This is a genomic window from Paenalicyclobacillus cellulosilyticus, from assembly GCF_014647315.1.
GTDB lineage: Bacteria > Bacillota > Bacilli > Alicyclobacillales > Alicyclobacillaceae > Alicyclobacillus_J > Alicyclobacillus_J cellulosilyticus.
Window position 1 is genome coordinate 1 of the sequence record NZ_BMOY01000022.1, and the last position, 50,475, is coordinate 50,475.

The 50,475-nt window shown below is 63.8% G+C and carries 50 protein-coding genes, 1 tRNA gene, 1 pseudogene and 1 other annotated feature; of the genes and pseudogenes, 7 read left to right on the plus strand and 45 right to left on the minus strand.

Annotated elements, in window-relative coordinates:
* From IEX97_RS07905 to IEX97_RS07925, 5 genes are all read right to left on the minus strand, one after another.
* Positions 1 to 364, minus strand: a 364-nt coding sequence (locus IEX97_RS07905) for a nucleotidyltransferase domain-containing protein (RefSeq protein ID WP_373289423.1), incomplete at its 3' end; no start/stop codon positions are given.
* 17 nt (positions 365 to 381) lie between these two features.
* Positions 382 to 1,089: a nucleotidyltransferase domain-containing protein gene (locus tag IEX97_RS07910; protein WP_188882233.1), complete on the minus strand. Its 708-nt coding sequence runs from the start codon at positions 1,087 to 1,089 to the stop codon at positions 382 to 384.
* 130 nt (positions 1,090 to 1,219) lie between these two features.
* Complete coding sequence (locus IEX97_RS13570; protein WP_229776643.1) at positions 1,220 to 1,624, minus strand: methyltransferase domain-containing protein; 405 nt, start codon at positions 1,622 to 1,624, stop codon at positions 1,220 to 1,222.
* A gap of 527 nt (positions 1,625 to 2,151) precedes the next feature.
* The gene (locus IEX97_RS07920) at positions 2,152 to 2,787 is read right to left on the minus strand and encodes a class I SAM-dependent methyltransferase (RefSeq protein ID WP_229776655.1); all 636 of its coding nucleotides are present in this window, start codon (positions 2,785 to 2,787) and stop codon (positions 2,152 to 2,154) included.
* Positions 2,788 to 2,979: 192 nt separating this feature from the next.
* Positions 2,980 to 4,530, minus strand: coding sequence for a 2-isopropylmalate synthase (locus tag IEX97_RS07925; protein ID WP_229776644.1), 1,551 nt, complete (start codon positions 4,528 to 4,530; stop codon positions 2,980 to 2,982).
* Between the two features lie 126 nt (positions 4,531 to 4,656).
* Positions 4,657 to 4,970 (minus strand) — a binding site (T-box leader).
* Between the two features lie 134 nt (positions 4,971 to 5,104).
* Here IEX97_RS07925 and IEX97_RS07930 point away from each other — a divergent pair.
* Both IEX97_RS07930 and IEX97_RS07935 read left to right on the plus strand, forming a co-directional pair.
* The gene (locus IEX97_RS07930; protein WP_229776646.1) at positions 5,105 to 5,599 is read left to right on the plus strand and encodes a DUF488 domain-containing protein; all 495 of its coding nucleotides are present in this window, start codon (positions 5,105 to 5,107) and stop codon (positions 5,597 to 5,599) included.
* A gap of 174 nt (positions 5,600 to 5,773) precedes the next feature.
* Positions 5,774 to 6,919 carry a hypothetical protein gene (locus tag IEX97_RS07935; RefSeq protein ID WP_188882238.1) on the plus strand — a complete coding sequence of 382 codons (1,146 nt, stop codon included), beginning with the start codon at positions 5,774 to 5,776 and terminating at the stop codon, positions 6,917 to 6,919.
* On the opposite strand, the gene IEX97_RS07940 is transcribed toward IEX97_RS07935, so the two are convergent.
* Positions 6,857 to 7,651, minus strand: coding sequence for an MOSC domain-containing protein (locus tag IEX97_RS07940; RefSeq protein ID WP_188882239.1), 795 nt, complete (start codon positions 7,649 to 7,651; stop codon positions 6,857 to 6,859). The two genes, IEX97_RS07935 and IEX97_RS07940, sit on opposite strands and share 63 nt — an antisense overlap.
* A gap of 30 nt (positions 7,652 to 7,681) precedes the next feature.
* On the opposite strand from IEX97_RS07940, the gene IEX97_RS07945 reads away from it, so the two are divergent.
* Positions 7,682 to 7,819 (plus strand): hypothetical protein, encoded by a 138-nt coding sequence (locus tag IEX97_RS07945; RefSeq protein WP_188882240.1) that lies wholly within the window; start codon positions 7,682 to 7,684, stop codon positions 7,817 to 7,819.
* 1 nt (position 7,820) lies between these two features.
* On the opposite strand, the gene aroA is transcribed toward IEX97_RS07945, so the two are convergent.
* The 7 genes from aroA to surE all read right to left on the minus strand — a co-directional run bounded on the left by aroA (position 7,821) and on the right by surE (position 13,881).
* Complete coding sequence (aroA, locus tag IEX97_RS07950; protein ID WP_188882241.1) at positions 7,821 to 9,185, minus strand: 3-phosphoshikimate 1-carboxyvinyltransferase; 1,365 nt, start codon at positions 9,183 to 9,185, stop codon at positions 7,821 to 7,823.
* Positions 9,186 to 9,262: 77 nt separating this feature from the next.
* On the minus strand, positions 9,263 to 10,063 hold the full coding sequence (locus IEX97_RS07955; protein WP_188882242.1) for a DnaD domain-containing protein: 801 nt from the start codon (positions 10,061 to 10,063) through the stop codon (positions 9,263 to 9,265).
* 151 nt (positions 10,064 to 10,214) lie between these two features.
* Positions 10,215 to 11,738 (minus strand): AAA family ATPase, encoded by a 1,524-nt coding sequence (locus IEX97_RS07960; RefSeq protein WP_188882244.1) that lies wholly within the window; start codon positions 11,736 to 11,738, stop codon positions 10,215 to 10,217.
* The gene (locus IEX97_RS07965) at positions 11,735 to 12,250 is read right to left on the minus strand and encodes a hypothetical protein (protein WP_188882245.1); all 516 of its coding nucleotides are present in this window, start codon (positions 12,248 to 12,250) and stop codon (positions 11,735 to 11,737) included. Before IEX97_RS07965 ends, IEX97_RS07960 begins: the two co-directional genes overlap by 4 nt.
* Positions 12,251 to 12,375: 125 nt before the next feature.
* Complete coding sequence (locus IEX97_RS07970) at positions 12,376 to 12,870, minus strand: hypothetical protein (protein ID WP_188882246.1); 495 nt, start codon at positions 12,868 to 12,870, stop codon at positions 12,376 to 12,378.
* 42 nt (positions 12,871 to 12,912) lie between these two features.
* Positions 12,913 to 13,086 carry a YpmA family protein gene (locus IEX97_RS07975; RefSeq protein ID WP_188882247.1) on the minus strand — a complete coding sequence of 58 codons (174 nt, stop codon included), beginning with the start codon at positions 13,084 to 13,086 and terminating at the stop codon, positions 12,913 to 12,915.
* A gap of 6 nt (positions 13,087 to 13,092) precedes the next feature.
* Positions 13,093 to 13,881: a 5'/3'-nucleotidase SurE gene (surE, locus tag IEX97_RS07980; RefSeq protein WP_229776648.1), complete on the minus strand. Its 789-nt coding sequence runs from the start codon at positions 13,879 to 13,881 to the stop codon at positions 13,093 to 13,095.
* Between the two features lie 88 nt (positions 13,882 to 13,969).
* Here surE and IEX97_RS07985 point away from each other — a divergent pair, with 88 nt between their 5' ends.
* The gene (locus IEX97_RS07985) at positions 13,970 to 14,251 is read left to right on the plus strand and encodes a hypothetical protein (protein WP_188882250.1); all 282 of its coding nucleotides are present in this window, start codon (positions 13,970 to 13,972) and stop codon (positions 14,249 to 14,251) included.
* A gap of 11 nt (positions 14,252 to 14,262) precedes the next feature.
* Here IEX97_RS07985 and IEX97_RS07990 read toward each other — a convergent pair whose 3' ends face one another.
* The 11 genes from IEX97_RS07990 to IEX97_RS08040 all read right to left on the minus strand — a co-directional run bounded on the left by IEX97_RS07990 (position 14,263) and on the right by IEX97_RS08040 (position 27,077).
* Positions 14,263 to 15,564: an amidohydrolase gene (locus IEX97_RS07990; RefSeq protein WP_188882251.1), complete on the minus strand. Its 1,302-nt coding sequence runs from the start codon at positions 15,562 to 15,564 to the stop codon at positions 14,263 to 14,265.
* Positions 15,561 to 16,628, minus strand: coding sequence for an S-methyl-5-thioribose-1-phosphate isomerase (mtnA, locus tag IEX97_RS07995; RefSeq protein ID WP_188882252.1), 1,068 nt, complete (start codon positions 16,626 to 16,628; stop codon positions 15,561 to 15,563). Before mtnA ends, IEX97_RS07990 begins: the two co-directional genes overlap by 4 nt.
* A complete protein-coding gene (gene mtnP, locus IEX97_RS08000) occupies positions 16,628 to 17,437 on the minus strand; it encodes an S-methyl-5'-thioadenosine phosphorylase (RefSeq protein ID WP_188882253.1) in 810 nt (269 codons plus the stop codon). The genes mtnA and mtnP overlap by 1 nt, the downstream gene beginning before the upstream one ends.
* A 73-nt stretch (positions 17,438 to 17,510) precedes the next feature.
* Positions 17,511 to 20,408, minus strand: coding sequence for a helicase C-terminal domain-containing protein (locus IEX97_RS08005; protein WP_188882254.1), 2,898 nt, complete (start codon positions 20,406 to 20,408; stop codon positions 17,511 to 17,513).
* A 75-nt stretch (positions 20,409 to 20,483) separates the two neighbouring features.
* Positions 20,484 to 21,971 carry a tetratricopeptide repeat protein gene (locus IEX97_RS08010; RefSeq protein WP_188882255.1) on the minus strand — a complete coding sequence of 496 codons (1,488 nt, stop codon included), beginning with the start codon at positions 21,969 to 21,971 and terminating at the stop codon, positions 20,484 to 20,486.
* Positions 21,972 to 22,092: 121 nt separating this feature from the next.
* Positions 22,093 to 23,103 carry a biotin--[acetyl-CoA-carboxylase] ligase gene (locus IEX97_RS08015; protein ID WP_188882256.1) on the minus strand — a complete coding sequence of 337 codons (1,011 nt, stop codon included), beginning with the start codon at positions 23,101 to 23,103 and terminating at the stop codon, positions 22,093 to 22,095.
* Entirely contained in the window at positions 23,103 to 24,398 is a 1,296-nt protein-coding gene (locus IEX97_RS08020; protein WP_188882257.1) for a CCA tRNA nucleotidyltransferase, read from the minus strand. Before IEX97_RS08020 ends, IEX97_RS08015 begins: the two co-directional genes overlap by 1 nt.
* A gap of 4 nt (positions 24,399 to 24,402) precedes the next feature.
* Positions 24,403 to 25,536, minus strand: coding sequence for an N-acetyl-alpha-D-glucosaminyl L-malate synthase BshA (bshA, locus tag IEX97_RS08025; protein WP_188882258.1), 1,134 nt, complete (start codon positions 25,534 to 25,536; stop codon positions 24,403 to 24,405).
* Positions 25,537 to 25,561: 25 nt separating this feature from the next.
* The gene (locus IEX97_RS08030; protein ID WP_188882259.1) at positions 25,562 to 25,975 is read right to left on the minus strand and encodes a methylglyoxal synthase; all 414 of its coding nucleotides are present in this window, start codon (positions 25,973 to 25,975) and stop codon (positions 25,562 to 25,564) included.
* A 14-nt stretch (positions 25,976 to 25,989) separates the two neighbouring features.
* Positions 25,990 to 26,712 carry a 4-hydroxy-tetrahydrodipicolinate reductase gene (gene dapB / locus IEX97_RS08035; RefSeq protein ID WP_188882260.1) on the minus strand — a complete coding sequence of 241 codons (723 nt, stop codon included), beginning with the start codon at positions 26,710 to 26,712 and terminating at the stop codon, positions 25,990 to 25,992.
* Positions 26,713 to 26,717: 5 nt separating this feature from the next.
* Positions 26,718 to 27,077 carry a nucleotide pyrophosphohydrolase gene (locus IEX97_RS08040; protein WP_188882262.1) on the minus strand — a complete coding sequence of 120 codons (360 nt, stop codon included), beginning with the start codon at positions 27,075 to 27,077 and terminating at the stop codon, positions 26,718 to 26,720.
* A 143-nt stretch (positions 27,078 to 27,220) separates the two neighbouring features.
* Between IEX97_RS08040 and ylbJ the strand changes: the two genes are divergently transcribed.
* Positions 27,221 to 28,492, plus strand: a complete 1,272-nt coding sequence (ylbJ, locus tag IEX97_RS08045; RefSeq protein ID WP_188882263.1) for a sporulation integral membrane protein YlbJ — start codon at positions 27,221 to 27,223, stop codon at positions 28,490 to 28,492.
* A 137-nt stretch (positions 28,493 to 28,629) separates the two neighbouring features.
* On the opposite strand, the gene IEX97_RS08050 is transcribed toward ylbJ, so the two are convergent.
* Positions 28,630 to 29,451 (minus strand): undecaprenyl-diphosphate phosphatase, encoded by an 822-nt coding sequence (locus IEX97_RS08050; RefSeq protein ID WP_188882264.1) that lies wholly within the window; start codon positions 29,449 to 29,451, stop codon positions 28,630 to 28,632.
* Between the two features lie 185 nt (positions 29,452 to 29,636).
* Between IEX97_RS08050 and IEX97_RS08055 the strand changes: the two genes are divergently transcribed.
* On the plus strand, positions 29,637 to 30,683 hold the full coding sequence (locus tag IEX97_RS08055) for a YkvI family membrane protein (RefSeq protein WP_188882266.1): 1,047 nt from the start codon (positions 29,637 to 29,639) through the stop codon (positions 30,681 to 30,683).
* A 113-nt stretch (positions 30,684 to 30,796) separates the two neighbouring features.
* Entirely contained in the window at positions 30,797 to 31,654 is an 858-nt protein-coding gene (locus IEX97_RS08060) for a YitT family protein (RefSeq protein WP_373289424.1), read from the plus strand.
* 80 nt (positions 31,655 to 31,734) lie between these two features.
* Here IEX97_RS08060 and IEX97_RS08065 read toward each other — a convergent pair whose 3' ends face one another.
* From IEX97_RS08065 to IEX97_RS08160, 20 genes and pseudogenes are all read right to left on the minus strand, one after another.
* The gene (locus tag IEX97_RS08065) at positions 31,735 to 32,514 is read right to left on the minus strand and encodes a menaquinol-cytochrome c reductase cytochrome b/c subunit (protein ID WP_229776650.1); all 780 of its coding nucleotides are present in this window, start codon (positions 32,512 to 32,514) and stop codon (positions 31,735 to 31,737) included.
* 56 nt (positions 32,515 to 32,570) lie between these two features.
* Positions 32,571 to 33,242, minus strand: a complete 672-nt coding sequence (qcrB, locus tag IEX97_RS08070; RefSeq protein ID WP_188882267.1) for a menaquinol-cytochrome c reductase cytochrome b subunit — start codon at positions 33,240 to 33,242, stop codon at positions 32,571 to 32,573.
* A gap of 182 nt (positions 33,243 to 33,424) precedes the next feature.
* The gene (locus tag IEX97_RS08075; protein ID WP_188882268.1) at positions 33,425 to 34,006 is read right to left on the minus strand and encodes a hypothetical protein; all 582 of its coding nucleotides are present in this window, start codon (positions 34,004 to 34,006) and stop codon (positions 33,425 to 33,427) included.
* 156 nt (positions 34,007 to 34,162) lie between these two features.
* Positions 34,163 to 34,729, minus strand: a complete 567-nt coding sequence (locus IEX97_RS08080) for a YpiB family protein (RefSeq protein WP_188882269.1) — start codon at positions 34,727 to 34,729, stop codon at positions 34,163 to 34,165.
* Positions 34,730 to 34,863: 134 nt separating this feature from the next.
* Positions 34,864 to 36,240, minus strand: coding sequence for a helicase-associated domain-containing protein (locus tag IEX97_RS08085; protein ID WP_188882270.1), 1,377 nt, complete (start codon positions 36,238 to 36,240; stop codon positions 34,864 to 34,866).
* 387 nt (positions 36,241 to 36,627) lie between these two features.
* Positions 36,628 to 37,515 (minus strand): prephenate dehydrogenase, encoded by an 888-nt coding sequence (locus IEX97_RS08090; protein WP_188882271.1) that lies wholly within the window; start codon positions 37,513 to 37,515, stop codon positions 36,628 to 36,630.
* 23 nt (positions 37,516 to 37,538) lie between these two features.
* Positions 37,539 to 38,579: a 3-deoxy-7-phosphoheptulonate synthase gene (aroF, locus tag IEX97_RS08095; protein ID WP_188882273.1), complete on the minus strand. Its 1,041-nt coding sequence runs from the start codon at positions 38,577 to 38,579 to the stop codon at positions 37,539 to 37,541.
* Positions 38,580 to 38,614: 35 nt separating this feature from the next.
* The gene (trpA, locus tag IEX97_RS08100) at positions 38,615 to 39,433 is read right to left on the minus strand and encodes a tryptophan synthase subunit alpha (RefSeq protein ID WP_188882274.1); all 819 of its coding nucleotides are present in this window, start codon (positions 39,431 to 39,433) and stop codon (positions 38,615 to 38,617) included.
* 1 nt (position 39,434) lies between these two features.
* The gene (trpB, locus tag IEX97_RS08105) at positions 39,435 to 40,646 is read right to left on the minus strand and encodes a tryptophan synthase subunit beta (RefSeq protein ID WP_229776651.1); all 1,212 of its coding nucleotides are present in this window, start codon (positions 40,644 to 40,646) and stop codon (positions 39,435 to 39,437) included.
* Positions 40,621 to 41,328 carry a phosphoribosylanthranilate isomerase gene (locus IEX97_RS08110; protein ID WP_188882275.1) on the minus strand — a complete coding sequence of 236 codons (708 nt, stop codon included), beginning with the start codon at positions 41,326 to 41,328 and terminating at the stop codon, positions 40,621 to 40,623. The genes trpB and IEX97_RS08110 overlap by 26 nt, the downstream gene beginning before the upstream one ends.
* On the minus strand, positions 41,288 to 42,181 hold the full coding sequence (gene trpC / locus IEX97_RS08115; RefSeq protein ID WP_188882276.1) for an indole-3-glycerol phosphate synthase TrpC: 894 nt from the start codon (positions 42,179 to 42,181) through the stop codon (positions 41,288 to 41,290). Before trpC ends, IEX97_RS08110 begins: the two co-directional genes overlap by 41 nt.
* Entirely contained in the window at positions 42,178 to 43,221 is a 1,044-nt protein-coding gene (trpD, locus tag IEX97_RS08120) for an anthranilate phosphoribosyltransferase (protein WP_188882278.1), read from the minus strand. The genes trpC and trpD overlap by 4 nt, the downstream gene beginning before the upstream one ends.
* Before the next feature lie 217 nt (positions 43,222 to 43,438).
* Positions 43,439 to 43,804 (minus strand): annotated as a pseudogene (gene aroH, locus IEX97_RS08125) (chorismate mutase); the annotation flags it as partial.
* Positions 43,801 to 44,934 (minus strand): 3-dehydroquinate synthase, encoded by a 1,134-nt coding sequence (gene aroB, locus IEX97_RS08130; protein WP_229776653.1) that lies wholly within the window; start codon positions 44,932 to 44,934, stop codon positions 43,801 to 43,803. The gene aroB and the pseudogene aroH, both read right to left, overlap by 4 nt.
* Complete coding sequence (gene aroC, locus IEX97_RS08135) at positions 44,931 to 46,088, minus strand: chorismate synthase (RefSeq protein ID WP_188882291.1); 1,158 nt, start codon at positions 46,086 to 46,088, stop codon at positions 44,931 to 44,933. Before aroC ends, aroB begins: the two co-directional genes overlap by 4 nt.
* Before the next feature lie 92 nt (positions 46,089 to 46,180).
* The gene (locus IEX97_RS08140; protein WP_188882281.1) at positions 46,181 to 47,266 is read right to left on the minus strand and encodes an RluA family pseudouridine synthase; all 1,086 of its coding nucleotides are present in this window, start codon (positions 47,264 to 47,266) and stop codon (positions 46,181 to 46,183) included.
* Between the two features lie 226 nt (positions 47,267 to 47,492).
* Positions 47,493 to 47,568: transfer RNA gene (locus IEX97_RS08145), tRNA-Gly, on the minus strand.
* A 109-nt stretch (positions 47,569 to 47,677) separates the two neighbouring features.
* Positions 47,678 to 48,109 (minus strand): Hsp20/alpha crystallin family protein, encoded by a 432-nt coding sequence (locus IEX97_RS08150; RefSeq protein WP_188882283.1) that lies wholly within the window; start codon positions 48,107 to 48,109, stop codon positions 47,678 to 47,680.
* A 133-nt stretch (positions 48,110 to 48,242) separates the two neighbouring features.
* Positions 48,243 to 49,019: an alpha/beta hydrolase gene (locus IEX97_RS08155; RefSeq protein WP_188882284.1), complete on the minus strand. Its 777-nt coding sequence runs from the start codon at positions 49,017 to 49,019 to the stop codon at positions 48,243 to 48,245.
* Between the two features lie 27 nt (positions 49,020 to 49,046).
* Positions 49,047 to 50,300 (minus strand): MFS transporter, encoded by a 1,254-nt coding sequence (locus IEX97_RS08160; protein ID WP_188882285.1) that lies wholly within the window; start codon positions 50,298 to 50,300, stop codon positions 49,047 to 49,049.
* Between the last annotated feature and the right edge of the window lie 175 nt (positions 50,301 to 50,475).

Sequence of the window (50,475 nt, forward strand, 5' to 3'; positions counted from 1 at the left end):
GCGCAGGTCGTTTCCATATCTGATCAAATTTACAAATGATCGCGCTTTCATAGAACCATATATAGGGAATCTGCGTCAGTCCCATCATTCCCGCGAGCCTTCGTTCTGATTTCCATTTCACCAAACTGCGACGTGGCGCGGAATATGTGTCGAGCCATGCCAGGCACGGCTTCCAGCCATCGAAGAAGCGCAAAAGGTATCCTGCGTCTTCTCGGAAGATGCAAACATCCACATCGTCATGTCCACGGGTCACACACCCTGCAGCCAGATCGAGTGCCCACCCGCCAGCAAAAAACCAGGGCCGTTGGAAGGGGCGCATCACTTCGACCATCTTTGCAATCGGAGCAAACCCGCGTTCTTGCATTCTGGCGGACCTCCTCCTCACGTGCCTTTGGACGAGTATCCTGCAAACAGCCTTCCTCCGAATGGTTCCAGAATCCTGTCCGCGAACCGGATGACCTCCGCGGCATCTCCGCCCGCGAAGTATTTCTCCATCGTATCGGCGAACTCCTGAGCCAGACCTGGATCGAACGCTCGCAATGCCGGGATGATCCGCTTCCCTTTTCCGATCCAGCGTCTGTTCGCTCGCAGCACCAGTTCATGCAGCGCGTAGGCGAGTTCGTTGACAGCGAACATGGCAGCGACGGGTGGCAGGCCGTCTTCGAGATCCAGGAGGTGATTGGTGATCACGAACCGGGCGAAGTCGATCTCCCGTTGGCTCCAGGGTGGCGGGCCGGCCGCCAGCAGATCGCGCGCCTCTTGCTGGATGGCTGCCGCCGTCCCGTCGTCTGCCAAGATCACGCCTGTCGCGAACATGTGAGGCAACGAGGGCCGTCCGCGCAAGCGGTCCTGTTCAAAGTACTTCTTATATGACTCTCGGTTGTGCATCAGCACCTCGATTAGCCATCCGGAATCGGAAAACGCGGCGATGTACGGCGCCGGTTCGGCTTCCGAGATGATCAGGATGTCCAAGTCGGAATGTAATCGGTCTTCACCGCGGGCGGCACTTCCGCTCAAAAAGGCAACCCTGCAGTCTGGAAAGTTTTCGGATACAAAACGTTTCGCCGCTTCCAGCCCGGCCAGGCGCACGAGAAGACCCCCTCATTCGGAAAAGATTCAAGACTTTCATGTCATGGATTTGTCTTTTCTTATTCTACAGAGTTTCTAAGGATAACTTCGATACTCTGGCCTCATTAGACAAAACTCGCGGCAAGGCCGTTCAGACCAACGATGTCCGCGGCATGCACCTCCCCGGTATGTCGACCCTTGTCAATTGGACCATCGTGTGGGCATTCCGATGAAATTCATACGGGACGCGAATCTCTTCCGCTGCCCACCCATGACTGCGCACCCAGGCCAGCAGCGCATCGAGGTGTTCATATCGCTGGCCGTTCAGGTCGACCGTCGGGAAGATGCGAATCTGATGGCGCGTGACACGCATGAGTTCTGCGAGCGCCTGCCGATGGAATGTGTGATCCAGCCGGTCGGCGTACATGAACAGAAAGTGTGCTGACAGTGTGAGGTCAAACGCCCCGTCCGAAAACGGCAGCTCCGGCAGCGCGGCCGCGACATAACGCGACCCGTGCTGCCTCATGTCGGTCATGCACGCCACGAGGGCCCTCACCCTCTCCTCCCTGAGCTGGTCGACGTCCCGAAAGACGTCCCACGTTCCACCTGTACTGGCTGGCCGCCCTCGCCACGGCCTCGACGGCGTGTTCGATGTCCGCAAGCCCCTTTTGCTCCAGTTCGTCCACCGGGTGATGGTACGCGATATCCGCTGCGATCGCGTTCGCACCGCGATCGTTGGCGATGGCCGTGAACGAACTGGCGCCTGCCGGACAGTCCAACACCTTCCGGCCGCGAGGTCTGCCTCCGAAAGGTTTAACATCCGCAGGTATTCGTCCCACGTGCGTCCGATGAAGACGATGTGGCTTAGAGAAATGCCACGGCCTCGCTCGCCGCGATTCATCTCCAAACTCATCCGCACCTCACCTCACCTCACCTCATCTCGTCTCATCTCATCTCAACCCAACTCATCTCAACCAAGCGCTACCCCACGGTATCTGTTGACGCCGTCTCTCCCTCGCGCCACACGTCTCCTCGCACCATCTTATGTTAACTAGAAAAGGTCCACGAACGACCGATTCAGCTTCAGCAGGACAGGCCCACCTTGTTCAACACCAGCATCGTGTGCGCATTCCGCTGAAACTCATACGGGACGCGCACTTCTCTCGCTTCCCACCCTTGCGTCCGCGCCCAAGCCAACAGCGCGTCCATGTGTTCGTATCGCCGCCCATGCAGGTCGACCGTCGGAAAGATGCGGACCTGATGGCGCGTGACCCGCATAAGTTCCGCGAGGGTTGCGCGATGGAATGCCTCATCCAATCTATCGGAATACATAAAAAGGAAATGTGCCGACAACGTCATGTCAAACCGCGCATCGGAAAACGGCAAATCGGGCAGCACCACAGGGACGTATCGCGACGGATGCTGCCTCATGTCGGCCACGCAAGCGGCGAGGGCTTCCATCCTCGCTTGCCTGAGATGGTCGACATCCCGAAAGATCTCCCACCTGTACCGCTCCGCCGCTCTCTGCACGGCTTCCATGGTGTGCTCAATGTCTTCGCGCCCCTTTCGCTCCAGTTCGTCCACCGAGTGATCATACGCGATGTCCGCCGCGATCGCGTTCACACCGTGCGCACGGGCGACGGCGGTGAACGAACAGGCGCCGGCAGGGCAGTCCAACACCGCCCTGCCGCGCAGGTCATCTTCCGTAAGATCGAACATCCTCAGGTACTCTTCCCACGTGCGTCCGATGAAGACGATGTGCCGCAGAGAAAGGCCACCACCATGCCCACCTCGACTCAACCCCGCTTCACCTCCATCTCCACTCGACTCGTCATCATGCCACGCCACTGCCTGTCGCGGTCCTTTTCCATCTTCCTTCATTTTCATTCTCGGCTTGCCTTGCCGTCACCTTCACGCCATCCGTTCATTTCGTTTTTCCGCCGCTTCGTCGTGCACCGCCATCGCCTGGTTGCACGCTGACAAAAAGGCTTGCGCGACGGCGAGGACCACATCCGCATGGATGCCAACCCCACGATAAGATTGGCCGTCCACCGTGATGGTGACCGCCGCTTCGCCGCTCGCCTCTTCCCCTGCGCCCAAGGAGTGCAGTTCCAGGTCCGCGAATTCCACCGACAGCGGAACGGCTTGTTTGATGGCTCTTATCACCGCCTCGATGGGCCCGGCACCGGTGGCGGTGTACGTCCGCTCACGGCCGCTCGCTTGATGACGCAGGGTGACAGATGCAAGCCGGGCGCGCTGCGTGCCGCTGAGCACCTGCAGCTCGACCAAAGCGAGGGGCGCAGGTTCATGACCTTTCGCATCCATCAGGGCCAACAGGTCGTCGTCAGAGACGTGCTTTTTTTCATCCGCCACCACCTTGAACCGACGGAACAAGGCATCGAGTTCTTCATCCGCCAACGTCACGCCGAACTGGGCGATCCGGTGCTTGAGCGCATGCCGCCCGGAGTGTTTGCCGAGGACGATCATGTGTCGCGGCACACCCAGCCGCTCCGGATCCATAATCTCGTACGTCGCGCGGTGTTTCAGCAGCCCGTCCTGGTGAATGCCCGACTCGTGCTGGAACGCGTTGCGGCCGACGACGGGTTTGTTGTACGCAATCGGAGAGCGGGTGAGTTGGCTCACCAAGCGTGAAGTGCGGTAGATCTCCTCCTGCCGGATGCCGGTGACAAGTCCCAGCGCCTCTTGCCTGGTGGCGATGACCATCACCAGTTCCTCCAACGCGCAGTTGCCGGTACGCTCGCCGATGCCGTTGACCGTCACCTCAGCCTGATCCGCCCCGTTCTGCAGCGCGGCCAGCGTGTTGGCGACCGCGAGTCCCAGGTCGTTGTGGCAGTGGGCGCTGAGGAGAATCCGGTCCGCTCCGCGCACCTCCTTGCGGACGCGGGCGAACATGGCCCCGTACTCTTCCGGCAAGGCGTAGCCGACCGTGTCCGGCAGGTTGATGATGGTCGCTCCCTCCGCAATGACCGCCTCCACCATTTCCAGCAGGAACTCCATGCCGGTACGGGTGGCGTCCATCGGCGAGAATTCAATCACGTCGACGAACTGCTTCGCATACGCCACCATGTCGCGGGCAATCTGGAGCACCTGCTTTTGGGTCTTGCGCAGTTGAAAATCGAGGTGGATTTGGGATGATGATATGAACAGGTGCAGCCGGCGCTTCGCCGCATCGCGGGTCGCCCGCACGGCGGCATCGATATCGCTCTCTACCGCTCGTGCAAAGCCGCAGATCTCCACGTCCTCCACTTCCCGGGATATCTGTTGCACCGCGGCGAACTCTCCCGGACTCGCGGCTGGAAAACCGGGTTCAATCACGTCGACACCGAGGCGTGCGAGCTGTTTGGCGATGCGCACCTTTTCCTCCGGGTACAGGCTCGCTCCCGGCGCCTGCTCACCATCGCGCAGCGTGGTATCGAAGATGATCACTTGACGGTGATTCACGGCGCTCCCTCCTCTGGCGCGGTTTGTTTGGACTTGAACGCAGCGTGATGCAGCGCGACATGATGTAACGTGATGCGAAAAACATGAATAAGAAAAATCGCCAAGGATGACAAAACCCGCCGTCTCGCAAGAGACGACGGGTTCAACCCACCGCGGTACCACTCTTGTTGACGCCTGCATCAGGCGCCCCCTCGGCAGCCGGCCACGTTTTGCACGGGGAAACTGTACATGCCCCAGTGCAGTCACCGCCAGCTCTCCCGGTAACGGGGGAGATACCGTCAAGGTGTACCTCGGCCTGCATGACGCCATGACACGTTGCGCAGGACGTTCCACCCTGCCGCTTCCGGGCGAGTTTCGGTAACCGGCCCTGCTGCGTCGCACCAACCCGCAGCTCTCTGGCAAGCGCCGCGTCACCTACTGCTCCCGTGCATCGCGTTGTCGCCATCCACGCATTCTTCAGATTGCCTTGATTCTAATCCCCGGCTGCCTTGCTGTCAACCGTTTGCCATCCAAACTTCATACACACATGCGGCGATACGTCATTTCAACCGTATCATGGTCATCATGGAGCATCATGATGGAGATGGTCTCCCTGAAACGACAGGATTTCGCAAACCATCCGCCGTATTTTTTAGAAGAGAGCGTTGCGCTTGCATCAAGCTCCTTACTTACGAACATCGATTTGAACCAAACGATGGGAGCGGGCGACATGTTGGATATTCGCGTCAAGCGCGTCTATGCCTCTCCGGCTGAAGACGACGGATGGCGTGTTTTGGTGGATCGACTTTGGCCGCGCGGACTCGCAAAAGATAAAGCGCATTGGCATGTATGGTATCCTGAACTTGCGCCCAGTCCGGAACTGAGACGCTGGTTTCAACATGATCCCGCGCGTTTCCAGGCATTTCAACAGCGTTATCTTCTTGAGTTGAACGCTGAACCCGTCCAACAACGGCTATCCGAACTGCGTGCTCGGGCTTCGCTCGGCCCGGTGACCCTTTTGTTCGCGGCTCGCGACGAGACGCACAACCACGCCGTCGTACTGCGTGATCGGCTGCTGGGGAAGGTGTAAAACGTGGCGCAAGCGAATCCGTCAGCTTCCGCATGGAATCTCCGCACGGCGACGAAAAAACGCTTATCGCCGACGGTCACATACCTCCTTACCGCTCTCTGCGTCAGCTGGCCTGCGTTCCTGGTCGTCGGATGCGCCTTGCCTTCCTGGGCTCTTGGTGAAGCCGACACGCCCGTGTCCCTTGCAGCCATCCACACGACGATTCTCGGCGTGTTGCTCACCATCGCTTGCGGTGTGCTGTACCAAGTGGTGCCCATCGCTTTCCAGGCCCCTCCCTTGCCACGCCACGTCCTCTATTGGCACCTGCCGCTGCACTTGACGGGTGTCATCGCCATGGGAACAGGATTCCTTCTCGGCCACCTCCGGTGGACAGGCTTGGGTGGTGGTATGGTTGTTCTGGGTGTGGCAGGATATGCCGTGTTCTTGCTGCAAAGCTATACGCGCGCCCGCAACCGAACCCCTGTTCACCGAGCGCTCCTTCTGCCATGGCTTGGCTTGCTGTGGGTTTTTGCCACGGGGTTGTGGCAGGCGTTGCTGCCGATCCGCACGTCGCCGGCGACCGTGATGAACCATGTGGTGGCCGGGGGCATGGTGTTTTGGAGCGGGTTGGTTCTCGTCATCTCGTACAAGTTCATCCCCATGTTCACCCTCAGCCACGGTTATCGTGTTTTTTTGCGGGCAACGGCGAGCCTCTACTTCACCGGCGGGGCGGGCCTGCTCCTCGCCGCATGGCTGCAGGCGCCAGCCTCGCGGTGGGCATACCTGGCGGGCAGTGCCATGGCGCTCCTCGGCCTCGCTTCCTTCACCCGGGACGTGGTTCGCATCGTGCGTGCCCGCAAACGGAAACGGATGGTGCTACCCGTGCGATGGGCGCTTGCGTGCGTCGCGGTGATGGTACTTTGCGAAACGTTGGTCTTGGTGGCCGCCAACGCGGGTTGGTCGCCAGTCATCCCGGCCGCAGCGTTTGGCTGGGTGTACGGTGGATGGCTCGGGATGGCTTACGCCTATATGCACAAAATTGTCCCGTTCCTGTGGTTCGAGTATCGATTCAGCCACCGGCCGGAACGGAAGACGGCGCCCCTCATCGACGAAATGGCGTCCCGCCGCCTCACGGTGTTCGGCTTAACGGCGTACGGCGCCGGGGTCGCGGCCGGAGTGTTGTATCTTTTGGCAGGCGCGTGGACGGCAGAAAGTGCCGCGTGGTGGCTGCGCTTGGCGGCGGTCGCAGCCGGTTGTGGTATGACGCTGGGGACCTTGTTATGGTTTGTCTCCCTGCGGCGCGTGCTCACCATCGGCGGTCCGCGTCCGGAAGATGGATGAGGTCAAGCGTTCGTGCAACATTTTCCGCCATGCTTCAGACAAAGCAGGACAGGCAACAAGTTCGGTGATCAGGTTGTGATCGATCTCTTTTTGTCGGATGATGCCGTTCAGGCGTGCGATGGTCCAGGATGGCCAAGGTTGTGCCAAACGTACAACTTCCATTCCTGCACGGACCCAACCTGGGCGTAAGACGCGAAAGTACCAACCGGTGCGTCCGGTTTCCGCAACGCGTTCCGTCAAACCAGACTGTTGCCAACGATGTGATATTTTCCAACACGGAATCCTTGGCTGGGACACCTCGAATTGTGCTTCACCAATTTGATAGACATCACCAATACAAACCACTGTTTCGTCCATGCCTTCCACAGTGAAATTTTCGCCGAAACCTCCTGGAGAAAATGGAATAGAAGGATATTCATGTAACCAAGAAACGTAATGAGACGCCGCATAAACCAAAATCGCTTTGTCTGCTCCGCCGTGGTTCAACGTATCAGCTTGTTCGTCTCCTTCCAAGTGTGTACAGTGAACCCAGATCGGCCCTTGCACTGGCGTCTTCACAAACGCGCTGTGAAAGGTGCGCCCTTGTCCCAACAGGGATAGTTCTTGCACACGACCTACCTGAATCGACTGCAGACGAACCGTCGGCGTCTTTGTCACGCACACTTCACTTCCCACCTTGTCGTACCGCGGCACCGCAGCAATGCGGGTGATAAAATCCGCACGGATTGCCATACTATCCACGCAAGCGGAAGGAGGAGGACCATGGTGCGCACATCCTACATGGCTGAAAAACTTGCGGTGAGCTTCCCGCTCGTCGTCGCGGTCATGGGTTTCACCGGCTGGTTGGTCAGAACGGTGACCCATGCCTCGGTACAGCGCGGCCAGCAGGACGAGCGGTGAATCATCCACCCGCTCCGTCGCGCTGCACATATGTCACGCGGACGCCCAAATCCTGCAACCGGTCGAAAAACACCGGGCAGGTCTTCGAGACACAGCCAGGGTCGAGCACCCGGATACCCGGTACCCTGAGTCCCAAGAGCGAGAAGGCCATGGCAATCCGGTGATCGTCGTACGTCGCCAACCGCGCCGGCCGCGGATCGCCCGGCCACACGGTGAATCCGTCGTCCCGTTCTTCCGCACGGATCCCCATCTCCCGCAGCAGGGTGCACGCAGCGTGAATGCGGTCCGACTCGTGATGGCGAATGTGCGCGACGTCCGTGACCGTCACGGGCCCGTCGGCGAACGGGGCCAGCGCGGCCAGGGTCAGGGTCTGATCCGACATTTCCTTCATGCTGACGGTCAACCCACCGTGCAGCCGTCCGCTTCCCCTCACCTCGACAAACGTCTCGCCGCGGACCACCTCACAGCCCATCCGTTCCAACAGATCGACAAAGCGAATATCCGGCTGCCGGGTGTGGTAACCGAGGTTGGTCACGCGCATGCGTCCGCCCACCAACGCAGCCATGGCGAAGAAGTAGCATGCGGTCGACGCGTCTGCTTCCAATTGGAGCGTGCGCCCCTGGTACGGACCAGGTGTGACGTGCATCGTCCGGAGTGACGCGTCGGCGGTCACCGCCGCACCGAACGCCCGCATGACATCGATGGTGATATGTACGTACGCATGTTGGACGATGTGGTCCGTGATGGCGATGTCCACTGGCTGCTCCGCATAGGGCGCTGCAATCAGGACACCGCTGATGAACTGGCTGCTCTGCCGGCCCGACATCGCAAGCTGCCCTCCGCGCAGCCCGCTGCCATGGACGGTGATGGGGAGACAGCCGCCGGCCGTTGCCTCGATGCGTGCACCCAAAGCCGTGAGGGCGTCGAGCAACGGCGCGAGAGGACGCTCCGACAGCCGCCGATTTCCTGTGACGCGCCAACAACCGCGCGGTGCCACCGCCAATGCGCCAGGGAGAAAACGGGCGGTCGTACCGGCAGCCCCGATGAACAGTTCCGCTTCCTGAACCGGCCATTCGCCGCCGCTCCCGTCCACCTCCACCGTATCGCCGTCGACGTGCACACGCAGGCCCAACCGGCGAAGGCTGTCGACACACCAGTACGAATCGTCGCTGCGCAGGATCCCGTGCAGCACGGACCGGCCGTGCGCAAGTCCGGCCATGATGAGGGCGCGGTTCGTGAAGCTCTTGCTGCCAGGGACGACGACATCGGCGTCCACGGGCCGATGCAGCGGATGGACCTCCACCTCCTCGACGTCGTTCAAGCGCGACCAAGGTGACCGCGCACTCAGATCCATGGGCTGCGTCATCCGGTGGATCACTCCTGTGCCAGGGTTGAACTTGCCCTGACCCGGGTATGTACCCGGGTATGCATGACGGCAAGTGCTTACGCGTCGGGGAACAGTTCATAGAAGGCACTGTACCGCTCATCGCGATCGACCGGTGCCGGTTCGGACAGAGAGGGGTTGTTCCGGCGCGTCCGGCGCGCGCGGGTGGCGGCCGCCTCCTCTTTGGCTCGCTGTTGTTGCCGGTATTCACGCCGGTACTGTTCCAAGTCCTTCGGCGTGCGCACCTGGTGCCGTTGCCAATCGAACAAGATGCGGTCGATGTATTTGAAGCTGAGTTTGTTGGCAAGGACGGCTTCGCGCAGCGCTTCTCGGATCAGCCACTCGGGATACTGGTCCCGGTCCAACCATTGCCGGATCTGTTCGCACTCGATGGCGGAGAGCGGCCGGCCGAATTCCGCTTCAAACAGGGTGACCGGATCACGCGATGGAGCATCTGGTGCCGGTTCCTCCTGCTGGCGAGCAGCTTGCCACAACGCCGCATGCAACGCGGACAGGTCGTAGCGCGCGCTGCGCGTCCCGTCCGGCCATACCCGTTCCTCGACGGCGAGCCAGCCATGGCCGGTCAAACGGCTCATGACCTCACTGACTTCGTCGGCGGACATGCCGCACAGACGGCCAAGGTCAAACGGAGACACAAACGAACGGCCTTCCGCCTGTTGGATCGCAAGGATCTGCAACAGCACCACAACGTCGGCCGGGCGCAGCCCGAGCGCTGCGAACGCACGGAACCAGCGGTACGGTATGGCGACGAACGCCTCGGACAGCAACCCATCTTCCCGGGGGAGCGGTGCCGGCGAGTCGCCACGCGGTGGGACGTTCTCCCGTGATTTTGCGTGCATGGGTGTGCCTCCGCTTTCTCCAATGGGCGATGTACTGGGATTATAGCAGATGCCTCCGGAAAAGCGGTACTGCCGCAGCGGACGGCCATCCGCTGCGGCATGGGTTCAACCTCTCCGCTCGCTTTCGCGCTCCCCTGCGCACGTCCAGGCATCACGTCGCCGCGGTGGCACCCGCCAAGGGCAACCTGTGCGATTCATCCTGTGCGGTCTGCCGGGCACGAGCGAACCATGCGCGGAATTCGTCTCCGCTCACGCTCTCCCGCTCGACCACCGTCTTTGCAAACGCGGCGATGTCTTGGATATACGGCCGCAGGAGTTCGCGGGTCACGCGTTCCTGTTCGGACAGGATATGCCGAATCTCGGTGTCCAACACACTCTCCGGGAGGTGCTCCTCATCGACAATCCCGATCCGCGACAGGCCGCACACCACCATGGTCCGCGCCAGGCGCGAGGCCTGGACGAAGTCATTCTGAGCCCCGGTGCTCCGGTTGCCGTAATGCAACTCCTCCGCCAAGCAGCCGGCCAGGGCGATGTTGATCTGCTGTTCCAACTGTTCCCGCGTGTACAGATACCGGTCTGTATCCGGGATCTGACGCACGAAGCCCAGGGCATTCCCGCGCGGTGCGATGGTGATGTGTGAGACGGAACCGGGACGCATCAACTCGCTGACGACCGCATGGCCCACCTCGTGCACCGCGACGCGCGCCAACTCTTCATCGGTCGGTTTCCGACCCGTCTTCTCCCCCATCAGGACCTTGTCAATCGCGTCCCGGAACATCCACGGCTCGATGACTTTCTTGTCGTTCCGCAGCGCGATGATGGCCGCTTCATTGACCAGGGCTTCGAGTTGTGCGCCGGAGAAACCGTAGGTCTCCCGCGCAATGTGCTCCAAATCCACGTCGGGGGAGAGCGGTTTGCCCTCCGCCAAGATCTTCAGGATGTGCAACCGCCCGTCTTTGTCGGGCAAATCGACCCTGATCTGGCGGTCGAACCGCCCCGGACGCAACAGCGCCGCATCGAGAATGTCGGGGCGGTTGGTCGCCGCAATCACGAGGATGAACGGAGATTGGGTGGTCGACATCCCGTCCATCTCGGTCAGGAGCTGATTCAACGTCTGGTCGTACTCTTGATGGCTGTGCTGTCCGCGTTTTGCGCCCACGACGTCGATCTCGTCGATGAACACGATGGCGCTGTCCTTGTTCTCCTTTTTCGCCAACATCCGGGCACGGCGAAACAAATCCCGTACCCGTTGGGCACCGACCCCCACGTACATCTCCACAAATTCGCTGCCCGATGCGGCGAGAAACACGGAGTCGGTGTACGTGGCGGCCGCTTTGGCCATCAGGGTCTTCCCCGTACCGGGCGGACCGGTCAGCAGGATGCCCTTGAGCGGCCGGATGCCGAGCGCCTTGATCTTATCGCGGTAACGCAGAAAATCGAGCGCTTCCATCAACTCCCGTTTCGCGTGTTCCTGTCCCCCGATTTGATCGAACGTCACCGGATGGCGAACCGCAGGTTCCCGGTGCGCAGGAGGGATCATGGACCGCCGGTCGAGCATCACCCAGAGTGCGACCGACAGCGCGACAAGGAAAAACAAGGGCAACACGTTGTAGCCGAGAATGAGCAAAAAGATCAACACGGCCACACCGACACCGATGACCCACTCTTTGATCACGGCCCGCCACCTCCTGCGCGAAGTGGCACGATGTGATAGAAGAAGTAGGAACCGTCCCGAAGTTGGATGTAGACGTTGTGTTCATCCATGGTGATGCGAGCCTTGACGCCGGACGCGGCGGCCAAGTGCTCGACATCCGCAATCATCTCGCGGTAATTCTGTTTGGCCAAGCCCTCCTGCAAGGTGGGCTGCAAGTATTCGAACACCTGCATCAGGCGCGCATTCGGATGATCGGCAAGCACAATCCGCTCATTTCCGGATCCGGCTTCACCGAGCACATCCTCAATCCGCCAGTAGGTCGTCTGCAGGTCCGGGACCCAGCCCAGACGGATGTCGACTTCAGCCGGTGTCCCTGGACGCACGCGCACCGACTGCACGCCCGGGATTTTGGCGAGCGTCGTTTGCAACGGATTGACGAAGTCGAGACGCAAATACGCCTGCCATCCTCCTATCAACACCGCCAGTGTGACGAGCGCGATGAGGATGACCGGCACCAGGCGAACGCGCAACACACTTCCCGCCTCCGTTTCCGCCCGCCCGGCCAACTTGAGCGGAGGACGCCGCCGATACGGCCCTGCGCGGGCCGGTCCGCGGTGCATTGGGCGCCTTCAGTATACCATGAACGCCAAAGCGCTGCTCACGACACATACTGCCAAATCCACCGACCGCTCTCCGCGTCGAAGTACGAGTCCGTCAGCCGCCCTTTGTACCAGCCGAGCACCTCCCACACCAGCGCGGCGCGCGTGTGGAACGTCCGCCGCAATTCCGGAAACAGGTAACCAAGGTGGGCGGATTGGACGGTGATGCCCGTCTTTTGGGCCACCTGGATGGCTTGTGCGCGGGTCAAGAGGCGGGGGGCTGGTACCGCCGCGGGCAGCGCGTCTCCCGGGCGGACGACCACGACCCACGGCCGTCCGAACACATCCGTGCCTGCAAAGACTTCCTGCAACCCATCCCCCGTAAATACATCGTGAAACGTGATATGCGCGACAGGCGACCGGTTGAGCGCCCATTGGGCAGCTTGCTCCTCCGCCGTCCACTCGGGCTGTAACAAACTCCATGCCCAAGCGACGCCCGCCGTCAACACACCGAATCCGGCCGCTGCGCAGATGGTCAGCCAGGCTTTGCTCATGGACGCTTCCCTTTTTGTGCGGCTCCGCCGTCTGCGCAAACCTTAGTCGCAGCGGTACAGAGTCAACAGCATCTTATCCGGCTGGTCAGGCAACTTGGACAACCCGAAGATGACATCTTTATCCTTGAGGTTGCGGTTGAGAAAGTCGACCAACAGATACAGGTCTTCCGTGGCCGTGCACACGTGCGTGCCAATCACGGTCTGTTTTGATTCCATGCGTTCTCACCCGTCGCGCGATAGCTGGGAGAGCCCGCGAAGACCCTGGTCTGTCCGCAGGCGCTCCACCATCTCGTCATGTGTAAAATGATAGCACAGCGGCGTGATGCTTACCTCACCGCGCGCGAGGGCCCGGATGTCCGCATCTTCTGCTTCCGCGGCGGTCAGTTCGTCTCCTTGATAGCGGACGTGGCAGAGGTCGCCCTCGCGCTCCAAAAGCTCGAACCGGTCGTGAAAACGGCGGACGCCGAGTCGGGTGATGCGCCATGGTGCCGACTTGATCTGTGCCGGAGGAAAGTTCACCGATAAGAACGTATCGGGCGGAAGCGGGATGTGGACGGCGGCGCGGCAGATGGCGAGCGCCACTTCGGCGGCTTCCGAAAACGGGTAGGGCGGACCGGCGAGGGAAAACGCGATGCTGCGCACGCCGTGCAGGCCCGCCTCGCCCGCGGCCGCGACCGTCCCGGAGTACAACACGTCGGTTGCCAGGTTTTTGCCCGCGTTGATGCCGGCGACCATCAAGTCAAACGGCGCTTTCTTCCCGAATTCCACAATCGCCCATTTCACGCAGTCGACCGGCGTGCCGTCGACGGCGAACGCCGCTTGTACGCCCGCGATGCCGATATCCACTTGTTGGATCTTGATGGTGTGGTGCAAGGAGATGGCGTGGCTCGACGCGCTGCGCTGATGCTGCGGCGCCACGACCCACACGTCGCCGAGGGTGGCCATGGCTTCGGCCAGCGCCCGAATGCCGGCCGCGGCGATCCCGTCATCGTTGCTCACCAAAATTCGCATCGGATCTCTCCTCTCCTGCCAGCATTCCTGTCTCATACGGGTCCTGGCCCCGACCATACTATCGGTACCACGCCAAGGAGGGGTCGACATGCACACGGCTGCAGGCAATCCGCTGTCAGACGAGGAACCCCGCCCGCCGGATGACGGCGTGGTAGATCGACGGCCAACTCATCCGGAATATTCTGGACAAACCGACCCCCTCGTTCGCCCGCCGAGCGCATCCGTCACCACGTCCCCTCCCCCATCCATGCCGCCATGGGACGACGCGGGTGAACTCGCGCTCTGGTCCTCTGCGTTGGCGGCCGCGTGGCTGACCGCTGAAATCGAGCGTTGGCCGCTGCGCCACGCGGTGGCGGACGATGAAGCATGACGGGCGGTTGCTCACGACGAACCGGAAAAAAGCGACACCAACCGGCGCACCTCGTAGCGAATCCGCTCGGTGTCGAGCGTCAACACCTCACCTTTGGCCATCAGCATGCGCCCGGCGACAAACACGTCGGTCACGTCGTCCGCCCCGGCTGCGTACACCACATGGGACAACAGGTCGCGCGGCGGGATGAAGTGCGGACTCGTCATGTCGAGCAAGACGATGTCGGCCGGCTGGCCGGGCGCCAAAGTGCCATGGCCTTCCGGCAAGAAGACAGCCCGGGCGCCCAGTTCCGTCGCCATGGCGAACGCTTCGCGCGCCGGAATGGCCGCCGCATCTTCGTGGACACCTTTGTGCAACGTGGCGGCCAGCCGCATCTCTTCAAACATGTCGAGGTTGTTGTTGCTGGCCGCGCCGTCCGTGCCCAAACCCACCGTCACGCCGGCCGCGCGCATCCGCGCCACCGGCGCAACACCGGATGCCAGTTTGAGGTTGCTCTGTGGATTGTGCGCCACGCGCACACCGCGATGTTGCAGGATGGCGATGTCATCGTCGTCGACATGCACGCAGTGGGCGGCAAGGACCGGATGGGCGAACAGGCCGCACCGGTCGGCGTGGACAATCGGCGACGCGCCGTATCGGGCCAGGCTGTCCGCCACCTCCTGCCGGGTCTCCGCCAAATGGATTTGGATGGGCAGGCCGAGTTCGGCCGACAACTCGGCAACGCGCGTTAAATACGCGGGCGGACACGTGTACGGCGCGTGCGGCCCCAGGGTCACCGTGATGCGCCCATCGGCCGCCTTGTGCCATGCGGCAGCGAACCGGCGCGTGTTTCGGATGCCCGCCTCCGCGCTCGCCTCATCGAGGCCGACCATGCCCCACGAGAGCACCGCCCGCAGGCCGGACTCGGCAGCCGCTTGCGCGGCATGGTCCATCATCATGTACATGTCGGTAAAGCAGGTCGTGCCGGAACGGATCATCTCCCAACAAGCGAGCAGCGTGCCCCAGTACACCGCCTCGCCCGTCAGCTTCGCCTCGAGCGGAAAGATGCGCTCATGAAGCCAGGTGAACAGGGGGACGTCGTCCCCCACCCCGCGCAGCAGGGTCATGGCCGCATGACCATGCGCGTTGATCAGTCCCGGCAGCGCCAGAGCGTGGGGACGACGGATGACGAGATCGAACTCGCTCTGCGGACCCGCATACGGCCCGGCAGCCAAGGCCGCAATCCGATCGTCTTCGATCACGATGTGCGCCGGCCCGTCGATCCATGATTCGGACGACTGGATGACGGCGCCGACGGTCAACAGGGTCCTCATGCTGGTGTGCTCCCTTCCGCGCGCGTTTTGTCCTCTGCCGCCAACACGGCCCGGACGCTCTCCGGTTGCGGATGATGGATCACGCCGCGTTCCGTGATGATGGCGGTCACCAGCTCGTGCGGCGTGACGTCAAACGCCGGGTGGGCTGCTTGGGTCCCTTCCGGTGTGATCCGCCGGCCGTACACGTGCGTGACCTCCGCCGGGTCCCGCTCTTCAATCGGGATGTCCTCCCCCGTCGCGATGGTCAGATCGAACGTCGACACCGGCGCCGCGACGTAAAACGGGATGCCGTGATGGCGGCAGAGCACGGCCAAGGTGTATGTCCCGATCTTGTTCGCCACATCGCCGTTGCGCGCGATGCGGTCGGCACCGACCAACACTGCATCCACCTGGCCGCGCTGCATGAAATGCCCCGCCATGCTGTCGGTAATCAAGATGTGCGGAATGCCTTCCGCAGCCAGCTCATACGCCGTCAGCCGGGCACCTTGCCAATACGGGCGGGTCTCGTCGACCAAGACTTGGCGCAGCCGCCCCAGTTCGTGGAGGCGGCGGACGACGCCGAGCGCCGTGCCATACCCCGCGGTGGCGAGCGCACCGGTGTTGCAGTGGGTGAGGACCTGCACCGGGCGGGCGAACAGTGCGGCGCCGAGGTCGCCAATCCGACGGTTGACCGCCACGTCCTCCGCCGCAATCCGCTCCGCTTCCGCGACGAGTACCTGCGGCAGTGCCGCCGGGTCAGGACAAGCGGCCGCAGCCTTCTGCATCCGCTCCACCGCCCAGCGGAGATTGACCGCGGTCGGCCGGCTCGCCAACAGCACCCGCGCCGCGGCCTCCAGAACCTCGGGCAGTCGGTCGCCGCGGGCACCGGCATGGCGCTGCGCTTCCATGGCCAGCCCGTACGCGGCGGCAGCCGCGATGGCCGGCGCCCCCCTCACCTGCATGGAACGAATGGCCTCCGCCACGCCTGCGGCGTCACGGTATTCTGACCACACCGTCTCGTTCGGCAGGCGCCGCTGGTCGAGTACCCGCAACGAATGGCCCGTCCAGATGAGCGGTTGCAACATCACGGCCCCTCCTGGCGCGGTCCGAGCTTGACTTGGCCCGCGACGCTGTGTTGGCACCGGCAGCCGCGGTCCGGGGTCAACCCTTCCAGGGTGGCGAAGAACAGCTGCCGCAAGCGGTCGACGTTGCGCCGCATCTCCGCGACGACCTCTTCGTGGGTGAGCGGCCGCGGTGTCAAGCCCGCAGCCCAGTTCGTCACCATGCAGACGGTGGCGTAGCACATCTGTGCCTCTTTCGCCAGCACCACCTCGGGGACGGACGTCATGCCGACCACCGTACCGCCGATGGCCTGGAAGAAGCGGATCTCCGCCGGCGTCTCAAACCGCGGCCCTTCCGTGCACACGTAGGTGCCGGTTGGATACAGCTCGATGCCGAGCGTCTCCGCCGTCGCCGCGAGGGCTTTGCGGAGCCGTCCGCAGTAAGGATCGGACATGTCGACGTGCACCACCTCGCCCTCACCGTCGAAAAACGTCCCTGCGCGTGCCTTGGTGAAGTCGATGAAGCCGTCCACCATGACGAGTGACCCGGGGCGGCAGCGCGTGGTCAACGTCCCCACCGCGCCGGTCGCCAAGACCTGCGTCACGCCCAGTTTTTGCAGCGCCGCGATGTTGGCACGGTAGTTGACCCGGTGCGGCGGCAATTGATGGCCAACCCCGTGGCGCGGCAAAAACGCGATCCGCTTGTCCTTGTACCGCCCGACGACCACATGCGCCGTCCCGTACGGTGTCTCCACATCGACGCGCTTTGCGCCCTCCAACCATCCTGGTTCATACACCCCGGTGCCGCCGATGATGGCGAACTCTGCTCGCACCGCCGCATCCTCCTCTCCCTTGTGAGGTCCTCTTGTCAGGTCCTCTTTAGTTTCGCACCCGAACCCCTCGCCATCAAGCTCCGGGCGGGATCGGGCGCGTAAGGAACGCCCGGATGCTGCGGATGACCTCGGCCTCCGGTGCCACGTAGGGCCGCACGCCAGGCAAAGCCCGGAGGAACGCCTGGCCGTACCGCTGGGTGAGAATGCGTTTGTCGTAGATGACGACCACGCCCCGGTCGTGGATGGTCCGCACCAACCGGCCGAACCCTTGCCGAAAGCGGACCACCGCCTCGGGCAGGCTGAGGTGCCAGAACGGCTGTTGGCCTGCCGCCGCCAACCGTTCGTGACGGGCTTGTGCGACCGGGTGGTTCGGCGGCGAAAACGGCAGGCGTACCATCACGAGCGTCGTCAGTTCATCCCCCGGCAGGTCGATGCCTTCCCAAAACGATTGCGCGCCGAACAGCACCGCGCGCGGGTGGTGGCGAAACGCCGCGAGCAGACGACTGCGCGGTCCGTCGATGCCTTGGGCGAACAGCGCGATGCCGTCCGCCGCCAATCGCGGCCGGACGGCATCCGCGGTGGCCCGCAGCTGGGCGTGGCTGGTGAACAACACGAGCAGCCGGCCTTGGCTCGCCACGGCGAGGGCGTGAATGCTCTCCGCCAACCTGGCCGCTGCGTCCTGCAAGCCCATGCGGGCGAGTTCAGGCACATCATTCGGGATGCACAGCATCGCCTGGCGGCGGTAGTCAAACGGGGACGGGACGGTGAGTTCCCGGACGCGCCCCGCTTCCTCCATTGCCGCCAAGCCCGTTTGCCGTTTGAAGAAGGCGAAGCTGCCCGCGGCGGACAAGGTCGCCGAGGTCATGACCACCGCGTCCTTCTGTTGGAAGAGGGCGTCGGCGAGGATCCCCGCCACGTCCACGGGCGTTCGGTGCAACCGTACGTCCCGCGGGCCGGGTCCCACACGCTCAAGCCACACGACCCAATCGGGATCGCGCGATGTTGCGCGCGCCAGCACGGCGAGGTGGTCCGACAGTGCCTCGTAAAACCCGCGGGCATCGAGCATGCGCGCGGCCAGGTCCTCGTCCTGCGCCTCCCGGGCCGCCTCCCCCAGGTGTTCAAACGCCGGGCGGAGCTGCTCGAGCCATGCGGCGATGTCCGCGAGGCGCTGTTCGAAGCGGACGAATGCCGCTTCTTGATGCACGTGCGCGGTGATGCGCCGTTCGCCTGCCGCGGGAGGTAAAAGTTCCCCCAGATCGGCAAATGCGGCTTCCACCTCGCGGCGCAGCGCCTGCAAACCTTCGGCGGCGGCAGCGAGCTTCGCGGTCAACTTGGGCCAGCGCGCTTCCGCCTCGAACCGCTGAACCAGCTCCCGCAGTGCACCGTGGCCGCCGTCCCGGACCAATCGTTGCAGCAGCGCCTGACACGGGCGCAGGTGCACCGATTCCCCGAGCTGGCGCGAAGCTTCCTCCTCCAAATGATGTGCCTCGTCGAGGATGAGCTTGTCATACTTCGGGAGCACACGGTGATCCGCTTTGAGGTCCGACAAGATGAGCGAGTGGTTCGTGACCACAAGGTCCGCCTCGGCAGCGCGTGTCCGCGCGCGAAAATAGTAACACGGCTTGAAGAACGGACAGCGCCTGCCGATACAACTCTCCGTTTCGCTCTGCACCCTGGGCCAGACCTCGGCGAGCGCACCGTGAAACAAGAGCTCTTCGCGGTTGCCTTCCGGGGTAACGACGAGCCAGCGCAGAAGCGCCATCAGGGTTTCCACCTCTTCGCGCGGCGTGCCCAGGTCGGCGGCGAGCGTTTCGTGCCGCACCTTGCGCAGGCAGACGTAGTGGGTGCGCCCCTTCATCACCGCCAGTTGCACGTCCTCGCCCAGGACTTTGCGCAACACAGGAAAGTCGCGATCGCGGATCTGGTCTTGCAGCGCGATGGTGTGCGTCGCCACCACCACCCGTTCCCGGCGCGCCCGGGCATACAGGGCGGCCGGAATGAGGTACGCCAGCGACTTGCCCACACCGGTGCCGGCTTCGACCAAGAGATGGTGGCCCTCTGCCAACGCGGCGGCGACCGCCTCCACCATCTGCAGCTGCCCAGGACGCACCTCAAAGCCGGGCAGCGCGGAAAGCAGGGGGCTGTCTGCATCCAACAGGCGGCGTGCCAGAGACAACCAATCCGCGTCCGGATCTCCCGCTGCGCCCGGTTCCGCGTCTGCCCGCCGGCCGGTTGCACCCGGAACCGAGAACGCCAGTTGATGCACCTGCTCCACACCGTCCGGGAGTTCCGTGCCGTGCGCCAACAGCCGCCTTTCCGCGCACGCGGCGAACCAGGCGGCCATGGCGGCAGAGACGTGGCTGGCAAGGTGGGTCAGCTGCTGCAAGGTGCTGTAAGGGAGCTGTGCGGCTTCCTCCGCCAACGCCTGCAAGACAGCCCACACCGCGCGGGTTTTGCCCAGCGCGTCCCGTTCATGCGTGAGCGAGATCCCCAGACGGCGCGCCAGCTCAGACAACGTCAAATCGCGCACACCGGGCAGAAGGATGCGCGCCAGCCGCCAGGTGTCGAGGGCATCGACGGCCTCCATCCCCGCGCTGTCCGGAGCGTCCACCCCCCACATGGCACACGCGTGCGCCAGCCACGCGTTCATCCGGTCGATGCGGTGGCCGACCCATGTGCCGCCCGCAGCAAACGTCAGCCAGGCGCGCAACGCCTCGGCGGCTGGCAGGACCTTGTCGCGCACGCCGCAGTTGACGCCGGCCACGGTGCGGCACGCACCGGCGCGGTGGTGCAGCGGGTCCCCGCCGGCAGCCTGGGAAAGGAGGTTTGACGCAGCATCCGCATACGCCGTGCAGGTGAATATGTCGATCACCTTGCCGTTTTCCACGCGGAGCGCCGCAAGGTCGAACAGCCCGCCGTCTTCCGGTCGCTGCCGGACCCAAGGTTCCAGATGCACGACGACGTAGTTCATGCCCCCAAGTCTCCTCTCCACCCCGTCCACGCCCCGTCAAGGGCGCGAGGGCACATCCCGCGCCGGATCGTCCGGTTACTCCGAAGCATTCCCATACAGCTTTGCATCGACGGCGCACCCCAATCGTTCCGACACCCGTGCCAGCATGGCGAGAATCGCCGGGTTGCGCGGGCCAAGGACTGCGCTGGCACGCAAGTACTTCTCCGCTTCCGCAAAGCGTCCCTCCTGGCAGAGCGCGCAGCCCCAGAGGTACAAGGCCACCCGCTTGACGGGCCGCCGCGGATCCCGAAGCGCCCGGGCGAATTCGCGATAAGCCCCGCGGTGATCCCCTTTCGCGGCAAGCACCCGTCCGAGCGCCACGGCCGCCAACGAGCGGTCCGGACAGCCATCCGCGACACCCTGGAGCACCCTCTCCGCTTCGCCCACGTGCCCTGCAAACGCGTACACCAGCCCAAGTTGAACGCGCGCCATGTTGTCGTCCGGTTGGATCGACAGCCGTTTTTTCAGCACAGCGGCGGCCATGTGCAATTCGCCCGCCGCCACGTGCAGCCACGACAGGCAGCCCCACGCAGGACCGTGGTGCGGGTGGACGCGCAACCACTGCCGCAGCAGGTGTGCGGCTTGGTCCCGACGGCCTTGGGCTGCGAGCACCTGGGCCCGCGTCACGTACGCGCCGGGATGGTCCGGTCGTCGGCGCAGGACGCGGTTGCACAATGCTTCCGCGCGATCGAGCGCCCCCCGCTGCACGTCGAGCGCCGCCAGCATGTACATCGCGTCGACATCGCCCGGGTACACCTTGAGCGCCTGCAGGAAGGCGGCGGCCGCCTCTTCCCGCAATCCTTGCTTGGCCAGGCAGACACCCAAGTTGTACCATGCGTCGGCAAACTGAGGCATGGTGCGGGCAATCCGCTCATATCCCTTGGCAGCGGCCGCCCAGTCGCCACGCGCCGCGCACATGTCCGCCTCCACCTCGGCGCATGCGGCGAGCAGGAGCGGATCGTCCGTTTGGCGGCGCAATGCGTCCACCTCGCGCATCGCCTCCGGCCATTGCTTGAGCGCGGCATGTGCGGAAGCCAAGTAGATGCGGGCCAGCGGATCGCCGGTGGCGGTGACCACGCGTTGAAAGAAGCGCACCGCGTGTTCGTACATCTTCAGGTCGTAGTAGCCAAACCCCTTGCGCAGGTTGACAGCCATGGCCTCGGTCTCCCACACGTCGGCCAAGCACCCTGCTTCGTTCCACGCCGGCAACTTCACAGTCCACCCGGGGTCAGCGTCCCCGGCGGCACCCGGGAACGCGCCGCTGGATGAGGCCTTCGGGGCAGGCGGCGGACAAAGCCCCGGTGGATCAGGGCCTCCCGCAGCGTCGTACAGGCCGTGCGTTTCGAACAACTCTTGGATCTGGTCTTCCAGCGCCAACCACCGTTCGACCCACCGTTCACCGAGGCGTTGCAGGCAGAGCAACTCTTCCGCCAAATACGGCTTGAGCGCCTCGTCGGCGGTTTCCAGTTGATCCCTGATACGCTGGACGGCACGGAACAGCATGGCAAACGCCGTTTCGAACAATGGACATCCCCCACCTGCAGCAGGCATGGCCGCGGCCACACCGGACGGGCGGCATGCCGTTGCGCGGTATGGTCGCTGGGATCCAGGATGCCCCAGAGGCTGCCCGGTATGTGCGGGCATGCTAGAACAAGACATCGCCCGAATGGACGGCGCACACCTTCCCGCTTTCCGTACGGATGTAAAGGACACCGCGGTCGTCCACCCGTTCGGCCACTCCGACAAGGAGGCGGGTCGGTGTCGCCACCCGCACCCATCTGCCCAGCGTCACATTGGCGGCACGCCACTCTTCCGCCAACTCCGCAAACGCGGGCCGGTCGTCGGCGAGGGCCTCCAGCCATGGATCGAATGCCGCGAGCAAGGCGGCCGCCAGTGCCAACCGATCCACGGGCGTCCCCGTTTCAGCCAGAACCGACGTGGCGGTGCGCCTCAATTCCGGCGGAAACGCATCCGCAGGGATGTTGGCGTTGATGCCGATGCCGAGCACCACCTGTTCGACCACTTCCCCGTCCGCCCGGATCTCCGCCAGGATGCCGCACAGTTTGCGGCCGTGATGGACGATGTCGTTCGGCCACTTGATCCCAGGCCACAACCCGGTTGTCTCGCCGATGGCCCGCCGGACCGCGACGCTCGCCAACAGCGTGACCTCCGCGGCGCGGCTGAGCGGGATGGGCCGGCGCAACAAAACCGACATCCACAACCCGCCCTGCGGGGAAAACCAACTCCGCCCATGCCGGCCGCGGCCGCCGGTCTGCTCACCCGCGCTCACCACCAAACCGTGCGGCGCACCCTCTCTGGCGCACCGCCAGGCCAGGGCATTGGTCGAATCGACCCGCGGCACCCACACGGCGTCTTGCCCGAGACGGCAAGCAGAGGGCAGACGGCGCCGCAACAGCGGTGCCATCAGGATGTCCGGGTGCCCGCGCAACCGGTAACCTTGGCCGTGGACCGCCTCGATGGCAAAGCCAAGTTCCATCAGGTGCTGCAGGTGCTTCCATACCGCGGTGCGGGTGATGCCGAGCGATTCGCTCATCGCCTGCCCGGACACATAACCGTCTTCTGCTGCCAGCAGCATGTCGACGATCGCGTTGCGCACCCGCTCGCTCTCGCTCCAAAACGGAGCGGTTTCCGCCATCACCCGTCACCTCCGCGTCCTCTGGAATGCTTACCCTGGACCCAACGCCGGGCAAGCTCGCACAATGCAAGGTGTTCGTTCGCCACCTCACCCTGCAGCACCGCATCGGCCAACGCCTGCAAAAGCTTACCCACATCCGGCCCGCGCACCCCGAGACGTAGTGCGTCCTGCCCGTCGAAGGCGAGATCGGTCAAGTGCCACAAGGGTTGCGTCCGCAGCCAGCGGTGGGCGGTTTCGGCCCAGGACACCGTGTTCGGTGCCTTGCCCGGCGAAAACCAATCGCACAGCGCGGCTCCTGTCCGCACGTCATCCGGGTCGCGCCGGAACAGAAACCGGCGCCATGCCGCGGCGCCATGCAGCGTCGGGATGAGGCGCACCACATCAGCCAGGTCACGGACCCGCCGGCCGCGGCGATTCGGCCAAGCGACGGCGCGCGCCAACGGTCCGGCTGTGTCGGGCGGCTCGTCCGCGGCCACCATCCACGTCACCGCGCTCACGCATACTCGCGCCTCCGCGCCATCGGGACACAGCGCACGCCACGCACTCGCCTCGTCCGCCCGCGCGGCCAAACGTGCCAGACCGTGCCGCAGCCGCGGCCACGGGGAAGGCAGCACCTCCAGCCACGGCCCTGCGGCGAACCACGGCAGGACATGCCACCAGTCAGCTTGGAGCAGGCGTGCCAACTCCTGGCCGATGCGCTCCCGGGAGATGCCCAAGAGCCGCGCCGCCTGTTCGGTCATCCCCGCCAGTGTCCCGGGCTCGATGGCAAAACCGAGCTCTGCGGCGAGCCGGACGCCGCGGAGGATGCGCAGGGCGTCCTCCCCCAGTCGTTGTCTGGGATCCCCCACGGCCCGCAGACGGCGCGCCAGCAAGTCCGCCCGGCCGCCGAACGGATCAATCAAGCGCCCGCGCAAATCCATCGCCATCGCATTGACCGTGAAATCGCGGCGGGCGAGATCGGCAACCAAGTCGTCGGTGAACCAGACGCAATCCGGCCGGCGCCCGTCCGAGTAGCCCGATTCCAGCCGGTAGGTGGTGACCTCCACCGTCAACCCGCCCAACACCACCGTGACCGTCCCATGGCGGACCCCCGTCGCGATGGTGTGATCAAACAGGGCCATGACCTCTTCCGGCCGCGCGCTGGTCGCGATGTCAAAATCGTGCACCGGCCGCCCCAACAAGTGGTCGCGGACCGTTCCGCCCACCACGTGCGCCGAGTGTCCGGCGCCTTCCAAGACTGCGAGCACCTCGGCCACCGCCTCCGGCCATGGCGGGGCTGCAGGTTGGGAAACCATACGTTCACCGCCGTGTCGTCGCCAGGACTTGTTCGTAAACGTCCAGGTATTCTTCCACCTTTTGATCGATGCGAAAGTGTGTCTCGGCGCGTTGGCGCGCCGCCGCCGCCATTCGTGCATACAGGTGGTCGTCGGTCAACAGGCGAACCGCATAGGCTGCCATCTGCGCCACGTCGCCCACGTCCGCCAAATAGCCTGTCTCCCCGTGCACCACCACCTCCGGGATGCCGCCCGCGGTCGAACCGATGACCGGCACACCGGACGCCATCGACTCGAGCGCCACAAGCCCGAAGCTCTCTTTTTCCGACGGCAGGAGGAACAGGTCGGCCAACGCGAAGATGGCCGCCACCTCGTCCTGCTTCCCCAAAAAGCGCACGCGGTCGTACAATCCAAGTTGGCGCGCCAACTCCCTCGCCGCGGGCAGGTCGGGCCCTTCTCCGACCAGGAGCAGCCGGCTCGGCACCTGCCGCGAGACGAGGTCGAAGATGCGGATGACGTCCGAAATCCGCTTGATGGCCCGAAAGTTGGACACGTGCAACAACAGTTTTTCCTCCGGCGACGCAAAACAGGCGCGCGTCGTCGGATCGCGCTGCGGCCGGAACACCTCGGTGTCCACGAAGTTGTAGATGCACCGGATGGGTTTGTCGGTTTGAAACAGCTCGCGCGTCTGCGCCGCGAGGCTGCGGCTGACTGCGGTCACCGCGTCGCTCTGCTCGATGCCCAACTTGATGATGGCATGCAATCCGCGGTCCTGAGCCAACACCGTGATGTCGGTGCCGTGCAGGGTCGTGACCACCGGCAGCGCTCGCTCCGGGCCGAGGATCTGCTTGGCGAGCAACGCGCACACCGCGAACGGCAAAGCGTAATGCACGTGCAGGATGTCCAGTTGGTACTGGAGCGCCACGTCCGCCATGCGCGCGGCCAAAGCGAAATCGTGAGGCGGGGTGCGCAACACAGGGTAGGTCGTGGTCTGCACGTCGTGGATGAAGATGTTGTGGTGGAACTCGCCGAGGCGAAACGGGACGTCGCTGACGATGAAGTGCACTTGGTGGCCACGGCGAGCCAAGGCTTTGCCAAGCTCCGTGGCGACTGCCCCCGAGCCGCCGACAGTCGGGTAGCAGCTGATGCCGATTCTCATCTCGTGTGGACTCCTCGCTCCGGGATCACGCATCGGCCGGTCTGCCGGGTACCGCCTTGCGCCAGTCCAGGTCGCCCCGTTCGAGCGCGCGCAACAAAATCTCGGCCGTGGCCAGGTTGGTGGCGACCGGGATGTTGTGCACGTCGCAGAGGCGCAACAGGGCGGTGATGTCCGGCTCGTGCGGTTGCGCGGTCAAAGGATCGCGCAGGAAGATGACCAAGTCCATCTGTTCTTCGGCGATCTTCGCCCCAATCTGCTGATCTCCACCGTACGGCCCCGACTGCACGCGGTGGACGGGCAGTCCGGTGGCATCCATGATCCGCTTGCCGGTGGTGCCGGTGGCAAACACCTTGGCTTGGCGGAAGATGTGCTGGTACGCGATGGCGAGATCGACCATGGCGTCCTTTTTGCTGTCGTGGGCGATGAGCGCGATGTTCATGCCGCGCGACCTCCTCACCATAAGAGGTGTTCCAATCCGTATACGAGGGTGGACAATTCCATCACCTTGGCGCAGGCCAAGCGGATGCCGGGCATGAAGCTCGCCCGCGACAGCGAGTCGTGCCGAATGGTCAGGGTTTCTCCCGTCCCGCCGAAGATGACCTCTTGGTGCGCGACCAAACCCGGCAGGCGCACGCTGTGGATGGGCACATCGCGGCCCGTGACGTCCCGGATGAGGAGCGCGGTCCGACGCGCTGTCCCCGAAGGCGCGTCTTTCTTCCCATCGTGATGCAATTCGACGATCTCGGCCGCAGCATAGAAGCGGGCGGCCTCTTGCGCGAACCGGATCATGAGCAGGGCGCCGAGGGCGAAGTTGGGCGCCACCACGCCGCCCAATCCTCTTTCTTCACACGCCTTCTGCCAGCGCGCCACATCCTCCGCTCCGTACCCGGTCGCGCCCACCACCGGACGCACACCGAAGGAGATGGCCAAATCGACATGGCGGACGACGCTTTCGGCGTCGGTCAGGTCAAGCCAGACGTCCGGCCGTGCTTCTTCGACGGCATGCACCGGGTCGGTGAACACCCTCAACCCGTCCGGTGCGCGGCCTGGGTCTCGCACCAGTGCGCCTGCGATGTGAAAGCGGCCGTCCTCCGCCAAGGCGGCCACCGCCTCACGGCCCATCCTTCCCGCTGCCCCGGCGACGAGGACGCGGATAGAACGCTCTCCGAGCGTCATGCCTTTCACTCCTTTCCCGGTGCCGGGCCGGCCGCGCCGTTTGGCTCCTTGCGCGTCCATCGGTCTTTGTCCCGCGTACGAAATTTGTCCATCACCGCCCAAAACGCTTCTTCCAAGTCGATGCCCAAACGATTGGCAAGGCAGGTGATGACGAACATCATGTCGCCGAGTTCGAGGGCGATGCTCCCCGGCGGCTCGTCAGGCTTCTTCGGCTTCTCTCCGTATGTATGGTTGACTTCGCGGGCCAATTCGCCAAGCTCTTCCGCCAGGCGCACCACCAGCGTCATGGGCGCGAAATACCCCTCGCGAAACTGGTTGATGTAGGCGTCGACTTGGCCCTGCATGTCGCGCAGCGTGATGGCCATGCCTCCCCCGCCTTCACATGGACTTCGGCTCGTCTCCTCCATTATAGCGGATTCCAAAACATAACGGACGGGTGCGGACATATCATGTATTGTCCATGCACGGGCCAACCAGGAGACCTTCCCGGCAAAGGAGATGACAGGGTGTGACCCGCAAGCGCGGCCATCTGTCCACCTTTCTCTTGGGCGGCGTGGTAGTCTTGTTCACCGCGGCGCTCGTCGTGTACCCCAAAGAGAGCTTCGAGTCCGGCCTCGCAGGGCTGAAGCTGTTCTGGCTGACGGTGTTCCCGTCCTTGATGCCGTTCTTCATCTTGTCGGAGTTGATGCTCGGCCTCGGGGTGGTGCGCGGCCTCGGCGTCATCCTCGAGCCGCTGATGCGGCCGCTGTTCAGCGTGCCGGGCATCGGCGCCTTTGCCTTGTCGATGGGCCTCGCCGCCGGCTACCCCATGGACGCCGTGATCACCGCCCGCTTCCGCGAGCAGAACCTGTGCACGCGCGTCGAAGGCGAGCGCCTGTTGGCATTCACGAACACGGCCGATCCGCTGTTCATGTTCGGCGCGGTGGCCGTCGGGATGCTGAAGTCGCCGCAGTTGGGCGTGTTGATTGCCATCGCCCACTACGTCTCCTCCTTCTTGGTGGGGGTGTCGTTCAAGCTTTGGGGACGCCGATCCCAACCCACGGCGGACCACGCTGGTGACCAAAAGCCCTCGGGGTGGATCCTCGTGCGCGCCCTGCGCGAAGTGGTGCGCGCCCGGCGTGAGGACGGACGGACGTTCGGCAAGTTGCTGTACGACGCCGTCACCGAGTCGATGCAGACCCTGCTGATGATCTGCGGCTTCATCGTCTTCTTCGCGGTGCTCATCGAGGTGTTGGCCGTCTCGGGCCTCAGCCACCTGTTCGGTTGGCCCATCGCGGCACTGTACCACCTGTTCGGCATCCACAGCGACCTGGTGCAGCCGACCTTGGCCGGACTGCTCGAGATTGACGTCGGAAGCGCACAGGCCGCGAACGCAGCGAACGCACCGCTCTTGCAGCGGCTTGCGCTCATCAGCGGCATCGTCGCCTGGAGCGGCCTTTCGGTCCATGCGCAGGTCGCGAGCGTGTTGACGCAGACCGACATCCGGATGGCTCCCTACTTTTTGGCCCGGTTCCTGCACGCCGTCCTGGCGGCCGTGCTGACCGTCGTCTTTTGGTCGTTGGGCATCGGCCGCTCCGCTGTGGCCACAGTGGCGCCGCTCTGGCCGGGGAACGCCTGGACCTCGGCCATCCGGGACCTGCCATGGTGGCAGCACTGGCTCACGTCCGCAGCATGGTTCTTCACGTCGTTCGCCGCCCTGTTCGCCATCGCCATCCTCATCGCCTTTGCACGGCGGGTCCGCGTCGTGGCGTTTCACGCCCGCCTCCGCCGTGCACCGTGATCCCGCCCCGTCAGCCTGCGCGCTCGTCACCGACCGTTCGCATCCTCGTGAAGCAGAAGGGGGCCACAGCCCCCCTCTCCCACCGCCGTTTGACCCTCTTTGCCTCAGGCGGTGCCTTCCCTTGCTGCACCCGCTCATCATCCGATAGCCCCGCTTGCAAAAAGCGGCGGAAAGTACCGGTGCCAAAGCAACTGATCCGCCAGGATCATCCCGGCCAGGCACCAGACGTACACGGCAAACCAGCGCATCTTGCTGTGCGCGACCAACCACATGGTCGTCCGCACCGCCAGGTATCCGGAAATACACGCTGCCACCGTCCCCCACCACGCTGCGGACCATGCTTGTGCCGGCATACCCAATCCGTAGCGCAAACCATCCCAACCTTCGAACAAGGTGGCACCAAGGATGGCCGGGATGGATACCAGGAAGGAGAACCGGCCGGCGCAAGACCGATCCAACCCGCGCCACAGACCACTGGCGATGGTCAAACCGGATCGCGACAGGGCGGGCAGGATGGCGGCCCCTTGTGCGATCCCAATCCAAAGGGCATCCATGAACGTCATCGACCGCTCGTCCTTGCGGCCCGCAGGAACTCCGTCCATCCACCACAGGATTATCCCTGTGATGACAAACTCCACCCCGATGGTCACCCCGCTGGCGAAGAGGCGGTCAAACATGTCTTCGAACCCCGCACCGATGACCGCTGCCGGAACCACGGCCGTCAAGACCAGGCGGGCTTCCCGCGACCCAGGATGCGTCAGGATGTAAACCACCTCCCGCCGCAGGACCCACACCACCGCCACCAGGGTACCCAGGTGCAACATGGTGATGAACCACAGGCTGTCTGCCTCAAGCGACCACAGCTTCTGCAACAACACCAAGTGTCCCGTGCTGCTCACGGGCAGGAATTCTGTCATTCCTTGCACCAATCCCAGGACCACACCCTGCCATACCGTCATCTCATACCTGTCCTCCTCCTCGTCTTGGACATGTTCCCATGTATATTTCGCAGCGCGCATGGACATGAACGACCGTTTCCGTCCATACACATGCTTGGTAGAACGGCTTGCGGGTGCCAGGCCAAGCGGGTCCATCCCGCCGTGCACCGGTGCCGTACCACCCTTTTGGGGGAGGAACGTGCCTCATGCGCGCTCGGCTTGCCTTTCAAGCTGCCTGTACGTACATCGGTACGGTCGTCGGCGCAGGGTTCGCATCCGGGCAAGAGGTGTATCAGTTTTTTGGACGCTATCACGCAGCCGGGTTTCTCGGCATCGCAGCCTGCACCCTGCTTCTCGGTTGGATGGGAGCACGCCTGATGGCTTTGGGGCACCGCCTGCAGGCGTCGTCATTCCGCGCGGTCACCGCCGCAGCGTTCGGAGCGCACGGTTCCCGATGGACCGACGGGCTGATGATGGGCATGCTGTTCGGCGTCATGGTGGCGATGGTCGCAGGTGCTGGTGAGCTGTTGCGGGAACAGCTGGCATGGCCTTACGCGCTTGGCGCCATCTTCACCATGGTCGCGGCGCTGGCGACCGTCACGGCGGGGATCTCCGGTGTGCTCGGCAGCAACGCGGTCATCGTCCCCTGCATGGCCGGGTTCGTGCTGGTGGCAGGCGTACACGCCGTACGATCCGGCCTCCCTGGCGCCGTGGCCGCATGGAATTGGCGCTTCGAGGACGCCGTTTGGGCGCTTGGGTCCGCCGTCCTGTACGCAGCATTCAACGTCGGCCTGTCGATGGGGGTGCTGATTCCGCTCGGGGCTGCATTGGAGAAGGATGAAATCCGTTTCGGGGCATGGGGCGGGGCATGCGGGCTCGGCGTCATGCTGGCCGTCATCCTGGCCACGCTGTACGCGTACGCGCCCGCAGCCATGCAGTATCAGGTGCCGATGGGGTTTGTGGCCGCACAGCTCGGCGGCTGGATCCAGGCTGCGTTTCTCGCGGTGTTGTGGGCGGAAGTGTACTCCACCCTGGTCGGAGACCTTTATGCGTGGTTAAGCCCGTTTCCCACCGCATCACGAGCGCGGCGCGCCGTCGTGGCGGGGACCATCCTCGCCGCGGCATTCGGCATGAGCCTGTTCGGGTTTGCCCGCGTGGTCCAGTTCGGTTATCCGTTGTTTGGTTGGATCAGCCTCGTGCTCTTGTTCGGCCTCTTCGCCGCGCATCGCCGCATGCAGCGCACGCGCACCTGAATGCCGGCCATCCCCTCGGCATGCCCGTTGGCGCGCTGGCTTGGGCTGGTTTGCGGACACCGCGCCCCTTTCCGTATAATGGCTGGGCAGAGACCAGCACAGGGGCGATCCGTGTGGGGGACAAGGTGTCGCAGTGGGGGATGATCCTGTTTGGCGCGTTCGTCTACGCCGTGGGCGTCAACGCGCTGCTCGTCGCCAACCACCTGACGGAAGGTGGTTTCGTCGGCCTGTCGATCCTCCTCTATTATCGTTTTGGCATCCCGGTCGGCCTCACCTTTTTTGTCATCAACCTCCCGCTCTTGTTTTACAGCTGGCGTGTGTTCGGCCGCGCGTTCATCTTGAAGACGTTCGTCGGCGTGGCCGCCGTATCCGTGTTCAGCAGCCTCACTTCCCCGCTGCGCCTTCCCATTCACGATCCGTTGCTTGCGGCGTTGTACGCCGGCGTCATCCTCGGCCTGGGTCTCGGGCTCATCTTTCGCACCGGTGCGACCACGGGCGGAGCCGACATCATCGCGCGTCTGGCACGCCATTTCCGCGGTTTGGCGATGGGCCGCACCTTGTTCGTCGTCGATGTGTGCGTCATTGGCCTCGTCGCGCTCCAGATTGGTTATGAACGCGCGATGTACTCCCTCGTCGCGCTGTTTGTGGCGAGCCGTGTCATCGACTTCGTCATCGAAGGCGCCACCAAGGGCAAGGCGTTGACCATCATCTCCGACCGGCCGGCTGAAATTGCGGACCAGATCCACCGGCAACTCGATCGCGGTACGACGATTTTGTTGGCCAAAGGCGGTTACACCGGTCGCGACCGGCAAGTGGTCTACTGCGTCGTCGCACGGGAAGAAGTCAATCGCGTGCAACACATCGTGTCCGCGGTCGACCCGCGGGCGTTCGTCGTGGTCAACGATGTCCACGAGGTGTTGGGAGAAGGCTTCACGTTCCCGCCTCCACCCAAGACACCATCCGAAACTTAGGTGGCGCGATGTGAAAACGCTTGTCCCCGGGTGTTGATCTTCCCGGGGACATCCGCGTGACAAGACAAGCGGGATGACGCTCAACCCTTCTGTTTGACGAGCCAGTCCACAACCTCTTGCACCTGTTGTTCACTGCTCAAGGTGCCGCGCGGCGGCATCATGCCCGCACCCTTGTCCACAAAGTCCTTGAGCTGTTTTGCGTTCCAGTAACGACCAATGGCGTAGATAGGTGGACCGAGACCGCCCTCACCCGCTTTGCCGTGGCAATTGGCGCACGTCTGTTCAAACAGTTGATACCCGGGCATGTTCGTGTCCACCAAGTGGATTTGTGATGCAGGAATCCGGGGAAGCACGGGCAGACCAGGTGTCGTCACCTGGCCGCTGGCCTGCGCCACCTCCGCCTGGTGCTGGACGGCCGCCTCGTTGGTCAGCCAGATGGTGAGGAGGGTCGCCAATACCATCGCGGCTGTCGGGATGGGGCGTTGAAACGGATGCCGCTCTTTCGACACGTCAAGCCACGGAGTGAACAGCAACAACAAGCCACCGACCATCGGCAGGAGGAACGTCCCGAAGATCTCATAGTTGCCTGGATAGTACTTCAATATCTGGTAGAGAAACAGAAAGTACCAGTCCGGGACCGGGATGAACGAAGTGTCATCCGGATTCGCACGCGGGCCGAGATCGACCGGATTAAACACAATCCACAACATGAACGACAGCAGGAAGACTGAGCCGACAATCCATTCCTTCAGCAGGAAGTTGGGGAAAAACGGCTCAGTTCCCGGGTGTCGCATCAGGTGATGGCGATACCTCGGCGTACCGGGAATGCGCTCGCCGCCAGCTGCCATGATGGTCGCCAACCTCCTCCTCTACGCTGCCTGCAAATGGCTCGCCCGCCTGGAACTCGTCCGCATCATCACAGCGGACCGGCGATGTGTTGCGTGCGGATCATGATGAAATGCAATGCGAGCAACACCAAGAGCGCCGCCGGTAAGAAGAAGACGTGAATGGCGTAGAACCGGGTCAGGGTGAGCGCGCCGACCACATGGCTGCCGAGCAGCAGGGTTTGAATATACGGCCCAATCCACGGGATGGACCCCGCGATTTGACTGCCGACCGCCGTCGCCCAATACGCCTTTTGATCCCAAGGCAACAGGTAGCCGGTGAAGCCGAGCCCGAGGACGACGAAGAAGATGAGCACGCCGACCACCCAGTTGAGCTCGCGCGGCTTTTTGTACGCCCCGGTGAAAAACACCCGCAACATGTGCAAGAACATCATGATGATGACGAGGCTCGCGCCCCAGAAGTGCATCCCGCGCACGACTTGGCCGAGCAATACTTGGTCGTCGATGTACTTGACGCTGTACCACGCATTGGTGATGTCGGGGGTGTAGTACATCGCCAGGAACATGCCCGACAGGATCTGCGTGGTGATGATGAGGAACGTGAGGCCGCCGAAGCAATACACGAATGCGGACATTTTGATGGCGGGGTTGACGTGCGCAGGGACGTCGTGGTCCGCCACGTCGCGCCAAAGCGGAGTCACGTTCAATCGCTCGTCGATCCAGTCGTACGCCTTCTTCAACATCCGCTTGATTCACCTGCCTTCGTCACGACATGCGAGCGGTCATCCACGCAGAGCCGGCAGGTGTTGCCGCGAATTTTCGTTATGCATCTATGTATTCCGACTCTGCACGCTAACATCTTAGCTTTGTCCCCGCAACCGTGTCAAGCAAATCCCGTGCGAGGCAACGTTGGCGCGCCGGGATGTCACGGCGGCCCGCCCGCCCACAAAGCTTCCACCCGCGCGGCGACGGCGCGCACCATGGCGTCGAACAGCCTTTCCCCCTCCCGCGCCATCGCCGCCTCCACCCCCGGCGCCAACCCCAGCGCGCGCTGTTCCGGGGATGCGCGATACTCCGGACAGGCCAAGCACAGATAGAACCATGCGTCCGGCCAACGGTCGGACGGGAGGTGGCGCCGCATCCACTGCCACCAATCGAACGCCAACCACCAAGTCCCGTCTTGTGCGCGGACGGTGTGCACATCGTTTGTCAAGACACGGTCGGTGATCCACACCCCGTACCGGCAGGTCCATCCCTGGTCGGCCCACAGCGCCGCGAACAGATCCGCACCTCCCCAAACCACCGGGGCAAACCCGGCATCGAAGAAGAGCATCCGGCCTTGAAACACGTCGGCCACGCGCTCGGACAAACGGGAGGCGATCCAGCTTGCCGCCGCCATGGGTACGGCGACATCCAGGGGATACGGTGTATGGGAACGGACGAGCACGGTATCTGCCGCTTCGGACCATGGCCCGAACTGATGCGGTGTCATCCGATGGTAACGCAACCGCGTGCCTCCTTTTCATCGCACGGCAAATCCAATCGCCGCCGGATGTCCTCGCGCGCCGCGCAGAACCGTTTTACGCCATCAAAAAAGCCTTGCGGGCTGTGGAAGGCGGCCCGCAAGGCAGACTGCCGAAAGCGCCCCCTCGCCCTCATGCCGTCACGTGGCATGCGCGGAGGTCTCCAGATCAAACTCAATCAAGCGGCGGCTCGCGGCGAGAAACGCTTCCCGATCCCGCTTGTCGAGCGCCTCGTCCACCGCCTCCATCAGCCTTTGCCGCTGATACGACCGAAGCGCCTGCTCGATGATCCATTCTGCCTGCAACGACAAGAGCTCTTTCACGGCGGGCTCCAACTCACTGCTCACCGTCTCTTCCAACACGGCTGCGTACGCCGCACACGTCGCCCGGTCTTTAAAGAACAGGCCGACGTAGATGTCCTCATCCGGGTGTTGGTACAGGTCCAAAAACGCTTGCTCCACATCCGTAGAGACCGGCTTGTTTCTGCGGTAATAGCGAAATGGCGCGACAGGGACACAGGTGGTGGATACCACGATCACGCGCGGCAGTTGACGGAAATTCTCGACGAAATGCACTCGCCGAAGCACGTTCTCGCGGGTCATCATATATCGCATCAGGATTTCCGCTTCACGGCTCTGCAGTTGGTAGTTGGACAAAAACCACCGCAAGAACTGCTTCTTTTCGGCGACCGTCACGGCGCTTCCCATGGCCCGTCTCCTCCCTGATGGCAGTGTCCGGTTGACAGATGACATCCCCGTGCCAGGCGACCATTTGTTCCAAATCGTTTGGTTATTTGTATTCGCGCTGGCCACGCGAATTTCCTGCCGGCCACCCCTGTCCGTCAGGATGTCATCATCCCTTGCTCTTCTCTCATCGTACGCTCCCATTCGCGCAGCGTGCGCTCCACATTTCCAGGCACGGGTGTCTGGCCGTATCTTTGCAAGAACGTCAACCAGTCGCGCAAACTGTGACCGGCGTGCCACCCTCGCCGCACGCTCTGTTCGGTCACCCGGTACACGCGGAGCACGCCGCCCGGCTTGCGCTCGGCAAAGCGGCCGAGTTCCTCGAGCACCTGAGCGTGATCGGCCGTGGCGACGATCTCAAAGTTCGGTTGAATGATGAGGATGCGTTCCTGTTCCTGCCCCTCATCCGGTGCATTGGCCAATGCGTCCGGCGTTATCAATTGTTGACCGAGTTGCGTGATTTGAAACCATTCCCGGCCCGCCTCGTCACAACCGCGGCGGAAGGCGCCGAGATGCACCAACATCTTCAAAATCCTGTTGGACCACACCTGTTCACGCGTATCGTAGTAGTAAGCCGGGACCAGGTCGCCGAGCGCGGCGAGCGCAGAGGAGGATTCCACCCAAGACACTGCGGTGAGTGCAAGCAATTGGACGATGATGGGCAGGCGTGGAATGGGGCGCCGGTAGCTGGTCAGGTAAAAGCGAAAGAGGGCGCGCTGCCGTTCCATCTCACTCATTTGCAACCAGGTCCGGCTGCCTTCCGCCTCCGTCAAGATGCCGTCTTCGCCTTCGTCAATCAGGCGCTGCTGGTAAGCGAAGTCGTACATGAGCGCAAACCGGTCCGGGTAATCGTGAAATCTTCTCCCGTAACCAAAGCGCCATCCTCCTTGGAGCGCGGATTCGGGCACCATGAACAGGGTGAACACCTGCTGCTGCTGGCGCTTGTACATGCTCCCGTCTGCCGTCAGGCGTACGGTGTGGTGCCGGACGTATTCAAGGAACACCGCGAGGTCGCGTGCCATCGCCAACCCGTCTTCCTGGACGGCCGCCGGCCCCGTGGCCGACGCTTCGAGTTTGGCGGCGAACTCGGCTGCCATAAGCTGGCGGATGCGCGATTTGAGCTCGTCCGGCACACAGTACATCTGTCTTCCGAACTGTGTTGTGTTCGCAAACAGCCATCCTTCCCGGGTGGCCGTTTCCATCGCCTGCGCCTCCCCGAGGCGTTGAAACATCCCGCAGATCTCCTCTTTCGCGAACACGCCGCGGGGTTCAAAGCAAAGGCGCAAAAGCGGCTCACGCCACGCCTCAAGCCACTTTGTCCCTTGCTCCTGCAGAAAACGCGGACTGGAAAACGTATACAAGATCTCCTGGATGAGCGACAGTTTGGAGTGCCGGGAACACGACAAGCCGTAGTGTTCGGCGATGCGCTGCAAGGTGGTGATATCCGCGGCGTTCAGACAGTCGGCGAACCGCATAACCCGACCTCCCCTCCTTTTTGGGGAGCGCATACACGATTGGAACTCCTTGTCTTATTATGGAGTTTTGCACCAACCGGTATACGGCGTCTTCGGCGCCGTGGTCCTTTGCGCGACGTTCTGGACGAGTTGGGCATGGGGCGCCAGCCGGATCACGCGCTTGGCAATAAAAAAGCGGGAATCCGCTTTCACGGACTCCCTTCAAGAACGTGCTAGGAGTGGAGAGAAATCAGAACACAACACCCTTCGTTCTCAGCATACATCGGTTTGGAAGCGCTGTCAAGGGCACGAGGACAAATTCTGCAAAATACTCGAAATGACACAACGCTTCGAACCGAGCCTGCGCCTGCTGTCCGCGCACGAACGTCCGCCCGATGGTTCGCCCGCTCAAGGCTCGCCGGATGAAAGCGCTCGGTCGCGATCGCGCCGCCACGCCTCCGACACGGCGCGCGCTGACTCGAGCAGGCTGGCCAAGCGTCCCGCATCCCCCGTCTGCAAAGCTGCGGCGAACTCGCCGAGGCGTGCGCTGACCCGTTCCAACTGAGCTGCGACCGCTTCACGGTTCGCAAGCAGCGTCGCCACCCAGAAGCCCGCAGGCGAACCGGCCAAGCGGGTGACATCCCGGAAGCCGGGCCCGGTCCACGCCGCCCAACGCCCGCCTGCACCCGCCGCCTTCTCCGCGTCGTGGAACGCGAGCATCGCGGCACCTGAGACAAGGTGGATGGCATGACTCACCGCCGCCATGGCCAGGTCGTGCTCCCGCTCCGACGCGACCGGTTGGATCACCGCGCCGGTGGCGCGCAAAAGCGGCAACACGGCGGACACGGCAGGCCAACCTTCCACCACCAGCCAAACCTGGCCGGCGAACAGCGACGCTTCGGCCGCACTCGGTCCCCCCATGGCTTTCCCAGCCATGGGATGGGTCGGGGCAAAGCGCGCCGCGACGCCCGCTTCCCGCGCCGCGGCACACACCGGTCCTTTCAGGCTGCACACGTCCATCACCCAGTGAGCCAAAGCGGAGGCGGCCGGAACCATCTCTGCCGCTTTGTCCACAGGCACCGCCAACACCGCCCAGTCGTAGCGCGGTGACGGTCCGGCAGGGGGCAAGCGGTCGTACACCGCCCGAAAGACGCCTGCCGTGCGCAGGGCCTCTCTGTGGTCCGGATGCGGCTCCACGCCGTCTACCTCCAATTGTCCGCCGAACGTTTTGCGCAGAGCCAAGGCGAACGAGGTGCCGATGAGCCCGCAGCCTATGACCAACACCCGCTTGGCCATGCGTTCACCTGCTTCCTGCCGGGTCACTTCCCGACGGGCACTTTCGTGGCGCGCACCGCCCGCATCGCGGACGCGATGGCTTGTACCTCTTCCATCATGTTGGCGAAATTCTCGAGCGTCAACGACTGTTGGCCGTCGGACAACGCCTCGGCCGGATTCTGGTGCACCTCGACGATGAGGCCGTGCGCCCCGGCCGCAATGCCTGCGCGCGCCATGGCGGTCACGTACTGCCACTTGCCCACGCCGTGGCTCGGATCGACGATGACGGGCAGGTGAGACAGATGGCGGACCACCGGCACCGCGTTCAAGTCGAGGGTGTTGCGGGTGTACGTCTCGAACGTCCGGATGCCCCGCTCGCACAGGATGACGTTCGGGTTGCCGGCTGAGAGGATGTACTCGGCCGACATCAGCCATTCTTCAATGGTGGCGGACAATCCGCGCTTCAGCAGGACCGGCTTGTCGGTCTTGCCGACCGCTTTGAGCAGCGGGAAGTTCTGCATGTTGCGGGCCCCGATTTGCAACACGTCGACGTACTCGACCATCATCGGGAGGGCCTCAATTTCCATGACTTCCGAGACGACCGGCAACCCGGTCTCCTCCCGCGCGCGCGCCAAATACTTCAGGCCGAGTTCGCCCAATCCCTGAAACGAATACGGCGAGCTGCGCGGCTTGAACGCGCCGCCGCGCAACATGTGCGCGCCCGCTTGTTTCACCGCGCGGGCGATCTCGAGAATGCCTTCCAAGGATTCCACAGAGCACGGTCCGGCGATGATGACCGGCGGTTGCTCGCCGCCGACTTCGACTTGGCCGACACGGACGATGGTGTCAAGCGGATGGAACGCGCGGCTCGCCAACTTGAACGGATTGCTCACCTGCACCACCTTTTCCACACCGGGCATCGATTCCACAGGCAGCTCCAACACCCGTTCCTTCGGACCGATGACCCCGACGATGGTCTTTTCCTCACCCGGGGAGACGTGCACCCCCAACCCCTTGCTCTGCAGCAATTGGACGACCGCCTGAATCTCTTCCTGTTTGGCGCCTTCTTTCATCACGACAATCATCCCACGCAGCTCCTTCTTCTTTCGCTGGATACAGATTACATCCCGGCCTGACGCAACAAAGGGAAATTCAATTCGCGCACGAACGAGCGCACGGCCTCTGCCCACGCCGCTTCATCTTCCGGCCAATCTGCCATCGCGCGTTCCAGGCGGCGGATGAGCGCGCTGCCGACGATGACGCCGTCCGCATATTCAGCGATCGATTGTACATGGTCCGGCGCGCTGACGCCAAATCCGACGCACAGCGGCAACGAGGTGTACCGGCGCGCCATCGCAACCAACTCCCGTACTCGTGCCGATACATGAGCGCGCTCCCCGGTCACCCCGAGCGACGACACGCAGTACACGAATCCGCGCGCCGCCGCGCACACCCGGGCGACCCGCTCCTCCCCGGAGGTCGGCGCGATCAAGGGGATGAGCGCGACCCCGTAACGGTCAGCCACAGCGCGCACCGGATCGCTCTCTTCGACAGGCAGGTCCGGCACAATCACCCCATCCGCTCCGGCGGCCTTTGCATCACGGAAAAACCGCTCCGGCGTATATTGGAAAAGCGGATTGACATAGGTGAACAACACCAGTCCGGCCTCGGTGTCCCGCCGCAGCGCCGCCGTAAGCTCAAACGCCTTCGGCAAGGAAAACCCCGCCCGCAGGCTCCGCAAGGAAGCCGCCTGAATCACCGGGCCGTCCGCCAGCGGATCGGAGTACGGGATGCCGATTTCGACCAAGTCGGCGCCCGCCGCGATGACTTCCCGGAACAAGGCGAAGGAAGCGTCGAAGGACGGATCGCCCGCGGTGAGGAACGGAATGAGGGCGGCTCGTTTCTCCGGACGACGAAAAGCGCGCGCGATGCGGTCCATCTCAAGCCTCCCCCTCCGGTGCCCGCGCGAGCGCGGCCACCTGTTCCACATCTTTGTCACCGCGGCCCGACAGACAGACCACGACCACCTGGTCCTTGTCCATGCTGCGGGCTTCTTTCACCGCTTGCGCCACAGCGTGTGCGCTCTCCAAAGCAGGAATGATGCCCTCGGTCTTCGACAGGAGGTAAAACGCTTCGAGCGCCTCTTCATCCGTGATGGGCTCATAGCGCGCCCGTCCAGTATCGTGCAGCCAGGCATGCTCCGGCCCCACGCCAGGATAATCGAGCCCGGCGGAGATGGAGTGCGCAGGTGTGACCTGACCAAACTCGTCTTGCAGCAGATACGTCATGGCCCCGTGCAAAACACCGGGACGGCCGCGCCGGATGCTCGCTGCGTGCTCCGAGGTTTCGATGCCGCGCCCGGCCGCCTCGACACCCACCAATGCAACCTCGCGATCCGCCACAAACGGATAGAACATCCCCATCGCGTTGCTCCCGCCGCCGACGCACGCGACCAGCATATCGGGCAGGCGGCCTTCCCGTTCCACGATTTGCCGCTTGGTCTCATCGCCGATGACCCGTTGAAAGTCGCGCACCATCATCGGATACGGATGAGGTCCGACGACCGACCCGATGATGTAATACGTGTCTTCGACGTGTTCCACCCAGTAGCGGATGGCCTCATTCGTGGCGTCTTTCAAGGTCCGCGTGCCTGAGGTCGCCGGTACCACCTCTGCGCCGAGCATCCGCATGCGGAAGACGTTGAGCGCCTGCCGGCGCATGTCTTCTTCCCCCATGAACACCTTGCACTCGAGGCCAAACAGGGCCGCGACCGTCGCGGTGGCGACGCCGTGTTGCCCGGCGCCCGTTTCGGCAATCACCTTCCGCTTTCCCGTTTTGACGGCAAGCAGCGCCTGTCCCAAGCAATTGTTGATCTTGTGCGCACCGGTGTGATTCAGGTCCTCCCGTTTCAGATAGATCTTGGCTCCCCCCACCGCCGCGGTCAGCCGGCGCGCAAAGTACAGCGGCGTGGGCCGGCCGGCGTACGTCTCGAGGTAGCCCCGCAACTCGGACTGGAACGCCGGATCACCCGCCAAACGCCGGTAGTCTGCCTCCAACTGCTGCAGTGCCGACATCAACGTCTCCGGCACAAAGCGGCCGCCGTACGCCCCGAAGCGGCCGAGCGCGTCAGGGTACGCGTTCTGCTGCGTCAAAACGGTTCACCACCTCGAGGATCTCGTTCACCTTCGGCAAAGACTTGCGGCCGTCCACTTCGGCACCCGATGAGACGTCGATGCCGTCCGGCCGGAAGACACGGAGCAGGTTCGGAATGGTCTTTGCATTCAGGCCGCCGGCAACCCAAACCGCCGGGAGGCGCGCAACCCGGCGGGCGATGCCCGCGACGAGCGCGGGCAGCACGTCCCACGCCCATGGCTGGCCATATCCGCCCGTCACCCCAGGCGCCGCGCCTTGCGGCGGCGCCGCATCGAACAACAGGGCGTCGACACAGGGCGCGTACACCGCGGCCTTGCTGACCAGGTCTGCCAACACCGACGCCTGGGAAGCGACGGCGGGAGGTACGGACAAAGCCTTCCACACCGTCCAACCGTCCGCGCGCAGAGCGGCACATACCTCCGGCGGCTCGTTTCCGTGCAGCTGGCAACCGTGCAACCCCGCTGTCTGGATGACCTCCCGCACGACATGGACTGGCTCGTCGACAAACACGCCCAACACGCGGCAATCGCGGGCGGCCGCGGTGATGGCCCTGGCTGCAGCAGGCGCGACGTACCGGCGGCTCGCCGGCACGAAGACCACCCCGATGTGCGTCACCGACGGATGACGGGTGAACGACAGATCATCGCCCGGGCGCAGCCCGCAGATCTTCACCTGGGTCATGCGCTGCACCCCCGTCCGCCGGCCCGGTTTCCGCTCGCAGCGCCGCCGCAGGCACTTGCCGCAGCGGACGTCCGGCGCGCGCGACCGACAACGCCGCCATCTGCGCCTCCATGTGTCCGCTTCGCATCGCCCGCATCAGCGCTTCGCCCACCAACAGGCCGTCGGCCCCGTACGAAGCCATGCGTTCTGCGTCCTGGCGCGTTTCGATGCCGCTCTCCGCGATCACAAGGACATGCTCCGGGACGTGCGCCAAGACTTCCCGGGTCGTTTCGAGGGAAACGCGAAACGTGTGCAAGTCCCGGTTGTTCACCCCGAGCACCGACGGTGCGGCCGCCAAAGCGGCGTCCAGTTCCTCGACCCGGTGCACTTCGATCAGGACGTCGAGCCCCAGCGACCGGGCGTACGACGACAGCTCGCGCAACCGCGGTGCCGGCAACGCTGCCGCGATCAACAGGACCGCGTCGGCGCCGGCCGCGTACGCTTCGTCAATCTGCAGTTCGTCGATGATGAAATCCTTGCGCAACACCGGGATCGCGACCTGCGCGCGAGCCGCCTGCAGGTCGGCGATGGACCCCTGAAAGTACGTGCTGTCCGTCAGCACCGACAACGCCGTCGCGCCGGCCGCTTCGTACGCGGGTGCGACCACCTCCGGCGACAATTCAGGCGCGATGAGTCCTTTCGACGGACTGGCGCGTTTGAATTCCGCGACCACCGCAAGCTGCGGTGCGCGGCGGATGGCATCCGCAAAACCGCGTATGTCTTGCCTGTCGCGTTCACGCACCGGGGGGTTGCGCCGCAGTGCCGCGACCTCTTCCCGCTTGGTTTCCAGGATCCGGGTCAACCACGTACTCATCCTTGGACCTCCGCCGCAGACTCCATCTGGGTCGCGCGCACGAACGCCGTGAGGGTTTCCCGCGCAGCACCCGAGTCAATCAGCACTTCCGCCAGGCGCACACCATCGTACAAACGGGTCGCTTTCCCGCCTACGTACAGGACCGCACCCGCGTTCAACACCACGACATCCCGTTTGGGACCGCGAGCCCCGCTCAGGACCTCCTGGATGATGCGCGCGTTCTCCTCCGCGTCGCCGCCTTGGATGGCAGCGAGATCCGCGCGCGCCAATCCCACATCTTCCGGAGCGATGGTATATTCGCAAATGCGGCCGTCTTTCACCTCGGCCACAGCCGTCTCGCCGACGATGGAGATCTCGTCGATCCCGCCGGCACCGTGCACCACCAGCGCGTGTTCACAGCCCAGGAGCTTGAGCGCTTCGGCCATCTTGCGCACCAGGTCGAGGCGCGGCACGCCGAGCACCTGGCGCCTCACCCGAGCCGGGTTGGTCAAAGGACCCAGGAAGTTGAAAATGGTCCGAAACCCAAGCTGACGCCGCACTTCCGCCGCGTGGCGCATCGCCGGATGGAACGATTGCGCAAACAAAAAGCACAGACGGGTCTGCTGCAGACAGCGGCGCGCAGTCTCTGGATTGCCGTCGATGCGGGCACCGAGCGCTGCCAACACATCGGCGCTGCCACAGCGGCTCGAAGCGGCCCGGTTCCCATGTTTCGCCACCGGCACGCCGCCTGCGGCAGCCACAATGGCAGCTGCGGTCGAAATGTTGAACGTGTTGGCACCGTCTCCGCCCGTACCGCATGTGTCCACCGCGCCGTCCGGCACGTTCTCCACCTGGAGCGCATGCCGGCGCATCGCGCGCGCAAAGCCGACCATCTCCTCGACCGTCTCGCCGCGCACCGCCATCGCCGTGACCAGGCTGGCGATCTGGATGGGCGAGGCGGAGCCGCTCATCAACTGGTCCATGCATGCCTCCGCCTCGGCGGCGTCGAGCGCAGACCCGGATACCACTTTTTTCAACGCATCCATCATGGCCATGCTCATCTCGCCTCATCTCCTCTCCTCTCAACTCTCCTCTGCTCAAGGCAAAGCGTCGCGTGCAACCGTTCCGTGCACCCGAGCACGCGGTGATTATGAAGCATGATACGTTGCCTTGGACCGTTCGTCAACCACCCGCCGCCTGCTCGCCACCGCTGCCCGCAGCTCGCTTCGTTCCAAGTTCCCCGCGTTCATCGCTGCTTGCAGCAGCGGGGCTCGGGTGCGCGATGTCCGGGCGCAGCGCCACCGCCTCGCCCAGATACACATGATGGAGCGCGTCCTGTGTCACATCGGTGTTCACGTGCACCAAGACCCGAATGCACCGCGGCAGCGATCCAGGCACCGCAATCTCGGTCGCGCACATCAGCGGCACCCACTGCCAACCGGGCAGGCTGCGCACAGCCCGGGCAGGAAAGTCGGCGTTCAAGTCCGGCGTCATCGTCAAAATGACGCTGGCGACGTCATCGGCAGCCAAGCGGTTTTGTTCGACGATCGCTTGCATCAGCCTGCGCGTGGCGTCGAAGATGGCCTCCGCCGTGTTGGCTTCGACCGTGACAGCGCCGCGAATGCCTCGCACCTTGCTCGTCATGGCGCGCCCCCTCCCCCCGGTTTCCCGCCACCGGTGTCAGCGTCTGCAGCGGACCGGGACCAGGCAGCGGCAAGTTCCTCGTAACGCACGTCGCGGACGATGACGACGTCACCCACTGCCCGCGGCAAGGCGAACGTCCAATGGTCGTCACCGTGCTTCTTATCGTGATGGAGGACCGCCACCACTTCATCCCACGGCAGTTGCGGTACGGTGACCGGGAGGCCGTGCGCCGCCAGAACCCGAATCAGCCGGTCTTTGTCGTCTGCGGACAACCAGCCGCGCCCCCACGCGATCTCGCTCTCGACACGCAGGCCGATGGCCACCGCCTCTCCGTGGTGGATCTGGTAACCAGAGACCTGTTCCACAGCGTGGCCGACCGTATGCCCGACGTTGAGCACCATCCGCCGCCAAGCCTCGTGTTCATCCTCTTCCACGATGCGCACCTTGACCGCCGCGGCGCGCGCGATCAGTGCTTCCGCCCGCTCCGGGCCGGGATAGGAGGTGACCGGCGCTGCCTCGAGATCCGCGAACAACTGCGGGTCGCCGATGAGGCCGTGCTTGATGACTTCCGCCATCCCGCCGCACCACTCACGCGCCGGCAAGGACGACAAGGCGGTCACGTCAAAGATGACTGCGATGGGCGGATGAAACGCTCCCACCAGGTTTTTCGCCTCCGGCAGGTTGACCGCCACCTTGCCGCCGATGCTGCTGTCATGCGCCAACAGCGTCGTCGGCACTTGAACATAACGGATGCCCCGTTGGTAGGTGGCGGCGACAAAACCGCCGAGATCGCCCACCATGCCGCCCCCGACCGCGAGCAGGACGCCGCTGCGGCGAATGCCCGCGCGCAACATCTCTTGATACAGCCGCTCCGCGTTGGCGAACGACTTGGACGCGTCCCCGGCCGGCACCACCGCGGCGGCGACGGCGAACCCTGCCTGGCGGCAGCTGTCCATCACCCGTTCTGCGTAACCGAACCGCGCGACTTCGTCGTCGGTGACCAAGAACAGCTTGACCGTCGGATCGACCCCCCGCGCCAACAGCATCGGTCCTGTCTCGTCAAGCAATCCCGGACCGATGGTGACGTCGTACGGGCGGCGGGCGGATTGTACCCGGAGTGTCGTGGTCACCGCTGCCTCACCCGCGCCAGGTAGGCGCGCACCTGATCTTCTATCTGCGCAAGCGAATCGCCGCTGAACTTTTCGAGAAACGCTTCGGCAATCACCCACGCCACCACGTTTTCCCCGACCACGGAGGCCGCAGGCACCGCGCAATAGTCGGACCGTTCCACCGCGGCGGGTTCTGGCTGCTTCGTCCGCATATCGACACTCGGGAGCGGGTTGTACAGGGTCGAGATGGGCTTCATGGCAGCCCGGATCACGATGGGTTCTCCGTTGGTCACCCCCCCCTCGAGGCCACCCGCCCCGTTGGTCGGGCGCAGGTACCGGGACCCGTCGTGCAGGATGGCGTCGTGCACCTGTGAACCGAACCGACGCGCCGCTTCGAAACCGAGCCCGATTTCCACCCCTTTGATGGCCTGCACGCTCATGAGCGCCCCGGCCAACCGGCCATCGAGCTTCCGGTCAGGATGGACGTAGCTGCCCAAGCCGATGGGACAGCCGCGCACGATGACCTCAAAGACGCCGCCGACGGTATCTCCTTTTTCCTTCGCCTCGTCGATCTTGCGCCGCATTCGTTCCGCCGCTTCCGGGTCCGCGGCGCGCACATCGGAGGCGTCGGCGGCGGCGACGAGCGCGTCCCAATCTTCCGGCACCTGTTGCACCCGCTCGCCGCCAATCTCGACCACGTGCGCCGTCACCTGAATCCCGAAGTGCTCCAGCAACTGCCGCGCCAAGGCGCCCGCGGCCACCATCGTCGCGGTGTTTCTTGCGCTCGCCCGCTCCAAGACGTTGCGGATGTCTTCGTGATCGTACTTGATGGCACCCGCCAGGTCGGCGTGTCCCGGACGCGGGCGCGTCACTTCCTTCAGGTTCTCCGGGGGTTCGCCGAAGACACGCATCTTCTCCGTCCAATTTTTAAAATCCCGGTTGACAATGTGCATGGTGATCGGAGACCCGAGCGTCCGCCCGAACCGAACCCCGCTCGTGATCTCGACCGCGTCCGCTTCAATCTGCATTCGCCGTCCCCGGCCGTAACCGAGTTGCCGGCGCCGCAATTGCTCGTCGATCTTCTCCTTCGACACCGGCAGATGGCTGGGAAATCCCTCGACGATGACCGTCAACTGCGGCCCGTGGGATTCCCCTGCACTCAGATACCGAATCATGCGGTTCGCCACACCTCTCCCCACACCGTATGTATCCGATGTATTATAACACGTCATGGCCGCACCGGGGCGAAAGCGCACGTGCCAACGTGTCAACGGTTGCCTTCGCTGTCGATACCGCCCGGAGGATGCGCAGATGTCACCAACCGTGTCAACGCGGAAAAATCGGCAGCCAATTCGTCCCACACGGAGGCATCCCCGCCTGCCAGACGCCAGTATGCCTGCATGTCCTCTGGCGGCAGAGCGGATAACCTGTGCAAGTCGCCGCGCAGCGGATGCAGCCAGGCGAGCTGCAAGGCGTGCAACGCTTGCCGGGACAAGGGGCTCGCCACACCGCCGGGCAGCCCGTCCTGCGGGTGCGCCCAGGCGTTGTATTCGCGGTCGGCGACCAGAGGCAGACCGATGGCCGCCATGTGCAAGCGGATCTGGTGGGTGCGGCCGGTCTCCAGCACGACGTGCGCCAACGCGATGGTCCCAGCTTCCCGGACAATGCGAAAGTGGGTGATGGCAGGTTGGCCGTCTGCGGAAATGACCCGTTTGGACGGCTTGGCCGGGTCAGGTGCGATGGGCAAGCGGATGGTGTGCCACGAACCGTGCGCGTATTCTCTGCGCACCTGGTGGACCAATGCCGCATACGCGCGGTGAATGGCCCCTTGCTGCAGCGCCCGGTCGAACAGATGGTGGGCATGTGCGTGTTTGGCGAACATCACCAACCCCGAGGTGTCGCGGTCCAGGCGGTGCACGCAATGAGGCACCTCACCGGCGTCCGCCAAATACGCGCGCAACCCAGCGAGCAACGATCCGCCGCGTTCTTTGGACGACGGATGCGTGAGCACGCCAGCCGGTTTATTGACGACGAGGATATCCTCATCCTCGTAGCGGATGTCGAGCGGCATCGGTTCAGGAGGCACTTCGCTCTCTTCCGCAGGCAATGCCACTTCCACCAAGTCGTGGGCACGGACGCGATCGATGAGGCGAGCGGGCTTGCCGTTGACGAACACCGCGGCGTCGTGACGAAGTGTGCGCAAGAGCCGGCGCGACATGCCCAGTTCTGTGCGGAGGACATCCTTCAGCATGCGGCCTTCCCAGCCGGGATCCACCCGCAGCGCGTACGTGCGACGTACGCGCGCAGAAAGCTCGCGCACGTCCTGTACCGGCACGCCTTCCCCTGCTTCCATCCCCGCAATCCCTGCCTTTGCTCCGTTCTGATGCCGCGTACCGCTTCTCCCTTCACGTTGCGGCGCGAGCACACGCGCAACAGCCCCGTTCAGGCGCAAGCTCCGCGGCGCATCCAAACGCATACAAAAAGGTATACGCCTCACCTCCGCCCAGACAAGCCGGCAACCCGAGGCTTGACGAGCAAAACGGAGGGAGACGTATACCCGGCAGCGTTCGAACGGTTTGTGGAGCGGACGACGGGACTCGAACCCGCAACATTCAGCTTGGGAAGCTGACGCTCTACCAATTGAACTACGTCCGCACTTCCCGTAAAGCGACGCGATTGCCTCACGCAGTTAGGAGTATACTGCACGTGTCGGTCCGCGTCAAGTGGAAAAGGGGCCACGGCATGGCCCCATCCGATATGATGCTCAATGAAATTCCACATCAATCACTTGACCGCCCCGCCCGCTCACCTTGGGCAGCCGTACTTCCAGCACGCCGTTGCGGTACGCTGCCTTGGCGCCCCGTTCATCCACCGGCGACGGCAGCGGCACGGTCCGGGAAAAGCGCCCGAAAAACCGCTCACTGCGGAACACGTGCTCGCCCTGCGTCGTTGCGTGGCGTTCGATTTGCCCAGACAGGTGCAGGTGTTGATCGTGCACGCGGATCTGCACGTCCTCTTTCCGCTCCAGGCCCGGGATTTCCGCCGTCACAACGACCTCGTTCGGTGTCTCCCGCACATCCACCGGAATGCGCGGGAGGGTCGACCAGGGCTTGGTCCACTCTCCATCGAACAAGTCGGGGAGATTCCCGAATTCACGCCGCCATACGCCGAGGGGATCCAGCGGAACCCATGACATGCCCTTCACCTCCATCCCGTTTGTCCATCAACGTGCGTCATCCGCGGCGGCATGAGTCAGGGACATGTTGGTTCCTCTTCTATGCGTATCCTGGCGAGCGGCGCGGTGTGCGGGCGAACGGGAACACCCGGAATCACACGTCGCGCCGCAGCGGCAACCACTCCAACACGCGTTGGATCTTGAGGTCCCAGTACCCCCACTCATGGCTGCCCGGCTCTTCCTCATAGGTCAACGGCAGGCCGAGTTCGCGCGCGTGCGCCATAAACCGGCGGTTGTCGGCGTAGAGAAAATCTTCCGTGCCACAGCACTGGTACAACAGCGGTTTGGGTCCATCCGACTTCGCCACCCGCTCCGCCAAGGCGAACAAATCGTCATCGCTGCCGCGCACCCGGGACGGATCGCCAAAAATGTTTCGCCACTCCTCTGTCCCCGCTGCGGCGCGTGCCGCCACGTCGAGTGCGCCGGAGAGACTCGCGGCCGCGGCAAACCGGTCGGGATGGCGCAGTGCCAGTTTGAACGCGCCGTACCCTCCCATCGACAGGCCGGCGACGAAATTGTCTTCCCGAGCCGCCGACAACGGGAAGAAGGAACGGGCGATGGCTGGCAGCTCCTCGCTGATGAACGTCCAGTACTTGAGGCCATGCGCCATATCGGTGTAGAAGCTGCGGTGGACGGCAGGCATCACCACTGCCAAGCCGAGCGGCGCGACATACCGTTCAATGGAGGTGCGGCGGACCCAGATGGTATGGTCATCCGACATGCCGTGCAACAAGTACAGGGTCGGGTGTTTCCCGTCGCGGGCGGCACCCGTCAAACCGATCTGGTTGTGTGTCGATTGCGGCAGAATCACGTACATGGAACAAGACAATCCAAGCACTTCAGAAAAGAAATCACAATGGATCAGCGCCACAATCATCCCTCCTGGACATCCAATATCTTACACATGGCGATGCGAAACCGGTATCCACTTCCGCACGGCGCTCGTGCGCTCCGGACGCGGCCGGCCGAACACCGCCAAGGTGATGGCGCCCAGCAAACCGAGGAAGGAAGAGAAGAAAAAGATCCATGTATCCGGGACGGCATGAGACAAGCTGGTGCTGACGAGCGGAGCCAACGTCCCGCGCACCCCGAACAGCATCAGATGCAATCCGAACGCCACCGCCTCCTGGCCGGGTGCGGCCCGAAAGACATACGAAAGACAGCCGATGTCCCAGGTGGCGTCGCCGATGCCTTGACATCCGCTGCCGAGGATGACGGCGGGATACGTCCCCCACAAGGCATAAAACAACGGCACGGAGAGGTACGCCCCGATGCCGACGAACATCGCGGCGCGCGGCGACCAACGGTCGATGACCCAACCCATCAACAAGTACGCGACGAGCAGGCAGGCGTAGTACATGATGCGCGTCCAACTGATTTGGGTGTCGGTCAGCCCCAGGGTGTGAACCTGGTAAATCTGATAGAGCGGGTTCGCGAGCAGGTTGGCGAATCCGGATAAGGTCGTCGCAGCCAAAAACACCCCCAATGCGCGGTTGCCCCGCAACACCTGCCATTGATCCCGCAACCTCACCACGGCGCGCGTGTGGTCTGCGGCGACAGGCTCCACTTCGCGCACCTGCGAAAACACGAGGATGGATGTGACGCCCGCGGCGGCGGCCGCCCAAAGCGGACCCGCATCCCCGGCCGATTGCAACCATATCCCGAGACCAAACGTCACCGGCAACAGACAACTGCCCATCGCCACGCGCACGTACCCCATGAGACGGCCGCGCAGTTGCGGCGGGTACATCCGGGTCACGAGCGCAGCGTAGGCGGGTGCTTGCACCCCACCCAGGAAATTGATGAACAACGCGATGGCGACGAACACCCACGGGGTGGACCAGACCGCCACCACGGCGAGCGACAACCTGGCGAAGAGGTTGGGCCACACAACAAACGGCTTCAGGCGGCGGCCCTGGAGGAGGTTGGCCCAGAGCGGGGAAAACAACAGCCCGATGGCCGGTGCGGCGGTGAGCAAGCCGACTTGAAAGTTCGAAGCGCCGTGCCGCAACGCCATGGGCGTGTAGAACTGGCCGAACACCGCGGAAAACAGGCTGATGAACATCGCCGAGGTCAAGTCCCAGCGAAAGTTCGCCCACGTCTCCGGCCGCATCTGCATGCCTAAGCGCGTGAGGATTTCTTCGTTCTCCATTGCTTTACCCCTTCGGTTCGTCGTTCCCTGAGCAGTATAGCACACGGGCGGCCGTGTCAACTCACGAAAAAATCTAACCCAAGGGGAAGTGGATCACTCATATAAAAATCAAACTATTTGACCCTCCACTTTGGGCAGTTCAGGAGCCGGTTGGGGCGGCGTCGCTGTGGATAAC

Excerpts from the sequence above, each read along its gene's own strand:
- IEX97_RS07920 (WP_229776655.1), bottom strand. The coding sequence starts at position 2,787 with ATGTTCGATCTTACGGAAGATGACCTGCGCGGCAGGGCGGTGTTGGAC.
- IEX97_RS07930 (WP_229776646.1), top strand. The coding sequence starts at position 5,105 with ATGATGGAGATGGTCTCCCTGAAACGACAGGATTTCGCAAACCATCCG.
- IEX97_RS07940 (WP_188882239.1), bottom strand. The coding sequence starts at position 7,651 with ATGGCAATCCGTGCGGATTTTATCACCCGCATTGCTGCGGTGCCGCGG.
- IEX97_RS07945 (WP_188882240.1), top strand. The coding sequence starts at position 7,682 with ATGGTGCGCACATCCTACATGGCTGAAAAACTTGCGGTGAGCTTCCCG.
- aroA (WP_188882241.1), bottom strand. The coding sequence starts at position 9,185 with ATGACGCAGCCCATGGATCTGAGTGCGCGGTCACCTTGGTCGCGCTTG.
- IEX97_RS07955 (WP_188882242.1), bottom strand. The coding sequence starts at position 10,063 with ATGCACGCAAAATCACGGGAGAACGTCCCACCGCGTGGCGACTCGCCG.
- IEX97_RS07970 (WP_188882246.1), bottom strand. The coding sequence starts at position 12,870 with ATGAGCAAAGCCTGGCTGACCATCTGCGCAGCGGCCGGATTCGGTGTG.
- IEX97_RS07975 (WP_188882247.1), bottom strand. The coding sequence starts at position 13,086 with ATGGAATCAAAACAGACCGTGATTGGCACGCACGTGTGCACGGCCACG.
- surE (WP_229776648.1), bottom strand. The coding sequence starts at position 13,881 with ATGCGAATTTTGGTGAGCAACGATGACGGGATCGCCGCGGCCGGCATT.
- IEX97_RS07985 (WP_188882250.1), top strand. The coding sequence starts at position 13,970 with ATGCACACGGCTGCAGGCAATCCGCTGTCAGACGAGGAACCCCGCCCG.
- IEX97_RS07990 (WP_188882251.1), bottom strand. The coding sequence starts at position 15,564 with ATGAGGACCCTGTTGACCGTCGGCGCCGTCATCCAGTCGTCCGAATCA.
- mtnA (WP_188882252.1), bottom strand. The coding sequence starts at position 16,628 with ATGTTGCAACCGCTCATCTGGACGGGCCATTCGTTGCGGGTACTCGAC.
- IEX97_RS08005 (WP_188882254.1), bottom strand. The coding sequence starts at position 20,408 with ATGAACTACGTCGTCGTGCATCTGGAACCTTGGGTCCGGCAGCGACCG.
- IEX97_RS08015 (WP_188882256.1), bottom strand. The coding sequence starts at position 23,103 with ATGGCGGAAACCGCTCCGTTTTGGAGCGAGAGCGAGCGGGTGCGCAAC.
- IEX97_RS08020 (WP_188882257.1), bottom strand. The coding sequence starts at position 24,398 with ATGGTTTCCCAACCTGCAGCCCCGCCATGGCCGGAGGCGGTGGCCGAG.
- bshA (WP_188882258.1), bottom strand. The coding sequence starts at position 25,536 with ATGAGAATCGGCATCAGCTGCTACCCGACTGTCGGCGGCTCGGGGGCA.
- IEX97_RS08030 (WP_188882259.1), bottom strand. The coding sequence starts at position 25,975 with ATGAACATCGCGCTCATCGCCCACGACAGCAAAAAGGACGCCATGGTC.
- dapB (WP_188882260.1), bottom strand. The coding sequence starts at position 26,712 with ATGACGCTCGGAGAGCGTTCTATCCGCGTCCTCGTCGCCGGGGCAGCG.
- IEX97_RS08040 (WP_188882262.1), bottom strand. The coding sequence starts at position 27,077 with ATGGCCATCACGCTGCGCGACATGCAGGGCCAAGTCGACGCCTACATC.
- IEX97_RS08050 (WP_188882264.1), bottom strand. The coding sequence starts at position 29,451 with ATGACGGTATGGCAGGGTGTGGTCCTGGGATTGGTGCAAGGAATGACA.
- IEX97_RS08055 (WP_188882266.1), top strand. The coding sequence starts at position 29,637 with ATGCGCGCTCGGCTTGCCTTTCAAGCTGCCTGTACGTACATCGGTACG.
- qcrB (WP_188882267.1), bottom strand. The coding sequence starts at position 33,242 with ATGTTGAAGAAGGCGTACGACTGGATCGACGAGCGATTGAACGTGACT.
- IEX97_RS08080 (WP_188882269.1), bottom strand. The coding sequence starts at position 34,729 with ATGGGAAGCGCCGTGACGGTCGCCGAAAAGAAGCAGTTCTTGCGGTGG.
- IEX97_RS08085 (WP_188882270.1), bottom strand. The coding sequence starts at position 36,240 with ATGCGGTTCGCCGACTGTCTGAACGCCGCGGATATCACCACCTTGCAG.
- IEX97_RS08090 (WP_188882271.1), bottom strand. The coding sequence starts at position 37,515 with ATGGCCAAGCGGGTGTTGGTCATAGGCTGCGGGCTCATCGGCACCTCG.
- aroF (WP_188882273.1), bottom strand. The coding sequence starts at position 38,579 with ATGATTGTCGTGATGAAAGAAGGCGCCAAACAGGAAGAGATTCAGGCG.
- trpA (WP_188882274.1), bottom strand. The coding sequence starts at position 39,433 with ATGGACCGCATCGCGCGCGCTTTTCGTCGTCCGGAGAAACGAGCCGCC.
- IEX97_RS08110 (WP_188882275.1), bottom strand. The coding sequence starts at position 41,328 with ATGACCCAGGTGAAGATCTGCGGGCTGCGCCCGGGCGATGATCTGTCG.
- trpC (WP_188882276.1), bottom strand. The coding sequence starts at position 42,181 with ATGAGTACGTGGTTGACCCGGATCCTGGAAACCAAGCGGGAAGAGGTC.
- trpD (WP_188882278.1), bottom strand. The coding sequence starts at position 43,221 with ATGAGCATGGCCATGATGGATGCGTTGAAAAAAGTGGTATCCGGGTCT.
- aroC (WP_188882291.1), bottom strand. The coding sequence starts at position 46,088 with ATGATTCGGTATCTGAGTGCAGGGGAATCCCACGGGCCGCAGTTGACG.
- IEX97_RS08140 (WP_188882281.1), bottom strand. The coding sequence starts at position 47,266 with ATGGAAGCAGGGGAAGGCGTGCCGGTACAGGACGTGCGCGAGCTTTCT.
- IEX97_RS08150 (WP_188882283.1), bottom strand. The coding sequence starts at position 48,109 with ATGTCATGGGTTCCGCTGGATCCCCTCGGCGTATGGCGGCGTGAATTC.
- IEX97_RS08160 (WP_188882285.1), bottom strand. The coding sequence starts at position 50,300 with ATGGAGAACGAAGAAATCCTCACGCGCTTAGGCATGCAGATGCGGCCG.